Raw genomic sequence first — 57083 nt, forward strand, 5'->3', positions numbered from 1 at the left:
GTATTCGAGGTCCGCGAACCCGACATCAGGTTCGTCAGAACCTGCGTCCCCATGTCGAACTTCATCCCACACTCCCCCGTGCTCTCGAACGGCCGTCAATCGGCCATCAGTATGACCAGTTCTACCAACATACATCGCACCTGCAACGTGCAACGGTGTAGTTGTGGCGGACTCATGACAATCCGCCAGCCATCTTCACGATCCCTTCAGATGCCTCGTCAGCCGCTCGAAGTCCGCCCACCCGGCCAGGTCCGACGGATCCCCGGCCAGCGGGTAGTAGTAGCCGGGACGGGACTTGGGGCCCAGTCGCACCGGCGCCTCGGCCAGCGGCGTGCGCCGGGCCCGGTCGTCCGGCATGCCGCGGACCTCCTCCGCGCCCAGGACGAAGGCCAGCGGCACCCCCGGCCCTTCGAAGCGCGGCGGTACCAGCAGGTCACGGCGGGCTTTGCGGAGCTGTACGAGCATCGACTGGAGGCGGTGCCGGGTGACGAGGGCCTCCGCGACCCGGGGCAGCGCGTCCAGGGGCGGCTCCTCGCCGTCGCCGTAGCCCAGGGCCATCGTCACGGTCTCCTCGACGCCCGCCTTCGTACGGCTCACCCGCACCGTGGCGAGACCGGGCCGGTCCGGGCCGCCCACCACCACGAACCACGTCGGCTCGGGGGCCCGCGCGAACGCCACGTCGGTCAGCCGGCCCGGTGACCAGGGCAGGTTCGCGGGCTCGGCGGTGCCCCAGCCCGCCGGCGGGGCGTCCGTCAGTTCGCGCCACACCGTCTCCAGGGCCCCGCCGAGCACCAGCCGGTCGTCCGCGGGGTGGATGGTGCGGAAGGTGAGGGCCAGCTGCCGCTGCGCCGTCTCCGCGACCTCCTGGTACGAGGCGGCGACCGGCGTCCGCGGGTCCTCCTCGGTGGCGTCCTCGGCGACGACCGTGGCGAACATGCCCTCCTGCCAGCGCAGTACCGCGCCCGAGAGGCCGTCGTAGTAGCCCGCCCGCTGGTCCTGCACGACCCACCGCGAGGGCCACTCCGGCATGTTCGCCAGTACCGCCGGGGACAGCACCGTCCCGGGCGGGGTGACGATCTGAAGGCCCCGCTCGGCCGCCGCGGCGGCCCGGAAGGCGTCGGAGAGCCAGGCCGTCATCGCGACGACCGGCCGGTCCATGATGACCACGGCGACGTTGGGGGTCAGCACGTCGACGGCCGGCTGCGCCGCGGCCGGCGTCGGCGCCACGCCGATGCCGTCGCTCTCCACCACCGCCACCGACCGCGCGGCCTCCGGCGGCCAGGCGCTCCCGCCGGCGAGCGAGGCCAGGCGGGCCGCGAAGGTGCCCGCGAGGCGCTCGGCCTCGGGTACGCCGGTGGTGGCGCGGGCCTCGGTCCACCAGTAGGGGACGCGCGGCGGGGTGGCGCCGAGCAGCCGCTCCGCCTCCCCCTCGACCTGCACCAGCAGGGGCGCCTCGACCGAGACCAGCGGCCGCCCCTGCTCGTCGCAGAGCTGGATCACCGCCCCGTCACCGGCCGTGTCCACCAGCTTGTCGGGGCCGCCGGACAGCAGTCCCGCCAGCACCGTCCAGGGAGCGGGCATCCGCTGGGTCAGAGCTACGACGTCCTTGGTCATACGGTTCTGCGGCCCTTCACTGCGAGGTGTACACGGTCTGGACGAGGCGGTTGGACTGGCCCCTGCGGACGAGGACGCCGCGGCCGGCGGGCTGCAGGGAGGCGTACACCCCCGGGAACAGCTGGCCCTCGCCCCGGTCGCCCGCCATGACGATCGCCGAGGCGCCCGATTCGCGCAGGCCCTGCACCAGCGGCTCGTACATCCCGCGCGAGGCGCCCGCGACACGGCGGGTCAGCACGAAGTGCAGGCCGATGTCCGCCGCCGACGGGATGTACGGGACGAACGGGGCCAGCGGTGACTGTCCCGCGGTGGTCAGCACGTCGTAGTCGTCGACGAGGACCACGATCCGCGGGCCGCCGCCCCAGCTGCCCGGTTCCAGGTCCTCCAGCGGGGCGCTGTCGTCGGGCATCCGCCGTTCCAGCTCGCCGGCGATGCCCGCGGCCAGCCCGGCGCACATCTTGGCGTTGTAGGCGTAGCCGCCGTTGAACTCCTCCGGGACCACACCGCGCAGGCTGCGCCGCGGGTCCATGATCGCGAAGACCAGTTCGTCCTCGCCGTAGCGCTCGATGAGACCGGCGGCGACCGTCTTGAGCAGGTTCGTCTTGCCGCACTCGCTGTCGCCCATGACCAGCAGGTGCTGGTCGTGGTGGAACAGGTCGAGCAGTACGGGAGCCAGCGCGGTCTGGTCGAGCCCGATCGGCACCCGCTTCGGCTCGGCGACCGGGCCCGGCAGCAGGTGCGGCTCCACCACGTGCGGCAGCACCCGGACCGGCTGGGCGGCGTCTCCGCTCCAGGTGGCGCGGATCGTGCGGGCCGTGCGTTCCAGGACGGAGCCCAGTTCCGAGGTGTCGGTGAGCCCGTCCGTGCGGGGCAGCGCCACCTGCGCGAAGAGCTTGCCGTCGGTGAGGACACGGCCCGGCTCGTCGGGCGAGAGGGTCTCGGCGAGCTTGCGCTCGATGCTGGACTCGCTCGGGTCGTTCAGACGCAGCTCGACGCGGGTGCCGAAGTTCGACTGGACGGCGATGCGGACGTCGTTCCAGCGGAGCATGCCCGCGACGACGTGGACGCCGTAGCCGCCGCCGCGCTTGAGGATGTCGACGACGGCGTCATCGAGCTCCTCGAAGTCGTCGCGCAGCGCGCCGAACCCGTCGATGACCAGGACGATCTCGGCGGAGGCCAGCTGCGGCAGCCGGCCGGCCGCGTGCAGGGTGCGCAGCTGCTCGACGGAGTCGATGCCGTGCTCGCGGAAGAGGTCCTCGCGCAGGGCGAGCATGGTGCGTACCTCTTCGACGGTGCGGGCCGCGCGCTCCCGGTCGGCGCGTCCCGCGATCCCGCCCACGTGCGGCAGCCCGGACAGGGCCTGCAGGCCGCCGCCGACCAGGTCGAGGCCGTAGACGCCGACCTCCTGCGGGGTGTGGGTCAGGGCGAGCGAGAGGACCAGGGTCCGCAGCAGGGTGGTCTTGCCGGACTGCGGACCGCCGATGACGGCGACATGGCCGCCCGCGACGGTGAGGTCGAGGTACCACTGGCCCTGCCACTGCCTGGTCGGGTCGTCGAGCAGGCCGAGCGGCACCACGAGCCGGTCGCGGCGCGCGGTGAGCTGCATGCCGCGCACGCCCACGTCGAGGGGGCCCGCGACGGAGTCCAGGGCGATCGCGCCGGGCAGTGGCGGCAGCCAGATGCGGCGCACCGGGCCCGCGGCGTGCTCCAGCTGCTCGACGATGACGCCCATCTCGGTGGGGCCGGTCTCGCGGCGGCGCGCCGAGGGCTCCGGGCCGCCCGTCCTCTCCGGCTCGGACAGAGAGTTGAACGCCCCGTACTCCAGAGCGAGCGGTCCGCTGTCCTCGTCCTCGGCGCGCTGCACGGGGCCCCGGTAGGCGCCGGAGACGTAGCTCGCCTTGAAGCGCTCGTAGTGGCTGGTGTCGACCTTGAGGTAGCCGAAGCCGGGCAGCGGCGGGAGGTGGAAGGCGTCGGTGGTGTCCAGGACGGTGCGGGACTCGTCGGCGGAGAAGGTGCGCAGGCCCAGGCGGTACGAGAGGTAGGTGTCCAGGCCCTTGAGCTTGCCGCCCTCGATGCGCTGGCTGGACAGCAGCAGGTGCACGCCGATGGACCGGCCGATACGGCCGATGGACAGGAACAGGTCGATGAAGTCGGGTTTGGCGGTGAGCAGTTCGCCGAACTCGTCGATCACGACGAACAGGTGCGGGAGCGGGTCCAGATCGGGCCGGCGGTCGGCGCGCAGCGCGGCGTAGTCGCCGATGTCGGCGACGTTGCCGGCGTCCTTGAGGACCTGCTGGCGGCGCTTGACCTCGCCGGCGAGGGAGGCGTGGACGCGCTCGACGAGACCGGCCTGGTTCTCCAGGTTGGTGATGACACCGGCGACGTGCGGGAGGCCGGCGAAGGGTGCGAAGGTCGCACCGCCCTTGTAGTCGACGAGGACCAGGGCGAGGTCCTCCGGCGGGTGCGTGGCCACCAGGGCGAGGACGAGGGTGCGCAGCAGCTCGGACTTTCCGGAGCCGGTCGCGCCGACGCACAGGCCGTGCGGGCCCATGCCCAGCTCGGAGGATTCCTTCAGGTCCAGCAGTACGGGCTCGCGGGCGTCGCTGATGCCGATGGGGACGCGCAGGAAGGCGCGTTCGCCGCGCGGGGCCCACAGGCTCGCGAGGTCCAGGCGGGCGACGTCGTCGATGCCGAGCAGGTCGGCGAAGTCGACGGGGCCGGACAGCGGGGCGTCGATGAGGGACTCGGCGGACAGGCGCAGCGGGGCGAGCATCCGGGCCAGGCCCTCGGCGAAGGGGATGCCGACCTCGTCCACGGTGCCGTGGGCGCTGATGGGTTCGTCCTGGCGCAGGTCCTCGATGAGCACCCGGTCGCCGTCGACGGTGATCCGTACGCCGACGTGGCCGGGCTCCTGGATGCGCTGTTCGAGGAGGTGGAGGACGGTGACGCCCATCTCGCGCAGGCCGACCGCCTCGTCGGGGCGCGGCAGTTCGACGGCGTCCTCGCCGTGCCCGTCGGTCACGACCAGCAGCCGGGACGTCATGGACAGGGCGTCCTTGCCGGACAGTCCGCGGCGCACCTCGGCGGCGTAGGAGGCGCGGCGGCGCAGCTCCGGGCCGATCTGCCGGGCGAGCTGGCCGGGGGAGGGGGCGATGCGGCGGGCGGCGACGGGGCCGTCGAGCTGTTCGGTGTCCAGGAGGTGCGGCATCCACTTGGCCCACTCCCAGTCGGGGAGCCGGTCGCCGGGCACGGCGAGCGCGATCGCCACGTCGTCGGGGGCGTGCATGGCGGCAGCCTGGACCAGCAGGGCGCGGGCGACGCGCAGGCAGTCCTCGCGGGGGCCGATGACGCTGATGTTGCCGATGCGGTCCAGTGGCACGGTGAGGGGCAGCTCGGTGCCGTTGCGGAAGCGGGCGGTGAGCGCCGAGGCCTCGTTCAGCATGAACTGGTCGGGCGGGGTGAGGACGGTGGAGCCCTGCTGGCCGATCTGCAGGTCGCGGACCGGCATCTCGCCGGTGCCGACGCGCACGCGCAGGAAGTCCCCGTCGGTGCGGCGGCGCTCCCACAGCCGGGCCGGGTCGCGGACGATGTCGTACAGGGCGTGCGGCGGCGGGTTGAGCACGTCGGCGTGCTCGCCGCGTTCGCGTTCCTCGGCGGAGAGCTCCTCGCGCAGGTCCTCCAGGTAGGCGAGGTAGGCCTCGCGCTGGGTGCGGCGGGTGCGCTGGGCCTTGCCGCGCTGGGAGAAGACGAGCGCGACCGAGCCGACGATGGTGACGACGAGGATCAGCGCGCCGAGCGCGGCGAACTGGCTGTTGCGGACGACTGTCATCATCACGACGGACGACATGACGCCGGCCACGGGCAGCAGCGACATCGCGATGCTGCCCGCCTTCCCCTCGGGGAGGTTGGGCGGGGCCTCGATGGTGCGCGCCTCGGGGGGCGCCGGCGGCCTGACGGTCCGCGCCGGGCGGTGGATCAGTCGGGTACTCATCGTCAGTGGCGCTTCTGGGAGAGCTGGAAGACGTCCGCGGCGAGCCGGGCGGCGGTCTGCCGGGTCGAGTGGGCGAGCAGTTCGGTGCGGATGTGGCCGCCGTCGGCGAGGTGGCGGTCGTACGGCAGGACGTGGACGCTCGGTCCGGCCGCCTCCAGGGTGCGTACGGCGTCGGCGAGGTCGACCCCGGAGTGCGGCGCCTGCTCGGTGATGACGACGCAGGTGCCGGCCAGCATGTGCGGCGGCAGGCCCTTCATCCACTGCAGGACGGCGAAGGTGCTGCTGACGCCGTCCAGGGTGGCGGGGGTGGTCAGTACGCGGGCCTGGGAGGCGGAGAGCGCGACGCGGGCGACCTCGGCGGGGAGGGTCTCGCAGTCGACGACGGTGACGCCGAAGTAGCGGCGCAGCGCGACCATGGCCCGTTCGTAGGCGCGGGTGTCGAGCATCGCGCCGATCTGGCCCTGGCTGCCGGGCAGCAGCCAGGCGTTGTCGCGGAGCTGGACGAGGTAGCCGGTGATGTCGAGCAGCGACATCTGGGGCTCGACGATGTCCGCGACGTCGCCGGTGGTCCAGCGCAGGCTCTCGGCGCCGAGCCGGATGGGCAGGGAGCCGAGGGCCGGGTCGGCCTCGACGAAGAGGACGGGGTCCTGGCGGTAGTGCGCGTAGGTGGTGCCGAGCAGGGCGGCGACCGTGGACTTGCCGGCGCCGCCGCGGATGGAGGTGACGGCGATCTGGCGGCCGGTGGTCACGGGCTGCTGGAGCAGTTCGGCGGCGCGGGTGGCTTCGGCGACCTCCCGGGCGGCCGAGGAGGAAACGGTTCTCCGTACGGCGCGCAGGGCGCGGGCGCCGAACGGCTCGCCGTGCCGGGGCTTGCGGCCGGTTCCGGAGAGCTGCCGGTCCACCGCGGGCCTGGAGTCCGGGGTGGTACGGGTGCGCTGCCCGTGGCCGGCGGCGTACGCGGCCTGGGGCTGCTGGGCCTGGGCCTCCGGGTACGGCCGGGCCTGCGGCGGGACGCCGCCCTGGGGGCCGGCGGGCGCCGCGGCGGCCGTGCCCGGTCCCTGCTGCGGGTACCCGTACGCGGGAGCCGGGGCGGGAGCGTGCCCACCGGGGCCGGCCGCCGGACGCTGCGCCGCGCCTGCGCCCTGCGCTCCGGTGGACTGCGGCCCGGCGCCCGGGGCGGGGGCCTGCGCGGCGGGACCCGCGGCCGGCCGCTGGTGCGGCCCGGCCGGCCCCTGGGCCGGAGGCTGTGCCTGGGCCGGGGGCTGCCCCTGGGCCGGGGGCTGTGCCGGCGCCGGAGGCTGTGCACCGCCCTTGAGGTCGCGCAGGACGTCGCCCTGCCAGTTCTCTGCGTTCGGCATGTCTGCCCCTGCCCCTCTTCCTCAGAACTTGTTGAGCAGCTGCCCGTACACGCCGAACACCCCGACGGCGAGCGGGAAGAGCCCCACCATGCCCACCGATTCGATGAGGTCGGCCGTGCGCCGCAGCCGGACCCGCACGTGGTCCGGCGGCTGCACCGCGAGGACCAGCAGCGGCAGCAGCGCGGCCAGGACCAGGACGGCGAGGGGCCCGGCGCCCCCGTCGTGCCCGGTCCACAGGATCACCAGGCGTACGACGAGCAGGGCCGCGGCGGCGAACAGCGCGACCACCTCGGCCACCAGCGGGAAGGCGCGCGCCCGCGACAGCAGGACGACCGCGACGAGCGACGGCAGCGCGACCGTCCACACGGAGGGCTTCTCGGCCAGCGTCAGCAGCCAGCCGGCGCCCGCCGCCGAGGCGGCGGTGACGATGGTGGCGAGGGCGAGCCCGCGGTGCGTGGCGGCGAGCGCGTTGCCCACCTCGTGGCGGCTGACGGAGGCGCCGCCCGAGCGGCGGTCGTCGAGGGCGGTGAGTCCGGAGGCCATCAGGGCCAGCCTCGGCAGCAGGCCGAGCAGCACCACGGAGACGAGGGCCATGACCGCGCCGAGCCTGGCCGGGTCGCCCTGGACGGCGGCGACGGCCTCCCACAGGGCGGTGATCACGGCGGTGGCCACGGCGCCGAAGAGCCCGCCGCGGCCGAGCGGGGAGAAGTAGCCGAGCAGGGCCAGCGTCAGGACGAGCGCGCCCGCGACGGCGGCGAGCCGCGCGGTGCCCGGCCAGCCGTGGGCGTCCGCGGCGGTCCAGGCGGTGAGGACGCCGAGTCCGCCGGAGGCGAGCAGGAGCGCCGTCGCCAGGCCCCGGTTGCCCTGGCCGACCCGTGAGACGAGGGCGCCGGACGCCATCAGGACGAGTGTGACGACGGCCAGGGCCGCGGCCAGCGACTCCAGGGCGAACTCGCGGCGGGCGAGCAGTGCGGCGGTCACCGTGAAGGCGACGGTCGCCACGCCCGCGCTGCCCCGCCGGGCGGCGGGACGCCAGCGCCACGCCTGGAGGTCGAGGTCGTCCGAGACCAGGTCGGTGACGTCGTGGACCACCGGAGCGGGCGGTGCGGAATGGCTCCTGACCAGGCGCAGAACGGCACCGTCGGCTATCCCGGCCGTCGCCAGCGTGCTGTCGTGCGGCAGCGCTGAACCGTCCGGCGCGATCAGCTGACGGGTCAGCGGGCGCGAGGCGGTCCGGTCGTCGAGCAGCTGCAGTATGTCCGGCAGCAGTTGACCGATCGGCGTGTCGGACGGCAGGACCATGTCGGCCCGGCGCCGCTCGCCGATCAGGGTCACCCGGCTCAGTTGCGCCCGGGAAGTCGTTGCTGTGCTCACCACTTGCGGGAACCTATCATCGCGGGTTTGCGACCTTTCGGGGCCAAGGGGACATGACGCTGCTGCCGGACCGTGAACTCTCCCGGATCTGCACGACTGATGCTTCTTCCGCTACGAATGCACCGGCTAGGGCGACTTGGCCGAGTGCGAGGCGGAGGGCTGTGACGTCTTCGACGGTGTGGAGGATGCCGACGGCTTCGCCGCCGACGGGTTCGCCGGGGCGGAGGGCCGGGGGGACGCGCCGGGCTGGTCGAGCGGCTGCAGCCGGCCCTGCTGCTGTTGTTGCTTCTGCTGCTCGGCCTTCTGCTTGGCGAGCGTGTGCTGGACGAAGGACCAGCCGACGCAACCCGCGCACAGGACGGCCGCGATGGCGATGCCCGCGAACAGCTTCCCGAGCCGTTCGTCCGCCGTGCGCCGCGCCCGCTGGGCGCCGAAGAGCAGGGCGTCCCTCATCCTGCGGCGGCGTACCGCCACCGACTCCAGAAGCTGGCTGTCGTAGTCCCGTGCCATCTGTCGTCCGTCGCCCCCGGTCCCGGCTCGTCGAGCGCCTGTCACCGCTCCAGGGCACGGCTCCTGAGTGTGTGCCAATGCCGGGCCCCGTGTTTTGCCTCTGCAACATAGAGCATGTGTGCGGATCCGGCACATCCGAACCGGGGAGCGGACCGGGTGCCTGAGCGTGGGGCGGACCGGGTGCCTGACCGTGGAGCGGACCGGGCGGACGCGGCCCGCCGTCGCGATCCCCAAGGAGCGGTCACCGCCGGAACTCCCTTCGTAGCGTGGGCCCTTCGGGACCGCCTCCGCCGTCCCGCGCCCCGCACACACCAGGGAGAGGCACATGACCGGTCAGGCAGCGCAGCAGCAGGGCAACCAGCGGCCGGGCGCTGCTGCGCGAGGTGCTGCGCCGGGCCCGCGAGGCCGGGGTGTCGGGCGCCCAGCTGGAGACCGCGTACGACAACACGGTCGCGCAGGGGCTGTACGAGGCGGAGGGCTTTGTCCGTGAGCAGTTCCACGTGTACTTCCACGACCTCGGCGCAGGGACTTTCGCCGGGGCGTGAAACATTTCCCGGCCGCCGTCGCGTCAGGGGAGTGAGACGGACGCGAGGGGGAGTGGATGCGACAGGGCCGCAGAGACGGGTTCCGTGAATTCGCGGCAGGCCGGTCGGGGCACCTGTACCGGTCGGCATGTCTGCTGGCGAGCGGTGACACGCACCTCGCGGAGGACCTGGTGCAGGAGACCCTGGGCCGGATGTACCTGCACTGGGGCCGGATCTCCCGCGTGGACAATCCGGCGGCGTACGCACAGACGGTGCTCGTACGGGCCTACCTGACGCACCGGCGTCGCCGGTCGGCGGGGGAGCGCCCGGTCGGCGAGCTGCCGGACACCTCGGCGGTGGCGGCCGGCGGCGGTGATCCGGCGCTGCGGATGACCCTGCTGCAGGCGCTGGGGCGGCTGGCTCCCAAGGACCGGGCGGTGCTGGTGCTGCGCTACTGGGAGGACCGCAGCGTCGAGGAGACCGCCGACGCGATGAACGTCAGCTCGGCGGCGGTCCGTACCCGCTGCTCGCGGGCGCTGGCCCGGCTGCGGGAGCAGCTGGGCGGCAGCCTCTCCGCCTTCGCGGAATTCTGAGGGCGCCGGACCGCCCGCGCCCCCCACGGCCCCTCCCCACCCCTGAAACGGAAGGTGTAGTTCCTCATGCCCTTTGAAGATGATCTCGGCGCGGCCCTCCGGCGGACGGGGGAGGACTTCACGATCGACCGGCACGCCCTGGTGGACGCGGGCGAGGAGCGCGGCCGGCGGCTGGTGGCCCGCCGCCGGGCCGCGGTGATCGGGGGATCCGCACTGGCCCTGGCCCTGATCGCGACCGCGGGCGCCTACACCGGGGGCCTCCTCGACGGCCCGGGCGGCGCGGACGGGGTCCAGGTCGCGGCGCAGCCGACACCGACCGGCGGGACCGGCGGGACCGGCGGCGCGCCGGACGCCGGGGCCGGGAAGGGGCGGACCGGCAGCGGCGCGGTCAGCGCGGAGCGGATGATGGCCAATCTGGAGAAGGCTCTGGCGGTCGAGGGCGGGAAGCTGGAGGCCAGGGCGGGGCGCGGCACGGAGAGCGAGGGCGGCGCGGCCGTCTCCGGCGTGTACGACGACGGGAAGGGCAAGGCGGCCATCAGCGTCAGCCTCTCCCGCGTGGACCCCCTGGGCAGCCAGGCCGGCCAGCTGACGCAGTGCGGGGACAAGGCCGTCCAGGGCTACGACGACTGCCGGACCGAGCGACTGCCGGACGGCTCGAAGCTGCTGATCTTCAAGGGGTACGAGTACGCCGACCGCCGGGCGGACACCAAGTGCTGGCGGGCCGTGCTCGTCACCCCGGCGGGCTTCCTCGTCGAGGCCTCCGAGTGGAACGCCCCTGCGGAGAAGGACGCGGCCGTCACGCGGCCCGACCCGCCGCTGGGCAGTGCGCAGTTGAAGACCCTGGTCACCTCGCAGGTCTGGCGCCCGGCGCTGAACGACCTGCCGCCCGCCGAGCCCGATCCGGTGCAGCCGGGCGGCGGATCGGCCACGCCGCTGAAGGACCGCAGCGCCGCCGACGCGCTGGAGTCGCTGCTGGTCCCGGTCGGAATCCCGATCCTCTCCCGGGGCGGGGAGGGCTCGTACGGATACGCCGTGCTCGACGACGGCAAGGGCTACTCCCTGGTCCAGCTCAATGTCAGCAAGGGCGAGAGCACCTTGGACTTCGCCGGCGCCGACGTCACCACCGAGTCCGACGGCACGAAGGTCAAGATCACGCAGGGTTCCGCCGGGAAGGGCGAGGGCGTGGTCCAGTGGACCGTGGACACGCTGCGCGAGAACGGCCTGCGGGTGACGGTGTCCGCCTTCAACACCGGCAACCAGAACGGCGCCCCGACCCGCAGGACGCCCGCTCCCACACTGGAGCAGCTGAAGGGGATCGCACTCGCGCCGGGCTGGAACCGCGACCGCAACTAAAAAAGGCAACGTGATCATTTGGCGTCGGCGTAGCACTCCACGACCGCGATCGTGAACGGGAACCGGACCGGGGTGTCGCCGAAGGCGATCCGGCCGGCCCGGTCGCCGGCGGCGCGGATCGCCTCCACCACCGCCTCGGCCTCCTCGGCCGGGCAGTGCACCATCACCTCGTCGTGCTGGAAGAAAACCAGCTCCGCGCGCATCCCGGCGGTCGCCTGCCGCAGGGCCGCGAGCAGCAGCAGGGCCCAGTCGGCGGCGCTGCCCTGGACGACGAAGTTGCGGGTGAACCGGCCACGGGCCCGGCTGTTGGTGGAGGCGTAGCTCGGCGTCCAGCTCTCGTCCCGGTCCTGCCGGGTCCCGGCCTCGCCCTCCGGTTCCCCCTCGCCCGGGTCGACGCCGCCGTCGCCGGCCTCGTACCCCTCGCCGGAGCCGGCGGGCGGCGGGCAGGTGCGGCCGAGCCAGGTGCGGACGAGCCGGCCCTCCTCCCCGGCCTTCGCCGCGTCGTCCACGTACGCCACGGCCCGGGGGAACCGGCGGCGGAGCGCGGCCAGGTTCTTCAGGCCGTCCCCGGAGGTCTGCCCGTACACGGCGCCGAGAACGGCGATCTTGGCCTGTTCCCGGTCGCCGGAGAAGCCCTGGCGGGAGACGGAGGTGTAGAGGTCCTCGGGCCGGCCGGCCACCTCCATGAAGGCGGGGTCGCGGGAGATCGCGGCGAGCACGCGCGGTTCCATCTGGTCGGCGTCGGCGACGACGAGCCGCCAGCCCGGATCGGCGACGACGGCCCGGCGGATCACCTTGGGGATCTGCAGGGCCCCGCCGCCGTTGGTGACCCAGCGGCCGGTGAGCGTGCCGCCGGGGACGAACTCCGGGCGGAACCGGCCTTCGTGGACCCAGTCGCCCAGCCAGGACCAGCCGTGGGCGGTGTAGATCCGGTACAGCTTCTTGTACTCGATCAACGGCTCCACGGCGGGATGGTCCAGCTCCTGGATCTCCCAGCGACGGGTGGACTTCAGCTTGATCCCGTCCTTGGCGAAGGCCCGGACGACCTCGGCGGGCAGGTCGGGGCGTACGCGCCGGCCGAAGGCCGCCGAGACGCGGTCGGCCAGCTCGGCGAGGCGCCTCGGCTCCCCGCCGCCCGCGTACCGCTCGCCGAGCAGCTCGGTCAGCAGGGCGCGGTGCACGTCGGCCCGCCAGGGCAGGCCGGCGCGGTGCATCTCGGCGGCGACGAGGAAGGCGGCCGACTCGGCGGCGACGAGCAGCCGCATCCGGCCGGGACGGTCGGTGGCGTCGAGCCGTCTCGCCTGGTCGGCGTGGACGGCGAGCAGGGCGTCCAGGGAGACCGGGGCGGGCTGCGGATCGAAGAGCGAGTCCTGGGCGCGGGGGTCGGCGGCGCGCTGCGGCGGATCGGGCGGTACGGGGGCGTCGTTCAGCCGCGCCCAGGCGGCGGCGGCCGAGCGGGGCTCGCCGGAGCGGCCCTCGTGGCCGAGGAGCAGCAGCTCGGCGTCCTCGATGTCGTGGCACCGCTCGACGCGGACGCCTGCCGCGAGCAGGCGCGGGTACACGGCGGCCGTGGAACGCCAGACCCAGCGGGTGCCGGGAGGGGCGGAGCGGATCGCGTCGGCGGGGTCCCGGACGCGGAGCGGTGCCGCGGCCGCGGGGCGCGCGGATACCGGGGGCACGGGTGCGGCGTGCCACCACCCGTCGCCGTCCTCGGCGAGGGCCCACCGGGGAGTGCGGTCGCTCATGGGTGCGAGTGTCCCACCGGGGTCCGACAGCGCCGGCGCGGCGGCCCGCGCCACCCCGGGCCCGCGGCCAGCCTGTCACCCGGCCTGGGGACACCACGGTGCCTCCCGTCCGGCACCGGCACCGGCACCGGGGCAGGAACGCGGCCCGTCCCGGGCGGGCGGGGGCGCGGGTGGCGGACATGCCAAGCTGAGAGGTGTGACAGACCTTGCCGAGACCGTCGACCGAGCCTTCGCCGCAGCCCTCCACGCCCAGGACGACGCCGGGCTGGACACCGGCGCCTCACTGCTCGCCGCCGATCAGGGACGCTGGTCCGGGGTGGGCCGGGAGCTGCTGGCGCGCGGGGAGGCGTACGTACGGCAGGGCTGGGAGCGGGGCTGGCGGCCGGCCGACGTGCTGCGGCTGGTCCGCCGGGACCTCGACGAGCGGCACCTGCGGATCACCGGGGACCTGATCGCCGCCGAGGCGCGCCGCTACGCCCGGCTGCCGGAGCGCTGGACCACCGCCGAGGTGTGGTGGAAGGGCGACGAGGAGTACGCCGACGCCCTCGCGCGGCGGGAGCGGGCCGACCGGTTCACCCTGGCCACCGCCTTCCTGGAGGTGCTGCGGCTGCTGATCCGGCTGCCCTCCGTCGAGCCGGTGGGGCCGCTGCCCGGCGACCCGGTCGACGCCCTCGCCGAGCACGCCCACATCGAGCCGCGCATGCTGGGCCGGATCCGGGCCCTGCTCGCCAAGGCCGAGGCGACCACCTACCCGGACGAGGCCGAGGCGCTGAGCGCCAAGGCCCAGGAGCTGATGGCCCGGCACACCGTCGACGAGGCCCTGCTCGCGGCGAGCGGCCAGCGCCCCGCCCAGCTGCCGACGGCCTGCCGGATCGGTGTCGAGCCGCCGTACGAGGAGGCGAAGGCGGTCCTGCTCGACGCGGTGGCCACCGCCAACCGCTGCCGGGCGGTGTGGAACAGCGGCTTCGAGTTCTCCACGGTGGTCGGCTTCGAGAGCGACCTGGAGGCGGTGGAGCTGCTGTACACCTCGCTCCTCGTGCAGGGAACGGCCGCGATGACCCGCGCGGAGGCCGCGCAGCGTTCCGGAGGACGCAAGCGGACGAAGACCTTCCGGCAGTCCTTCCTGCTCGCCTACGCCAGCCGGCTCGGCCACCGGCTCGCCGAGACGGCCGAGCACGCGGCGACGGAGGCCCCGGACAACCTGCCGGCCCTTGTGGCGTGCGACGTGGCGGTCACCTCCCGGGCCGAGGAGATGTTCCCGCGGACCACCACCACCCGGCTGCGCGGGGCCACCGACCACGCGGGCTGGGAGGACGGCACGGCGGCCGCCGACCGGGCCCACATGGCCGGCCGCCGCCGGCCGCTCCCCAACACCTAGGTGTGCCGCCGGGGCCGGCGGACCTGTCTGTGATCATGGGAACACCCCGCGTGCACGTGCATCTGCGCATGCAGCAGCTGGTGAACACAGCTATGATCCGGTGGAGTTGACATCTGCACTATCGGGGGCTTCCTGTGGACCACGCGTACAACGGGATGGCAGCTGCAGAACTCGCTTCCTTGTTTGAGCTGACGTGGCAGAAGAGCAGACACAGCAACTCGCAGGGTTCCTGCGTGGAGTTCGCGAAGCTGCCGGGAGGCGACGTCGCCATGCGCAATTCGCGCTTCCCTGACGGTCCGGCGCTCGTCTACACGCCGGCCGAGATAGAAGCCCTGCTCCTGGGCGTCAAGGACGGCGAGTTCGATCACCTGATCGGCTGACGGAACGGCGCACTCATCAAGCCATGCACGTGCACTGGCCGGGACCGATCGCAGTGATCGGTCCCGGCCAGTGGTCGTCCTGACGGTCGCGCGCGGCTCAGTCGTGGAGCAGGAACAGCGCCCAGACCACCTTGCCGGTCAGCCGCCCCGCGAGCGGGTGCCAGCCCCAGCTGTCGCTGTAGGAGTCCACGAGGAACAGCCCCCGCCCGGACTCCAGGTCGAAGTTCTCCTCGGTCCGCTCCGGCGAGAAGGCCCCGCCGGGCCGGTCCTCGCTGGGGTCGCGCACCGCGCACACCAGCCGGGTGCTCCACCGCATCAGGTGCAGCCGTACCGGCGGCTCCGGCTCGCCGGCCGGACCGCGTGACTCCTCCGGCAGGGCATGGCGCAGCGCGTTGGTGACGAGCTCGGAGACGACCAGGGCCACATCGTCGAAGCGTTCGTCGAGGCCCCACTGGGACAGTGTCGAGCGGGTGAAAGTACGGGCGCCCCGCACCGCGTCGAACCGCGCGGGCAGAGCGCATGAGGCGGACCCGGAGACAGCCGTGGGGTCGACCGGGGGAAGCCCCTGCCGTAACGGCTCGAGCATGGTCGATCCATTCGTCCCCATGCGAGGCACTCCCGGGATTCGCGGACGAAGCGGTGGCTTGTGTCCAAAGAGAACTGCGGGGTGGGTCCCGCGCCGGCGCGAAGAGCACGCAGGTGCGCGGGGACCATCGTTCCGAATGCTCGGGCCGGATGCAAGGGCAGATGCACGTGCACGCGCCGGACCTGTCCGCTCACGTGACGGTTCTTGCTCATTTCTTCCTACGCATACTTACGGACTTCTTTCCCCGCACCCGAGATTCCGTTACGGAACGAGTACGGCCCGATGCGTTTTGGTGGCAGACTGCGGCCTCTGGGGTGCGGGGGCCCCGCGACGCACGCGCACACCACGCGCACGCCAATGCGATGGGGAGGGCAGTACTAGTGACCGCAGAGACAAGCGGTTCTGTGGTGCGCCGCATCCTCCTGGGCTCCCAGCTCAGGCGACTCCGAGAATCCCGCGGCATCACCCGTGAGGCGGCCGGCTACTCGATCCGCGCATCCGAATCGAAGATCAGCCGCTTGGAGTTGGGAAGGGTGAGCTTCAAGGCACGGGACGTGGAGGACCTCCTCACGCTCTACGGAGTCACGGACAGCACCGAGCGCGAGTCCCTGCTGGGACTGGTCCGCGAGGCCAACGCGACCGGCTGGTGGCACAGTTACGGCGACGTCCTGCCGGGCTGGTTCCAGACGTACATCGGGCTGGAGGGCGCCGCGTCGCTCATCCGTATCTACGAGGTGCAGTTCGTCCACGGCCTGCTGCAGACCGAGGCCTACGCCCACGCCGTCGTCAGCCGCGGCATGCCCGACGCCACCGCCGCCGAGATCGACCGCCGCGTCGCGCTGCGCCTGGAGCGGCAGAAGGTGCTCGTCTCCGAGAGCGCCCCCGTCTTCCACGCGGTCCTCGACGAGGCCGCGCTGCGCCGCCCGTACGGCGACCGCAACGTCATGCGCGGTCAGCTGGAGCACCTCATCGAGATCTCCGAGCGGCCCAACGTCCAGCTGCAGGTGATGCCCTTCTCCTTCGGCGGGCACGCGGGTGAGAGCGGGGCCTTCACCCTGCTGCGCTTCCCCGAGTCCGACCTGCAGGACATCGTCTATCTGGAACAGCTCACCAGTGCCCTCTACCTGGACAAGGACGAGGAAGTGGGGCAGTACGAGCGGGCGATGGAACGCCTGCAGGCCGACTGCCCCGATCCCGACCGGACCAGGGATCTTCTTCGCGGCCTACTCCAACTGTCTTGATCCGCACGTAGTATGACGTCTGATCAGTGCATGATGACCGATCGGTCTCCGGTGCAGCGCACGGGTGCGCGCTCGCAGTAAGGGATGGCATGTCCATATTCAGCGACCTCGCTCACCAGTACATCGACGGCGAATGGCTGGCCGGCAACGGTTCCTGGGACATCATCGACGTCAACCCCTACAACGGGGAGAAGCTCGCAGCCATCACCGTCGCCACCGTCGAGCAGGTCGACCGGGCGTACCGGGGTGCCGAGCGCGCCCAGCGGGAGTGGGCCGCGACCAGCCCCTACATCAGACGCGCGGTCCTGGAGCGCGCCCTGCGGATCACCGAGGAGCGCGAGAAGGAGATCGTCGAGGCGATGATCGACGAGCTCGGCGGGACCCGTCCCAAGGCCGAGTACGAGGTCCACCTCGCGATGGAGTTCATCCGCGAGTCGCTCCAGCTGGCCGTCCGCCCCGAGGGCCGGATCCTGCCCTCGCCGGTCGAGGGCAAGGAGAACCGGGTCCAGCGGCTGCCCGTCGGCGTCGTCACCGTGATCAGCCCCTTCAACTTCCCCTTCCTTGTCACCCTGAAGTCGGTCGCCCCGGCCCTGGCGCTGGGGAACGCGGTCGTCATCAAGCCGAACCAGAACGCCCCGGTCGTGGGCGGCGGCGTGATCGCCAAGATCTTCGAGGACGCGGGGCTCCCGGCCGGCCTGCTGAACGTGCTGGTCACCGACATCGCCGAGATAGGCGACGCGCTCCTGACGCACCCCGTCCCCAAGGTGATCTCCTTCGCCGGGTCGGACCGGGTCGGCCGGCACGTCGGCGCGATCGCCGCCCGCCACTTCAAGCGCACGGTGCTGGAGCTCAGCGGCAACAGCGCGCTCGTCGTCCTCGACGACGCCGACCTCGACTACGCGGTGGACGCGGCCGTCTTCAGCCGCTTCGTCTACCAGGGCCAGGTCTGCATGGCCGCCAACCGGATCCTGGTCGACGTGTCCGTCGCCGAGGAGTTCACCGAGAAGTTCACCGCCCGCGTGCGGGGTCTGCGGACGGGCGACCCGCGCGAGGCCGACACCCACATCGGCCCGCTGATCAACTCCTTCCAGGCCGACGCGCTGACCGCGCTCGTGGACCAGGCAGTGGAATCCGGCGCGCAGGCACTCGTACGGGGGTCTACGCGCGGCAACCTGGTCGAGCCCACGGTGCTCGCCGGGATCCCCGAGGACTCCCCGCTGCTGGGCCAGGAGATCTTCGGCCCGGTCGCGCTGCTGGTGGTCTTCGACGGCGAGGACGAGGCCGTACGGCTGGCCAACGCCACCCCGTACGGGCTCAGCGGCGCCGTGCACACCCGGGACGTGGAGCGGGGCGTCCGCTTCGCCCGGCGGATCGAGACGGGAATGATGCACGTCAACGATTCGACGATCGGGGACGAGCCGCTGGCCGCCTTCGGCGGGGAGAAGGCCTCGGGTCTGGGCAGGCTGAACGGCGAGGCCACGGTCGAGGCGTTCACCACCCAGAAGTGGATCTCCGTGCAGCACGGGCGGACGGCGTTCCCCTTCTAGGGGGTGCCGCCGGTTCTAGGGGGTGCCGCCGGACACCCCCCGGGTCATTAGACTCGGCCGGGCGTAGGCAGCCGCCCGGGGGAGATCGAGTTGAGCAACATACCGGAGACCGGCCGGACCCCTCGGGTCCAGAACCGGCTCGTCGTCATCCAGGTCGTGGTCTTCTCCCTGCTGCTCACGCTGGGCGGACGGCTCTGGTACCTCCAGATCCGCAACGGCCAGGACTACACGGACGAGGCGAAGAACAACCACGTCCAGCAGGTGGTCCAGCCGGCCGTGCGCGGCTCGATCCTCGACTCGCGCGGGGTCCCGCTCGCCGACAACGCGACCCACCTCGTCGTCTCCGCCAGCCGTACCGAGCTGCTGACGATGAAGGACAAGGGCAGGTCCGTCCTGATCCGGCTCGCCGGGGTCCTGGGCATGGACCCCCAGGAGGTCGTCGACAAGGTCCGCCTCTGCGACTCCAAGACCAAGCAGCCCTGCTGGAACGGCTCCCCCTACCAGCCGATCCCGGTCAGCGACGAGGCCACCACCGAGCAGGCGCTGCAGATCCGTGAGCACCCCGAGGACTTCCCCGGCATCACGGCCGAGGCGACCGCGCTGCGCCGCTACGCGGCCCCGGACCAGGCCAACACCTCCCAGGTGCTGGGCTACCTCTCCCCGGTCACCGACGAGGAGATCGCCAAGGCGAAGAAGACCGACTCCCCCTACCTGCGCTCCGACCAGGTGGGCCGCTCCGGCCTGGAGCGCACCTACGACAAGGAGCTGCGCGGCAAGGCCGGCATCACCCGCTACGAGGTGGACAACCTCGGCCGTGTCATCGGGCAGGGGCAGACCGACCCGGCGCAGCCCGGCTCGAACATCGTGACCTCGATCGACTCGCGCGTGCAGGCGGTGGCCGAGCGTGAGCTGAACAACGCGATGATCGAAGCGCGCAAGGTCAGGGACAGGAACACCAACCGCAACTACGAGGCCGATTCGGGCGCGGTCGTGGTGATGGAGACCAGGACGGGCCGGATCGTCGCGATGGCCTCGAACCCGACCTACGACCCCAACGCCTGGGTGGGTGGCATCTCCGCGAAGGACTACGCCGCCCTCACCGACAAGGAGTCCAACTACCCGCTGCTGAACCGGGCGATCCAGGGGCAGGCGGCGCCGGGCTCCATCTTCAAGGTGGTCACCTCGACCGCCGCGGTCAACGCCGGCTACCCCTTCAACAACCGCTACCCCTGCCCCAGCTCGTACTCGGTGGGCAGTCAGACCTTCACGAACTTCGAGTCGCAGGGCTATGGCGACATCACCATCGGCCGGGCCCTGGAGGTCTCCTGCGACACCGTCTACTACCTGATCGCGGACCAGGAGTGGAAGAAGGACGGGGGCATCAAGCCGAAGAAGAACCCCAACGACTGGTTCCTCAAGACGGCCCACGAGTTCGGTCTGGGCAAGCGCACCGGCATCGACCTGCCCAACGAGGTGCCCGGCCGGGTCCCCGACCGCAAGTGGAAGCAGGACTTCTTCGACGCCAACAAGGACGCCTGGTGCCGGGACGGCAAGAAGAACGGCAGCTTCGCCGAGAAGATCGCCTACGAGAACTGCCGCCAGGGCAACCAGCTGCGCGAGGGTGACGCGATCAACTACTCGATCGGGCAGGGCGACACCCTCGTCACCCCGGTCCAGATGGCGTCCGTCTACGCGGCCATCGCCAACGGCGGCACCCTCCACCAGCCGAGCGTCGGCAAGGCGGTCGTCAGCGCCGACGGGACGTCGGTGAAGGAGATCGCCCCCAAGGAGCGGGGGAAGCTCCCGATGGACAAGAAGACCCGCGACAACATCGACGCGGCCCTCGAAGGCGTGGCCACCGACGGCAGCGCCGCCTGGCGCTTCGGCGGCTGGCCGCAGAAGCAGATCCCGATGCACGCCAAGACCGGCACGGCCGAGGTCCAGGGCAAGCAGACCACCTCGTGGTTCGCCTCGTACACCGAGGACTACGCGATCGTCATGACGATCTCCCAGGGCGGCACCGGCTCCGGGGCCTCCGGACCCGCCGTCCGCAAGATCTACGAGGCGATGTACGGGCTCGACCCGACGGGCAAGCAGGACCTCACCAAGGCCCTGCTGCCCACGCCCGCCACGGCGCTGCCCGCGATCCGGCCGGACGGGGAGATCTCCCCGAACTGACCGGAGGATCTAGGACACACCCTGACCTAGATCCTCCGTAGCGTATGAGGTGTCGGGGGAGAGGCCCCCGGCGACACCACGCAGAGGCGGTCCGGTCATGGCTCAGCTTTCCACCGAGGTCCCCGGCGACGAGCGCGGCACGCTCCTCGCCTTCGTAGAGTCCCAGCGCGCGGCGATCCGTGCATCCCTCGCCGGGCTCGACGAGGAGCAGGCCGCGAGCCGGCCGAGCGCCAGCGAGCTCTCCCTGTCCGGGCTGCTCAAGCATGTGGCCGAGGTCGAGCTGAACTGGCTGCGGCTGGCCCAGCAGCGGCCGAACGAGCGGCTGCGCGACGAGGCGAGCTACAGCGACAGCTTCCGCCTCGTCGAGGGCGAGTCCATCCCGTCCGTGCTGGCCTTCTGGGACGGCGTCCGGCAGGAGACGGAGGCCTACGTCGCCGCCGCCGCGAGCCTGGACGAGGCCTTCCCGCTGCCGCCGGCGCCGTGGTTCCCCAAGGACACCAAGGTCTCGGTGCGTTGGATGCTGCTGCACCTGGTGGAGGAGTTCGCCCGGCACGCGGGTCACGCGGACGTCATCCGCGAATCCATCGACGGCACCAAGGCGATGGGCTGAGGGCTGTCCCGTGGCACCTGGCCGCTGCTGCTGCTCGGCGGTCTTCTTCCCGCTGGCGGTGGGCCGCTACCGGGGGCTGAGCAAGTAGCCGCCGGACCGGACTTGCACCTCACGCGGCGTGAGGAACCACAGTGGGGGGCGTACCCGAACAGAGGAGGGAAGGGATGGGCTACTCAGTGGGCCAGGTGGCCGGTTTCGCCGGGGTCACGGTGCGCACCCTGCACCACTACGACGAGATCGGGCTGCTCTCCCCGGGCGGCCGCAGCCACGCGGGACACCGGCGGTACGACGACGCCGACCTGGACCGGCTGCAGCGGATCCTGTTCTACCGGGAGCTCGGCTTCCCCCTCGACGAGGTCGCGGTCCTGCTGGACGACCCGGAATCGGATCCTCAGGAGCATCTGCGCCGGCAGCATGCCCTGCTGACCGACCGGATCGCCCGGCTCCAGCAGATGGCCAAGGCCGTTGAGCACGCCATGGAGGCGAAGAAGATGGGCATCAACCTCACGCCCGAGGAGAAGTTCGAGGTCTTCGGGGAGCAGGACCCGGAGCGTTACGCCCAGGAGGCCGAGGAGCGCTGGGGCGGCACCGAGGCGTACGCCGAGTCGCAGCGCCGCGCGGCCTCGTACACCAAGGCGGACTGGCAGCGGATGCAGGACGAGTCCGCCGAGTGGGGCCGCCGGTACGTGGCGGCCATGGAGGCGGGCGAACCCGCCGACGGCGAGCGGGCGATGGACCTGGCCGAGGAGCACCGTCTGCACGTCCACCGCTGGTTCTACGACTGCCCGTACGAGATGCACACGTGCCTCGGTGAGATGTACGTGACGGACGAGCGGTTCACGGCGTTCTACGACGCCATGAAGCCGGGCTTCGCGGCGCACCTGAGGGACGCGATCCTCGCGAACGGTGTGCGCAGGGTGTAAGCGGAATGTCACGCACACGACCCCCGCCGGTACCTGGAACCGGGCGGGGGTCGTGTGCGTTGATAATTGAAACCGCCCCCATCGCTGTTCTTCCCCCGATCCAGGAGAGCCCGGAACCCGTGTATACCCTTGCGCTCGGCCCTGAGTGGCTGTCCCCGGACTACCTGATCTCGCACTTCGGCCTGATCGGCATCCTGGTCATCGTCTTCGCCGAGTCGGGTCTCTTCGCCTTCCTGCCCGGCGACTCCCTGCTCTTCACCGCGGGCCTGCTGGTCGCGGACGGGCAGTACATCAAGCAGCCCCTGTGGCTGGTCTGCACCCTGATCGTCGCCGCCGCGATCATCGGCGACCAGGTCGGCTACATGATCGGGAAGTACTTCGGGCCGAAGCTCTTCAACCGGCCGAACTCCAAGCTCTTCAAGGCGGAGAACCTGGACAAGGCGCACGAGTTCATGGACAAGCACGGCCCCAAGGCCATCGTGCTGGCCCGCTTCGTGCCGATCATCCGTACCTTCGCCCCGATGGTCGCCGGCGCCGGCACGATGAAGTACCGCACCTTCCTGACCTACAACATCATCGGCGGTATCGGCTGGGGCGCGGGCGTCACCATCGCCGGCTACTGGCTCGGCCAGATCGAGTTCATCAAGACGAACGTCGAGCCGATCCTCGTCGGCATCGTCCTCGTCTCCGTCCTCCCGGTCGTCTTCGAGGTCCTGAAGGCCCGCAAGGAGAACAAGGCGAACGCCGGCCAGGCGCCGGACGCGGTCGCCGCCGACGGCGCCAGCCCGCAGTCCCCGGGCCAGCGCGGGCGCCACGCCAAGCGCTGACACCACGCGCAGGACGACACGCCGCACGGGCCGCACGCCCGCCCCGCCGGGGCAGGGGGTGCGGCCCGTCGGCGTGTGACGGTCCTCAGTAGCCGCGGGTCCGCTTGGCCGCGGCGCGGCCCTTGACGGCGCTCGCCGCCCCGGGGATACGCATGAACAGCCGGGAGGTCTCCGAGCCCAGGTTGACCCCGATCGCGATGGCCAGGGCGATGGCCGCGGCGTTCACCAGGGAGCCCAGCCCCTCGTTCAGCCGGTCCTCGGCGATCAGCAGCAGCCCGTAGTACGTTGCGGAGCCCGGCAGCAGCGGCCCGATGGCGGCCGTGACGTACGGCAGGGCGGACGCGAAGCGGTAGCGGGAGAAGAGCTGCCCGAAGAGGCCCACCAGCCCGGCAGCGACGCACGTGGACGGCACGGGCGGGATCCCGCCTGCGTAGTGCAGGGCCCCGAAGACCACCCACGCCACCCCGCCGTTGAGGGTCACGATCCACACCGTGGAGCGTTCCTGCTGGAGGAGGATCGCGAAGGTGAAGACGAGCACCATCGACGCCGCGATCTGCACCAGCGGCCGCTGGGTGATCTGGAGGACCTCCTCGGGCTTGGGCGAGGCGCCCAGCTGCAGCCCGAGGTAGAGCACGACCAGCACGCCCATGATGATGCCGATGAAGAGGTACATGACCTCCAGGAGCCGGGCGGCGGCGGTGATGTAGAAGCCGGTCAGGCCGTCCTGCACGGCCGCGACCAGGGCCCGCCCAGGCAGCAGCGCGAACAGCCCGCCGGTGATCACGGCGGAGGCCTTGATGTTCTCGATCTCCGCGAGCTTGAGCGCCACCCCGAAGGCGGCCGGCGGCATCGCGGCGACCACGAACTGGTAGAACTCGGGCAGCCCGCGCCCGGCGCACAGCCAGGCGAGCCGGTCCCCGAGGACCGCGCCGAGTGCGGCCGCGAAGAAGACCAGCACCCCGCCGCCGACCAGGATCGAGGCGGCCCCGGCGAGCAGCCCGGCGGCCGCCGTGAGCACCCATGTGGGGTACGGGTGCCGGTTGCGCCGGATCTCGGCGAGGCGCCGGTAGGCCTCCTCCAGCGAGATGTCGGTCTCCGGCGAACTGATGTCGGCCACCAGCCGGAACACGGCCGCCAGGCGCGTGTAGTCGGTGCCCCGGCGGCGTACCGTCCGGCTCGCCGAGACCGGGTGGTCGACCAGCGACGGCTGGTGCGTGATCGACAGCATGGTGAAGGTGACGGTCGGCTCGCAGCGGTCCAGCCCGTAGGAGCGGGCCACGGCGAACATCGCGGCCTCCACGTCCTCGGAGCCCTCGCCGCCCGACAGCAGCAGTTCGCCGATGCGCAGCGTCAGGTCGAGCACGCGGCCCACCGCGGGCCCGGTCTCGCTCGGCCGCTGCACCAGGTCCGGTACGGGGCGCACGTCGACCGGCATGCGCAGCATCGTGCGCATGCGGTCCTGCCAGGGGGACTCCGTCAGCTGGACGACGGGGAAGCCCTGGCCGGGGGTGTAGGCGGGCGGGGACTGCGCGGCGCTGTAGGTGGCCGGCGCGGCGAAGGCCGAGCCCTCGGGCTCCGGCGGGACCGGTCCGGTGTTCGGCGGGCGGACGAACTCCGAGGTGGGCTGATCGTCGGCGGACACCTCCGGCCCGGTGCCGGGAGGCGGCGTGAAGGCGCTGTGCGCTTCGTCGGACTGAGGCTTCCTGTCCTCCGCCCCGTCGGCCTCCGCCACGCGTCCTCCCGTTCGTGATCACCCGGAGTATCAGTATGCGGAACCGTTTCCTCCCCGTCGAAACCTGGCCCCGGGAACGCGAAAGCGGGCGGCGTCCCGAGGGATGCCGCCCGCCGTGTCACAGGGGGCGCGGGGCGCCGCCCCGGCCCGTCACCGCCGAGCGCGAGCTCAGTGGTGGCCGCCCTGCGCCTCCAGGCGCTTGTAGGAGGCCTCGATCTCGGCCTCGGCCTCGGCGCGGCCGACCCAGTTGGCGCCCTCGACCGACTTGCCCGGCTCCAGGTCCTTGTAGACCTCGAAGAAGTGCTGGATCTCCAGGCGGTCGAACTCGGACACGTGGTGGATGTCGCGCAGGTGCTCGACACGCGGGTCGGAGGCCGGCACGCAGAGCAGCTTGTCGTCGCCGCCCGCCTCGTCCGTCATGCGGAACATGCCGATGGCGCGGCACTTGATCAGGCAGCCCGGGAAGGTCGGCTCGTCAAGGATGACCAGCGCGTCCAGCGGGTCGCCGTCCTCGCCGAGGGTGTTCTCGACGAAGCCGTAGTCGGCCGGGTAGCTGGTCGAGGTGAAGAGGCGACGGTCCAGACGGATCCGGCCGGTCTCGTGGTCCACCTCGTACTTGTTCCGCGAACCCTTGGGGATCTCGATGGTGACGTCGAACTCCACGTCCTGCTCCTCCATGATCAGCTTCATTGCTTCGAGACGGCATTGATTCAACTGCGTGCGCGTCCGGCCCATCCCTGTCGGGTGGGGTGCCATGCTCGCGGCAAGACGCAGTGGTTAAGTGTCCCTCACGCATATGTGTGATCGCGAAAGGGGCTGGTCCGAGGTGCCATTGGTCAAGACCTGGCAGCTCACCGCGGGTGCGGCCGTCGCCGGCCTCGCCCTGTCGGTGGCAGCGGTGACCGCCGCCGGTCCGTGGGACTCCGGCCAGCGTAAGGCCGAGCGGGACAAGGCCGCCTCCTGGGGCCGTACGGGTGGCGCAGATCACGATGGCGGCGCCGCCGCCGGGCCCCTCCCGCAGGCCGCGCCCAGCGCCCCCGGAGTGCTGGGCGCCGTCGGTCCCGGCGTCCCGCGGGGTCAGGCTGCCGCCGCGCCCGCCGACGCGCTGGCCGCCAGGCTGCGGCCGCTGCTGGCCGATCCGGCGCTCGGCACCGTCCGTACCGCCTCCGTCGTGGACACCGCCACCGGGCAGGTCCTGTACGAGTCCGGGGCGCGCGAGGCGATGACCCCCGCCTCCACCGTCAAGATCGCCACCGCGGCGGCCGTACTGGCCGCGCTCGGACCCGAGCACCGGATCAGGACCACCGTCGTGCCCGGCGCCACCCCCGGGCAGGTCGTCCTGGTCGGCGGCGGTGACCCCTCCCTCACCGCGAAGAAGAAGAGCCCCGCCGGATCCGGCGGCAGCCTCGTCGCCCTGGCCGCCGATGCCGCCCAGGCACTCAAGGCCGCCGGCACCGACACCGTGACCCTCGCCTACGACGACAGCCTCTACAGCGGCCCCGTACGGCACCCGATCGGCGTCAACCCCAACATCGCCCCCGTGACCGCCCTGGCGGCCGACGAGGGCCGCCCCGACGATTCCACCTCCGGACCGGTCGACCGCGCCGACGACCCGGCCGGGGCCGCCGCCCGAGCCTTCCGCACCCTGCTGGCGGAACGCGGCGTCAAGGTCACCGGGGAACCCGTCCGGGCCAAGGCCGCCGCCGGCGCCCAGCCGCTCGCCGTCACCCAGTCCACCCCTGTGGCCGGGCTCGTCGAACGGATGCTGACCAATAGCGACAACGACATCGCCGAGGCCCTCGCCCGCCAGACCGCCCTCGCCTCCGGACAGCCCGCCAGCTTCGAAGGGGCCGAGAAGGCCGTCACCGCCAGGCTCGCCGGCCTCGGCCTCGACACGGCCGGCTCCCGCTTCGCCGACGGCAGCGGCCTCAGCCGCGCGGACAAGGTCAGCGCCGGCCTGCTGACCGGCCTGCTCGCCAAGGCCGCCGGCCCGGACCACCCCGAGCTGCGGCCCGTCCTCACCGGGCTGCCCGTCGCCGGGTTCACCGGGACCCTGCGCGCCCGCAACGCCGGCAGCTCCCCGGCCGCCGGCCTGGTCCGCGCCAAGACCGGCACCCTCACCGGGGTGAACTCCCTGTCCGGCACCGTCGTCGACGCCACCGGCAGGCTCCTCGCCTTCGCCTTCCTGACCGCGAACAGCCCCGGCCCCGAGGGCGCCGAGAAGGGCCTCGACAAGCTGGCCGCGGCCGTCGCGGGCGCTCCGTAGGGGGTCCGCCGGACGGCTCGCCCACGTACGGTTGACGCATGACGAGCATCAGTGGTGCGGAGATGGTCGACTGGAACCTCGCGGTGGCGACCGCGACCCGGCTGGTACGGCCCGGCCCGGAGGTCACCCGGGGCGAGGCGCGGGCCGTCGTCGCCGAACTGCGCGGGCACGCCAGGACCTCGGAACGGCACGTGCGCGAGTTCACCCGGATGATCCCCGAGGGGGCCGCCGTCCCCGACACGCCCGTCCTGGTCGTCGACCGGGCCGGCTGGGTCAAGGCCAACGTCGCCGGATTCCGGGAGCTGCTGATGCCGCTCCTCGGCAAGATGCAGGACCGCCGGGCGAACGCCCCCGGCGGAGCGGTCCTCGGAGCCTTCGGCGGCAAGGTCACCGGCGTCGAGCTGGGCATGCTGCTCAGCTTCCTGGCCTCCCGGGTGCTGGGCCAGTACGAGACCTTCGCACCCGCCTCCCGCGACCTGCCGGCCGCCGCGGCGGGCGGCCGGCTGCTGCTGGTCGCCCCGAACATCGTGCACGTCGAGCGCGAGCTGGAGGTGGCCCCGCACGACTTCCGGCTGTGGGTCTGCCTCCACGAGGAGACGCACCGTACCCAGTTCACGGCCGTCCCGTGGCTGCGGGCCCACCTCGAAGGCGAGATCCAGACGTTCCTCGGCGCCACCGACGTGGACCCCATGACGGTCCTGGAGCGCATCCGGGAGGCCGCCCAGTCCTTCGCCGGGGCCCGCCCCGACGCCGAGAGCGGCGACGACGAGGGCCGCTCGCTCGTCGAACTCGTGCAGACCCCCGAGCAGCGCGAGATCCTCGGCCGCCTCACGGCCGTCATGTCCCTGCTGGAGGGACACGCCGACTTCGTCATGGACGGCGTCGGCCCCCAGGTGGTGCCCTCGGTCGCCGAGATCCGGGAGAAGTTCCAGCAGCGCCGCGCCAGCGGAGCGGGCCGCCTCGACGCCGCCCTGCGCAAGCTGCTCGGCCTCGACGCCAAGCTGCGCCAGTACCGCGACGGCGAGCGCTTCGTACGGGCCATCGTCGGCCAGGTCGGCATGGACGGCTTCAACCGGGTCTGGACCTCCCCGAACACACTGCCCACCAAGGCGGAGATCGACCGGCCCGCCGACTGGGTCGCCCGCGTCCACGGCAAGGGGAGCGAGGGGGGCGGAGAGCGCCGGCAGGGGTGACGCCGGGAGCACGGGCCCGCCGGGGAGCGGCGGGCCCGCCCCGCGCAGCCCCGCGGCTTCCCTCGCGTTCACCCGCGCCACACGTGACGGAGAGGCCTAAACATGTCTCACTGGGGGAAGCAGCATCACCCTTCCGAGGGACCGTGAGCCGTATAAGGGCGTGCGATGCTCGGGGAACGGCTCGGTTCTGTCACCATCGACGCACTCTGAGTGACATCCTCCCGTTCCGCGGGGGCAGCCGGGCAAGCACCTCCCAGCACACCACCCCGAAGCCTCCGAGGCATCCGAACTCCATCGAAGGGCACCGGACATGGGTCCCCATCCTGCGGTCGCGGCGATACGCCTGGCGGTCCGCCGCGTACTCCACGACGTCCTCACCGAGCTCACCGACCTCCCCCGGACCCCGTCCGGAGGGATCCCCCGTGCCGACCGTCGCACCGGCGCGGGCACCCCGCCACTCGTGCTCGTCGCCTGCTCCGGCGGCGCCGACTCCATGGCACTCGCCTCGGCGCTCGCCTTCGAGGCCCCCAAACTCGGCATCCGGGCCGGCGGCATCACCGTCGACCACGGACTGCAGGACGGCTCCGACCAGCGTGCCGCCGAGGTCGTCTCCCGCATGACCGCCCTCGGCCTCGACCCGGTGGAGTCCGTCGCCGTGCGCGTCGGCCGCGACGGAGGTCCCGAGGCCGCCGCCCGCGACGCCCGCTACGGCGCCCTGGACGACGCCGCCGACCGCCTCGGCGCCGCCGCCGTACTGCTCGGCCACACCCGGGACGATCAAGCGGAAACCGTCCTGCTGGGACTGGCCCGCGGATCCGGCATCCGCTCGCTCTCCGGCATGCCGGAGGTCTCGGGCGGCCCCGGTGGCCCCGGCCGCCCCGGCCGCAGCCACCGCTACCGCCGCCCCTTCCTCCAGGTCGACCGGCAGACCGCCCGCAAGGCGTGCATGGTCCAGTCCCTGGCCGTCTGGGACGACCCGCACAACATGGACCCCGCCTACCCCCGCTCCCGCCTGCGCCACGAGGGACTGCCCGCCCTGGAGAAGGCGCTCGGGAAGGGCGTCGTGGAGGCCCTTGCCCGCACCGCCCAGCTCTCCCGCGACGACGCCGACGCCCTGGACGCCTGGGCCGCCGAGGCGGAGGGCGGCGTACGCGACGAGGACGGGCGCCTGGAGTGCGCCAAGCTGTACGCCCTGCCCCCGGCCGTCCGCCGCCGTGTGCTGCGCAGGGCCGTCGTCGCGGCGGGCTCGCCCGCGGGCTCCCTCTTCGCCCGCCACATCGAGGAAGTCGACCGCCTCATCACCGGATGGCGCGGCCAGGGCGCCATCAACCTGCCCGGCCGGGTGGAGGCCCAGCGGCAGGGTGGCAGACTTGTCATCCGGCAGGGCTGATTGGTGCTGAAACACGGCTGAGTCCTCCGGGGGACACCTCGGAGCCCCGGCCGACAACGAAAGTGATGCGGGTGGACGAGAAGGACATGGGCAACGACCTCCAGTCGGTGCTCATCACCAAGGAAGAGATCGACGCGAAGCTGGCCGAGCTGGCCGCGAAGATCGACGCGGAGTACGCGGGCAAGGACCTGCTCATCGTCGGCGTCCTCAAGGGCGCCGTCATGGTGATGGCGGACCTGGCGCGCGCCTTGTCCACCCCGCTCACCATGGACTGGATGGCGGTGTCCTCGTACGGCGCCGGGACCCAGTCCTCCGGTGTGGTGCGGATCCTCAAGGACCTGGACACCGACATCAAGGACAAGCACGTCCTGATCGTCGAGGACATCATCGACTCCGGTCTGACGCTGTCCTGGCTGCTGTCGAACCTGGGCTCCCGCCAGCCGGCCTCCCTGGAGGTCGTCACGCTGCTGCGCAAGCCCGAGGCCGCGAAGGTCGCGATCGACGTGAAGTGGGTCGGCTTCGACATCCCCAACGAGTTCGTCGTGGGCTACGGCCTCGACTACGCGGAGAAGTACCGCAACCTGCCGTTCGTCGGCACGCTCGCCCCGCACGTCTACGGCGGCTGACCCCGTCCCGCCCCCGGGAATCCACGGCGCCGCCGGGGAACCTGGGGGCGATTCCCGCCGTTGGAGCAGGGGAAGGCGGGTCTGTCAGCCGTCCCACGGGCCGCGGGTGACAATTCAGGGGTACATTCCGAAGAACAGTCTTTACTCACACAGCAGCATTTACCTACGGGCAGGAGGGACGGGGTGCCCGGCACCCCGTATGGATGGACGTGAAGCGATACTTCCGTGGGCCGGTCATGTGGATCGTGCTGGCCGTCCTCGCCGTGGTCGTGTTGATGAATGTCGTCGGCTCCGGCGGCGGCTACAAGTCGGTGGACACCAGCGAGGTCATCAAGGCGATCAACACTGGCCAGGTGGAGACAGCCAAGCTGACCACCGGCGACAGCCAGATGATCAAGATTGAGCTCAAGCAAGGCGAGAAGCTCGGCAAGCACGACGGCACCAAGTTCCAGGCCAACTACATCGGGGATCAGGGCGTCCAGCTCGCCCAGAGCCTCCAGACCAAGTACGACGCCGGTCAGATCCCGGACGGGTACTCCGTCACCCCGGACAAGACCAGCCCGTTCCTCAGCGTGCTGCTCTCGCTCCTGCCCTTCGTCCTCATCGTCGTGGTCTTCCTGTTCCTGATGAACCAGATGCAGGGCGGCGGCTCCCGGGTCATGAACTTCGGGAAGTCCAAGGCCAAGCTCATCACCAAGGACACCCCGAAGACGACGTTCGCCGACGTCGCGGGCTCGGACGAGGCCGTCGAGGAGCTCCACGAGATCAAGGAGTTCCTCCAGGAGCCGGCGAAGTTCCAGGCGGTCGGCGCCAAGATCCCCAAGGGCGTGCTGCTCTACGGCCCGCCCGGCACCGGAAAGACCCTGCTCGCGCGCGCCGTCGCGGGCGAGGCCGGTGTTCCCTTCTACTCGATCTCCGGTTCCGACTTCGTCGAGATGTTCGTCGGTGTCGGTGCCTCGCGTGTCCGCGACCTGTTCGAGCAGGCCAAGGCCAACGCCCCGGCGATCGTCTTCGTCGACGAGATCGACGCCGTCGGCCGGCACCGCGGTGCGGGCCTCGGCGGCGGCCACGACGAGCGCGAGCAGACCCTGAACCAGCTGCTCGTCGAGATGGACGGCTTCGACGTGAAGGGCGGCGTCATCCTGATCGCCGCCACGAACCGCCCCGACATCCTCGACCCGGCGCTGCTGCGCCCGGGCCGCTTCGACCGGCAGATCGCGGTCGACCGTCCCGACATGCAGGGCCGTCTGGAGATCCTCAAGGTCCACCAGAAGGGCAAGCCGGTCGCCCCGGACGTCGACCTCTCGGCCGTCGCCCGCCGCACCCCCGGCTTCACCGGTGCCGATCTCTCCAACGTCCTCAACGAGGCCGCGCTCCTCACGGCCCGCTCGGACAGGAAGCTGATCGACAACCACATGCTGGACGAGGCGATCGACCGCGTCGTGGCGGGCCCGCAGAAGCGGACCCGGATCATGTCGGACCGCGAGAAGAAGATCACCGCGTACCACGAGGGCGGTCACGCCCTGGTCGCGGCGGCCTCGCCGAACTCCGACCCGGTCCACAAGATCACGATCCTGTCCCGCGGCCGGGCCCTGGGCTACACCATGGTCCTGCCCGACGAGGACAAGTACTCGACCACGCGCAACGAGATGCTCGACCAGCTGGCGTACATGCTGGGCGGGCGCGCGGCCGAGGAGCTGGTCTTCCACGACCCGACCACGGGCGCGGCGAACGACATCGAGAAGGCCACCGCCACGGCGCGGGCCATGGTCACGCAGTACGGCATGACCGAGCGTCTCGGTGCGATCAAGTTCGGCGGCGACAACACCGAGCCGTTCCTGGGCCGCGAGATGTCGCACCCGCGGGACTACTCGGAAGAGGTCGCGGCGCTGGTCGACGAAGAGGTCAAGAAGCTCATCGAGACCGCGCACAACGAGGCCTGGGAGATCCTCGTCGAGAACCGTGACGTCCTCGACAACCTGGTCCTCGCACTGCTGGAGAAGGAGACGCTCGGCAAGGAGGAGATCGCCGAGATCTTCTCGACCATCGTCAAGCGCCCGGCCCGCCCCGCGTGGACCGGCTCCTCCCGCCGCACCCCCTCCACCCGTCCGCCGGTGCTCTCCCCCAAGGAGCTGCAGCTGACGAACGCGGCGAACGGCACGTCCGCCGTCGCGCCGGTCTCCACGGAGAAGGGCATCGAGGTGGCTCCGGAGGACCGCCCGGAGTAACGGTCGGGCTCGACCCACCCGGAATGGAAGCCGCGCCCCCCAGGTTCTAGCCTGGGGGGCGCGGCACATTTGTACGACCGCGTGTGCGGACAGGAACGAGGATGAGATGACCGACCCAGTGACCCTGACAGGTGACGAGGGCAGGATCGGCGAGTTCGACGAGAAGCGCGCGGAGGCGGCGATCCGTGAACTCCTGATCGCGGTCGGCGAGGACCCGGACCGAGAGGGCCTCCTGGAGACACCGGCCCGCGTGGCGCGTGCGTACCGCGAGATATTCGCCGGTCTGTACCAGAAGCCCGAAGAGGTGCTGACGACGACGTTCGACCTGGGCCACGACGAGATGGTCCTCGTGAAGGACATCGAAGTCATGAGTTCATGTGAACATCACCTTGTCCCCTTCCACGGCGTCGCCCACGTCGGCTACATCCCGTCCACCGACGGGAAGATCACCGGCCTGTCGAAGCTGGCCCGCCTGGTGGACGTGTTCGCCCGCCGCCCGCAGGTGCAGGAGCGCCTGACGACGCAGATCGCGGACTCCCTGATGGAGATCCTGGACCCGCGCGGGGTCATCGTGGTCATCGAGTGCGAGCACATGTGCATGACCATGCGCGGGGTCCGCAAGCCCGGCGCGAAGACCATCACCTCGGCGGTCCGCGGTCAGCTCCGCGACCCCGCGACCCGCAACGAGGCGATGAGCCTGATCATGGCCCGCTGACCCGATGCGCCGGCCCGGCCCCGGGGCGCGGCCGGCCCGGCCCCGGGGCCGGGTCAGGCGCGGGCCGGGGATTCCGGGGTGGGGTCCTCGTCCTCGGGGAGCTTCAGGACGCGCTCCAGGAAGAGGGCGGCCGCGATGACCGCGATGCCCGCGAGGACCGAGAAGGCGGCGTACCAGGCCTGGTCGCGGCGGGCGGGGACGTCCAGGGAGTCGGTCAGCAGGAAGACACCCACACCGCCGTACATGCCCGCCACCAGCGCGGCCACCAGGGCGCTGGCCTGCCCGAAGACCACCGCGCGGGCCGCCATCAGCGGCTCCACGCCCTTCGCGCCCGGGCGGCGCTCCCGCTGGGCCTTGAGCCGGGCCTTCAGGGACAGCGCCGTGGCCAGCAGCACCACGGCGATCACCCCCAGGACGATCGGCGCGGCCAGCGGAACGCCCGGCAGGGTGCCGTAGGCGTTCCACAGCCGGGCGCCGGCCCAGGACAGGACCCCGGCGACCACGAAGATGCCCGCCAGGATCCCCGGCCTCAGTTGCTTCACTTGCCCGTTCCCCACTTTCAGCGAGTAGCCGTGAACAGGCTACTAACGACTACTCGGGGAGGCGGAGTTCCAGATCGGGGCGCGGCGTGACACCGCTCAGGCCGATTCCGGCCAGGAGGCCGGCGACCGGGCCGTGGCCCGGGATCCGTGCCTCCGGGTCGATGTCGTGCCAGGGGGCCAGGACGAAGGCGCGCTGGTGGGCACGCGGGTGCGGGAGGGTGAGGACCGGATCGTCCGAGACGCGGTCGGCGTACGCGACGATGTCGACGTCGATCGTGCGCGGGCCCCAGCGCTCCTCGCGGACGCGGTCGAACGCCTCCTCGATGGCGTGTCCGCGCTCCAGCAGCGAGGACGGCGGCAGGGTGGTCTTCACCGCGATGACCGCGTTGAGGTACGAGGGCTGCGAGCCGGGCTCGACGCCCCACGGCTCGGTCTCGTAGACGGGGGAGACGGCCTTGACTCGCAGGCCGGGGGTGTCGCCGAGGGCGTCGATGGCGCCCTGGAGGGTCTCCAGGCGGTTGCCGAGGTTCGCGCCGAGCGCGATGACGGCCCATTTCGGGTTGGACAGGGTCACGTCCGCCGCGTCGACCGTCTCGACGACGGCGGCGGGTACCGGCTGGACGGTGGGGTCGCTCTGAGCGTTCAGTCCGTTGTTCATGCGCGGCTCCGGGTGATCGTGATGGTCACGTCGTCGAAGGGGACGGTGATGGGCGCGTCCGGCTTGTGGACGACGACCTCCACCTGCGCCACCGCTTCGTGCTTCAGGCACTGCTGGGCGATCCGCTCGGCCAGGGTCTCGATCAGGTCGACGGGCTCGCCCTGGACCACGTCGACGACTTCCTCGGCGACCACCCCGTAGTGCACGGTCTTCGCCAGGTCGTCCCCGGCCGCCGCGGGGCGGGTGTCGAGGTGCAGCACGAGGTCGACGATGAAGGTCTGGCCCTCCTCGCGTTCCCGGGGGAAGACGCCGTGGTGCCCGCGAGCCTTGAGGCCGCGCAGCGCGACACGATCCACGCGAATCACTCCTGCTTTCGTAGGTGCTTGCGGCCGCGGGGCTGCCCCGCGGCCATGGGCCCGCGCCGAGTGCGGTCGGCGTCGTCCGACTTCGAATTTACCTGCGAAACAGTCCGGCCCCCGCCGTAGGGGTCAGGAGGCGGGCTCCTCGTCGTCCTCGTCGGACTCCGTGAGGACGGGAGAACCGTGGTGGGACCAGAGGCGCCAGCCCTCGGATGTGCGTCGGAACACATTCGTGGCGACGACCAGCTGGCCGACGAGCGGGCCGAGCTCCCCGCCGTCCTCGGCGGGGCCGCCGCTGAGGATGTTCTCCGTGCACGTCACCAGGGCCGTGTCGCCTATGACGGCCACCTTGGTGTCGGTGAGGAAGAACTGGATGTACTCGGTGTGGGACATGATCAGCGCGTACGAGCGCAGTACCTCGCCGCGGCCCGAGAGGACCGGCCAGCCGGGGTGCACGCAGGAGATCTCGTCCTCCAGCCAGAGCGCCGACAGAGCGTCGAAGTCCCCCCGCTCCATTGCCTCGTAGAAGGCCGTGTTGACCTCTTCGACCGCTTCGATGTCGGTTCTGCTCACTGTTCTCCTAGTCGTTCGATGAGGGTCAGAGTGCCCCTTCCACGGCGCGGGCCACCCGAACCGCGTCGGCGGTCGCCCGTACCTCGTGGACCCGTACGGCCCAGGCGCCCTGGTGGGCGGCGATCGCGGAGACGGCGGCCGTGGCGGCGTCGCGTTCGCGGGCGGGCGGCGGGGTGGCGTCGCTCCCGCCGGCCAGGACCCGGCCGAGGAAGCGCTTGCGCGAGGCGGCGACCAGCAGCGGGAAGCCGAGGGCTCGCAGGTCGGCCATGTGCGCGAGCAGGGCCAGGTCGTGCTCGGCGTTCTTGGCGAAGCCCAGGCCCGGGTCGACGAGGAGCCGCTCGGGGGCGATGCCGCCGGTGACGACCGCCTCGATCCGCGCCCGGAGCTCGGCGGTGACCTCGGCGATCACGTCGTCGTAGACGGCGAGGCTGTTCATGCCGGCGCTGAAACCGCGCCAGTGCATCACCACGAAGGGCACCTCGGCCGCCGCCACGGCCGGGATCATGCCGGGGTCGGCGAGGCCGCCGCTGACGTCGTTGACCAGGGCGGCGCCGGCGTCGACGGCCCGGGCGGCGACGGCCGCGCGCATGGTGTCGACGGAGACGGTGACGCCCTCGGAGGCCAGGCCGCGCACCACGGGGACGACGCGGCGCAGCTCCTCCTCCTCGTCGACGCGGGAGGCGCCGGGGCGGGTGGACTCGCCGCCGACGTCGACGAGGTCGGCGCCCTGGGCGACGAGGTCGAGGCCGCGCTTGACGGCGGCGGTGGTGTCGAACCAGCGGCCGCCGTCGGAGAAGGAGTCGGGGGTCACGTTGACGACGCCCATGACCGCGCAGCGGTCCCATTCCGGCAGACCTGCGACCCGGCCCCTGCCGGTGGCTCCGCGCTTCGTGTTCATGGGTCCAGGGTAGGGCTGACCTGGATATGACAGCCCCTGTCACCGTTTCCGCCCCCTGGCCCCGCAGGGTCCATGAGGGCCACGGGGTCCGGGCCGGGCACGCCGAAGGCCCGGTCAGGGCGCTGACCGGGCCTTCGGGGGGTGTCGCGGGTCCGGCGGGGACTACGCGGGCTGGACCTCGCGCTCGGCCTGCTTCGGGACGGGCGCCATCAGGTTGTGCGTGCAGGTGCGGACCGGCTTGGGACGGCGGCGGCTGGCGAAGAGCCGCGGCAGGGCCAGCGTCACGAAGCCCTCGGCCTGCATCGCGGCGAAGCCGATGCGGGGCAGGTCGCGGGTGGCGCGGAAGACCACGAAGCGCGGCTCCCAGCGGGGGCGGAACTTCGCGTTGAACTTGTACAGCGACTCGATCTGGAACCAGCGGGAGAGGAAGACCAGCAGGCTGCGCCACATCCGCAGGACGGGGCCGGCGCCGATCTTCTCGCCGCGGGCCAGCGCGGAGCGGAACATCGCGAAGTTCAGCGAGACCCGCTCGATGCCCAGGGAGGGGGCGGCCTCCAGGGAGGCCACGATCAGCAGCTCGTTCATGCCGGGGTCGGCGCCGCGGTCACGGCGCATCAGCTCCAGCGACATGCCGTCCTTGCCCCACGGCACGAAGTGCTGGATGGCCTTCAGGTCGCCGAAGGGGCTGGTGTCGCCCTCCTCGACGCGGTGCGCCGTGGCGATGAAGCAGTCGCCGTCACCCGGGTCGCCGACCCGGCCCAGGGCCATCGAGAAGCCGCGCTCGGTGTCGGTGCCGCGCCACGCTTCGGCGGCGCCGCGGACCTGCTCCAGCTCCTCCTCGGTCAGCTCGCTGACCCGGCGGACCTTGGTGGTGTAGCCGTTGCGCTCGATGCGCTTCACCATCTGGCGGACATTGCGCATGGCACGGCCCGAAAGGGAGAAGTCTTTGACATCGACAATCGCCTCGTCACCCAGCTCCAGGGCGTCCAGGCCGGTCTCGCGGGTCCAGACCTCGCCACCGGTCTCGCTGCAGCCCATGACGGCCGGGGTCCAGGAGTGGGCCTTGGCCTCCTCCATGAACCGCTCGATCGCGCCGGGCCACGCCTCGACGTCGCCGATCGGGTCGCCGGAGGCGAGCATCACGCCGGAGACGACGCGGTAGGTGACGGCGGCCTTGCCGCTGGGGGAGAAGACGACGGCCTTGTCGCGGCGGAGCGCGAAGTGGCCGAGAGAGTCGCGGCCGCCGTGCCTGGCGAGGAGCCCGCGCAGCTGGGCCTCGTCGTCTGCGGTGAGCCGGGCGGCCGGGTGCTCGGGGCGGAAGGCCAGGTAGATGGTGGTCAGCGCGGTCAGCATGCCGAGCGCGCCGAGGGAGTAGCCGACGGTCCAGGACACCCGGCCCGCGTAGTCGACGGGGCCCTCGAACCCGAACAGGCCGTAGACGACGTGGGTGATCTGCTCGTACAGGCTGGGGTTGCCGACGACCTTGCCCGGGTGGACGTTGACGATGACCAGTCCGAGGCCGATGGAGCCCGCGCTCATGAGGACGAAGTTCGCGAGCGCCTTCCAGCGGCTGCGGGGGTCGGGCAGCGCCTTGAACTCGGCCTGGTGGCGCAAGAGCAGCGCGAGGAGCACCGCCGCGATGACCACGCTGATGACCGAGTGGCGGTAGACGAACTGCGCGGCCGCGCCCGCGGGCAGCAGGACGACGGCGGCCCGCCAGGCGCGCCGCTTGTGCCGCTTGAGGCCGTGCGCGAGCAGCAGGAGCAGGACGCCCGCGCTGATGGACATGGCAGCCGCGAACGGGCCGAGGGAACCCGGGAGCACCTCGGTGACCGCGTGGATCCGGCTGTGCCGGAAGCGGGGGAAGACACCCGCCGCGATGTCCAGAAGGCCGACGATCGTGACGGCCGTACCTACCAGGCCGGGCACCGACTCAGGCTGTGGGCCTCTGAGGATTCGGCGGACCCGGCTCGGAACCTGTCCCGACTTATCGCCATCTATCCTGCTAGACATCGCTTCCCGTTGCTCCGCGAGAGATCAAGTGGCCGAAGGCCGCGACAGCCTCCGGTGTGTGGTGCGTCCCTTAGGACGACAGCGGCGGGGAACGGGTTCACTCTTCCGCCGGAAATTTCCAGTCCTGCCATCAGAAAGTCGACTGACTGCTCATGGGTCTCACCAGTAATACGGTCCTGGCGCTGGCCGTCCTCGCCGGTGTGCTGCTGTTCGCGGCCACCATCTGGTTCTGGCCGAAGCTCTCCGGCCGCACCTGGCGTGCGTTCACCGGCCGGATCGGGCTCCTGCTGGCGACCCAGCTGGCGCTGTTCTCGGCTGTGGGGCTCGCGGCCAACAAGTCCTTCCTGTTCTACGGTTCCTGGGCCGACCTGTTCGGCCAGGAGACGTCGATGGGCAAGGTCGTCGACCACTCGATGAGCAGCAAGGACATCAAGGTCGTCGACAAGCAGAAGCTGGACGTGCCCGGCGGCGCCAAGCCCCAGGTGGGCGGTCAGATCCTGAAGGTCGCCATATCCGGGCAGAAGTCGAAGATCACGAGCCCGGGCTACGTCTGGCTCCCGCCGGAGTACTTCCAGCCGCAGCACAAGGACGAGAACTTCCCGGCGTCCATCGTCCTGACCGGCTACCCGGGCACCGCCGAGAACCTGATCAAAGGGCTCGACTACCCGATGAAGGCGTTCAGCCTGTCCAAGTCGGGCAAGATGAAGCCGATGATCCTGGTCATGCTGCGCCCGACGGTGGCGCCGCCGCGCGACACCGAGTGCGTCGACATCCCCGACGGGCCGCAGACCGAGACCTTCTTCGGGGTGGACCTCCCGCAGGCCATCCAGGACACCTTCCGGGTCGGCAAGAAGCCCGAGAACATGGGCTTCATCGGTAACTCCACGGGCGGTTACTGCGCCCTGAAGATCGCCGCGCACTACCCGCAGACCTTCGGTGCCGCCGCGGGTCTGTCCGCGTACTACGACGCTCCGGACGACCCGACGACCGGTGACCTGTTCCACGGGGACGCGAAGCTGAAGAAGCGCGCGGACATCCTGCACGTCATGGAGAACAAGAAGCCGGCCGGTACGTCCTTCCTCGTCACCAGCAGCGAGAAGGGCGAGCCGAACCTCGCGGACACCAGGAAGTTCATCAAGAAGGTGCAGGGCCCGGACCGGGTCTCGTCCATCATCCTCGACAGCGGCGGCCACAACTTCAACACGTGGCGCCGTGAGATCCCGCCGATGCTGACGTGGATGAGCAGCCGCATCCAGGCCTGACGTCCGGCCGCGCGGTGCGACAGCGGGAACAGGGGTCCGACCGGGGTCGGGCCCCTTTCTCGTGCTCCCGTCTCATGCCCCCGTTTCATGCCCCTGCCTCATGCCTCCTGCAACTCGGCCCGGCGCAGTGCCCGGTGGACGCCCTCCGGGGTCAGTATGCCGGCCAGCTCGCCGGTGGCCGGGTCGGTGACGCCGATGCGGCCCGAGTCCTCCTGGAGCAGCGCGGCGAGCGCCTCGCGCAGCGTCGCCCCGAGGGGCACCGACGCCTGCGGGCGGGTCCCCTCCGCCGGTGCCAGGTCGCCGGCCCCGAGCGGGGTGACGGCGAGCCGCCTGAGCCCGCGGTCGGCGCCGACGAAGGAGGCCACGTACGGGGTGGCCGGGGCTCCCAGCACCGCCGCCGGGCGGTCGAACTGCTCGATGGTGCCCGTCCCGTAGACGGCGATGCGGTCGCCGAGCCGGATGGCCTCCTCCAGGTCGTGCGTGACCAGCAGGACCGTTTTGCGCACGGTCCTCTGCAGGGCCAGGAACTCGTTCTGGAGCCGCTCGCGCACCACCGGGTCGACCGCGCCGAAGGGTTCGTCCATCAGCAGGACCGGCGGGTCGGCGGCGAGCGCGCGGGCCACTCCGACGCGCTGGCGCTGCCCGCCGGACAGCTGCTCCGGGTACCGGCTCCCGTACACCGACGGGTCCAGCCCGACCAGTTCGAGGAGTTCCGCCGCCCGGGCGCGGGCCGCGGCCCTGGGGGTGCCGGTCAGCTGCGGCACGGTCGCGGTGTTCTCCAGCACGGTCCTGTGCGGGAACAGCCCGACCTGCTGGATGACGTACCCGATCCGGCGGCGCAGTTCGACCGGGTCGGCGGCGGCGATGTCCTCGCCGCCCAGCAGGATCCGTCCGGAGGTCGGGTCGATGAGCCGGTTGACCATCTTCATCGTGGTCGTCTTGCCGCAGCCGGACGGTCCGACCAGCGTGACCAGCTCTCCCTCCGCCACCTCGAAGGACAGGTCCTCGACGGCCGTCGTCCCGTCGGGGTAGCGCTTGGTCACATGCTCGAATCGGATCACACACCCATCTTTCCTCACAGGCGTGGTCCGTATGTGAAGGGAGTGTTGCCCCCTGCGAAAGATTCCGGCCACCGGGAGTGAGGGGGGTTAGGGTCGTTCACGGCCGTACGGTCGAGCATCTGTACGTTCGGTGACGGGGGGTGAGATGGGTGTCGGGGCAGAACTGCCTGGTGGCGAACGACTGGATCTGCTGGGACTACGTCACCTCCCGCTCCCGGGAACTCACCGACGCCACCGTCGAGCACGTGTGGATCACCGGCGTGTCCGTCCTGATCGGCCTGCTCGTGGCCGTGCCGCTGGCCCTGCTGGCCCGCCGCGGCCGGCACTGGGCGGCGCCCGTGCTCACCTTCACCACCCTGCTCTACACGGTCCCGTCGCTGGCCATGTTCTCCCTGCTGCTGCCCGTCTTCGGGCTCTCGGCGGCGCTGGTCGTGACCGGTCTGGTGCTGTATTCGCTGACCATCCTGGTCCGCAACGCGCTGGCCGGCCTGGAGGCCGTCCCCGAGGAGGTACGGGAGGCCGCGCGCGGCATGGGGTACGGCCCAGGGCGGCTGCTGTGGCAGGTCGAACTGCCGCTGGCGCTGCCCGCGCTGCTCGCCGGCGTCCGGATCGCCACGGTCTCGACGGTCGCGCTGACCACGGTCGGCTCCATCGTCGGCAAGGGCGGCCTGGGCAACCTCATCGCGCCCGCGGTGAGCAGCTCCTTCAAGGCGCAGGTGCTCACCGCCTCGGTGCTGTGCGTCCTGCTCGCGCTCGGCGCGGACCTGCTGCTGCTCGGCCTGCAGCGGCTGCTCACGCCGTGGACCCGTACCGGCGCCCGTACCGGCGCCCGGGCCCGGCCGTCCGTACCGGCGAAGGGGGCCTGACGGCATGGGTGCGGTGGCAGGGGCCTGGGACTGGCTCGCGGACGGCGCCAACTGGGCCGGGGAGAACGGTGTCTGGCACCGGCTCGCCGAGCACGTCTGGGTCAGCGGGCTCGCCCTGGCGATCGCCTGCGCGATCGCGCTGCCGGCCGGCCTGTACCTCGGCCACCTCGGCCGGGGCGGCACCCTCGCGGTCAACGTCTCCAACGCCGGTCGGGCCGTTCCGGTCTTCGCGGTGCTGGCGCTCTTCATGGTCTCCCCGCTGCGCAACGCGGGCTACCTGCCGACGGTCGCCGCCCTCGTGCTGTTCGCCGTACCGCCGCTGCTGACGAACGCGTACGTGGGCATGCGCGAGGTGGACCGCTCGGTGGTGGAGGCCGCCCGCGGGATGGGCATGTCCGGCGGGCAGCTCTTCTGGCGGGTGGAACTCCCGCTCGCGCGCGGCCTGGTGATGACCGGGCTGCGCTCGGGCGCCGTGCAGGTCGTCGCCACCGCCACGATCGCGGCCATGGTCGGCCAGGGCGGTCTCGGCCGGATCATCACCGCCGGCTTCAACACGTACAACACCCCGCAGGTCGTCGCCGGGGCCCTGCTCGTGGCGGCGCTGGCGCTGCTGGTGGAGGGCGTGCTGGTGGCGGCGGACCGGCTGCTGCTGCCCCGGGCCGGCGCCCACCGCTGATCCCCGTCCCCGTCCCGTCCCCCTTATCCCCCTCCTTCTTCTCATCCCTCTTCCCCTCTCTTCGAACGGAGCAAGTCCATGACCAAGACCACGCGCGTCCTCGGCGCGTCCCTGGGCGTCCTGGCCCTGACGGTGTCGCTGGCCGCGTGCGGCGGTGACAGCCTGGAGAAGAGCAAGGAGGGCGGCGGCGCGGCCCCGGCGGCGGACGGCAAGGGCGGCCTGGTGATCGGCGCGGCCGGGTTCACCGAGTCGAACGTGCTGGCGGAGCTGTACGCGCAGGTCCTGAGGGACGCCGGCTACACCACGTCCGTCAAGACGGTGAACAACCGCGAGCTGTACGAGCCGTCGCTGGAGAAGGGCGAGATCGACGTCGTCCCGGAGTACGCGGCCACGCTCGCGGAGTTCCTCAACGCCAAGGTCAACGGGCCGAAGGCACCCGAGGAGAAGCCCGTCGCGTCGAGCGACGTCGCGGCGACGGTCGCGGGCCTGGAGAAGCTCGCGGCCCCGCTCGGGCTGAAGGTGCTGCCCGCGGGCGCGGCGGTCGACCAGAACGCATTCGCGGTGACCAAGGAATTCGCCGCGAAGAACAACCTCAAGTCCCTTTCCGATCTTGGTAAGTCGGGACTGCAGGTGAAGATCGCGGCAGGCGACGAATGCGCGGTCCGTCCCTTCTGCGGCCCCGGACTGACGAAGACATACGGAATTCAGGTTTCCGGTATTGACCCGAAGGGCGTCGGCACCCCGCAGGCCAAGCAGGCCGTCAAGGACGGCGTCGACCAGCTCGTGCTCACCACGACCACGGACGCCACCCTCGACAGCTTCGGCCTGGTCCTGCTGGAGGACGACAAGAAGCTCCAGAACGCCGACAACGTGCTGCCGGTGGTCAACGCCAAGGACGCCGGCGCCCCCGAGGTCGCGGCCGCGCTGGACAAGCTGACCAGGGTGCTCACGACCGCCGACCTGGTCGACCTGAACCGGAAGGTGGACGCCGAGCGCGCCAAGCCGGCCGACGTCGCGAAGGCCTACCTGGAGGCGAAGGGCCTTCTGAAGAAGTAGCGGCCGCCGGTCGAAGGGGAATGCGGGGTAACTGCCCGGGAACAGATTGCCGGGTGGGTATCCCGCACGACCCCCACGCCCTGTAAATTTCAGGCCATGCCCCGTGGACGCCACCGCAATCCCGAACCCCTGCACCGGCTGCTCACGCCGACGGCCGTCGCAGGTGTATCCGTCACCAGCGCCGGCGCCGCCTGGCTGCTGGCCGGCCCCGACGACGGCACCGCGCTGAGGCTCCTCGTGGCCGTCGCCGCGGCCGCCGGGATCGCCGGGGCCGTCGTGATGCGGGCCTGGGACCGCACCGCGGGCCGCCGGGTGGCGGAACTCGCCCGCGAGCGGGTCAAGGACGAGTGGCGCACCGACGAGCGCATAGCCGAACTGGAGTCCGACCTCGAAGAGGCCCGGGCGCTGCGGGCCAGGCTCGACGCCAAGCTGCGCGCCAAGCGCGTCGAACTGGCGGGCCTGCGGGGCGAGCACGCGGCACTGTTGCGCCGCTACGCGACCGCCGAGACCGAGCGCGCCAGCGCGCTGGAGAAGCGCCGGCTGCTGGCCATCGAGGCCTCGGCGGCCACGGCCCCGGCCGGCCCGAAGCAGCTTCCGGCCGTCTCGGAGGAGCGCACCTCGGCGGGCGCGCCCACCTCCGTCGGCTACGCCCGCGCCCACGCGGCCATGGCGGCGCTGGCCCGCAAGGCCCAGGAGCGGGCGCTGCCCACGGCGCGGGCCGTGGGGGAGCTGCCCGCGTCGGCGGCGGCCGGCGCCGCCTCCGTCCCGGCCCGCCGTCCGGCGGCGGCCGTGGCACCGTACGCGGCCCAGCGGCGTACGGCCTCCCGTGTCGAGGGCGGCTTCGACTTCTTCGGCACGAAGAACTCGGCGCAGGCCCGCGCGGCGATCGAGGCGGTTCAGAACGAGGACCTGGCCGACGTCGTGGGTGCCGAGGCCCTCGCCGTGCACAAGGCGGAGTCCGCGCAGGAGACGGCCGAGCCGGAGTTCAAGCCGCCGACCGACGAGACCCGTGCGGTGGGCCAGGTCATCGACCTGACGGCCCACGACGAGACCGAGCCCATCGACGTGGTCCGGCTGCGCACCGCGATCTCGTAGCCCGCGCCCCGGCCCGTCTCGGCCTGCCCCGTCCGGGCTCTGGTGGGCCCGCGGTCAGGGCCGGTAGGAGGCCACCAGCCGGGCCAGGTGCCGGCCCGCCACCAGCAGCGGGGTCCGGCTCCGGGTGACCTGCGAGGTCATTTCCGCGCCCTCCAGGGTGTTCACCACGGTGATCGCCAGGTCCCGCGCCTCTTCCTCCGGGTAGCCGGAGGCCAGGAGCTTCGCGGCCACCAGCTCCTGCCAGTTGGCGAAGGCGCGGGCGCAGGCCGCCTGCAGGTCGGGGAGGCGGCCGACCGTCTCCAGGGCGGTGGCCGTCACCGGGCAGCCGTCGAGCCAGTCGGACGCCTCCAGGGCCTCCGCGAGCAGGCCCGTGACCGCCTCCACGGCCTCCGCCGGGTCGGGGTGCGCGGTGAGGCCCGCGCGCAGCAGCGCGGCGAACTCCTCGTCGCCGAAGTGGATCGCGGCCACCGCCAGTTCCTGCTTGCCGCCCGGGAAGAAGTGGTACAGCGAGCCCAGCGTGGCCCCGGCCTCCCGGACGAGCTGTTTGACCGGGGTGTTCTCGTAGCCGCCGTGCTGCATGAGGCGGGAGGCGGTGCGGACCAGCCGCTCGCGCGTTCCCAGCTCTGTCGTCGTCCCTGTTGCCGCCATGGCCGGATCCTACCCGGAGAATTGGATAGAGCGCTCGTTCTAGTTCCGTGCTACGGTCGCATCAAGCGCTGGATAGAGCGTTCGTTCTAGTCATTCACTCCTGGGGGAGAGGTCCGTGAACAGCACCAAGAACAACAAGAACACCAAGGTCACCGTGGTCGGCCTGGGCCCGATGGGCCGGGCCATGGCCGCCGCCTACCTCGACGCCGGCTACGAGGTCACCGTGTGGAACCGCAGCGCCGGCAAGGATGCCGAGCTCGTCGCCCGCGGCGCGCGCAGCGTGGCGGACATCGCCGGGGCCGTCGCCGCGAGCCCGCTGGTCGTCCTCAGCCTCATCGACGTGGAGGCCATGTACGGCACCCTCGGCGACACCGACCTCACCGGCCGCGTGCTCGCCAACCTCTCCTCGGACCTCCCGGACAAGGCCCGCGCGGCCGCACGGTGGGCCGAGGAGCGCGGGGCGGCGTACCTCACCGGCGGGGTCAACGTACCGCCCACCGGCATCGGCCAGGAGGGCTCCTCGATCTTCATCAGCGGCCCGAGGGCGGTCTACGACGAGCACCGCACGGCGCTCGACCTGCTCGCCGCCACCGACTACCGCGGCGCCGACCCCGGTTATGCGCAGCTCTACTACCAGCTCAACATGATCCTCTTCTGGACCGCCTACACGGGCTGGTACCAGGCGGTCGCCGTGGCCCGCGCCAACGGCCTGACGGCGTCCGACATCCTGCCCTACGCCGGCTACACCGCCGACACCATGCGCGGCTTCTACACCGGGAGCGCCGCGCTCGTCGACGCCGACGACCACCGCGGCGAGGAGGAGCGCCTGACGATGTGCGCCGCCAGCGTCGAGCACATCCTGCACACCGCGGCCGACTCCGGCGTGGACACCACGATCCTGGCCGCGCACGCCGAGCTGTACCGACGCGGGGTCGACGCCGGCTTCGGCGCCGAGAGCAGCTCGCGGCTGATCGGACTGCTGGCCGCCGAGGCGGCCTGAGCGCGGGCGGCCGGCGCCTCAGAACAGCGGCAGCTGCCCGGGGAACTCGGGCAGGACGAAGCCGTCCAGCGTCGGCGCGGAGGCGCCGATCACCACCCGCGCCCGGGATCCCGGGCAGGACACCAGATCCGCTCGGTCCCGCGGGGCGGGCGGGTCGTGGCGGGCGATGCGGCCGGCGGTGACGGCGCAGTCGCGGCCGCAGGCGGGGCAGGCCCGGCGGGGGGAGTGGGACATGCGCCAAGTCTGCCCTGCCGCACCGACATCGGTCCCGCCCGGGCTCCGTACCGGCCGGTCCTGTGCGTCCGGCCGGCCCTGTGCCGGACCTCGGCCAGGCGCGGAAGCCTCTGCTCCCTTTGAATGACGGCTACTTGTCGATGTCGCCGACCACGAAGAACAGCGAGCCCAGGATCGACACCATGTCCGCGACCAGCTGCCCCGGCAGCAGCACGGCCAGCGCCTGGATGTTGTTGTAGGAGGCGCTGCGCAGCTTCAGCCGGTACGGGGTCTTCTCGCCCTTCGAGACCAGGTAGTAGCCGTTGATGCCCAGCGGGTTCTCGGTCCAGGCGTAGGTGTGCCCTTCCGGCGCCTTCAGGACCTTGGGCAGGCGCTGGTTGACCGGCCCCGGCGGGAGCTCGTCCATCCGGTCCAGGCAGGCCACGGCGAGGTCGAGGGAGTTGTGGGTCTGGTCGAGCAGGCACTCGAAGCGGGCCAGGCAGTCGCCCTCGGTGCGGGTGACCACCTTCAGGACGTCCTGGAGCTCGCCGTAGGCCAGGTACGGCTCGTCGCGGCGCAGGTCGAAGTCGACGCCGGAGGCGCGGGCGATCGGGCCGGAGACCCCGTACGCGTGCACCGCCTCGGCGGACAGGACGCCCACGCCGCGGGTCCGGCCGCGGAAGATCTCGTTGCCGTGGACCAGCTTGTCGTAGACGTCCATCCGGGTGCGTACATCGGCGATCGCGGCACGGGCCCGGCCGAGCCAGCCGGCCGGAAGGTCCTCCTTGAGGCCGCCCACGCGGTTGAACATGTAGTGCATCCGGCCGCCGGAGATCTCCTCCATGACGGCCTGGAGCTCCTCGCGCTCGCGGAACGCGTGGAAGATCGGGGTGATCCCGCCCAGTTCGAGCGGGTACGAGCCGAGGAACATCAGGTGGTTCAGCACCCGGTTCAGCTCGGCCAGCAGGGTCCGCATCCACACGGCCCGCTCGGGGACCTCCATGCCGAGCATCCGCTCGACCGCCATGACCACGCCGAGCTCGTTGGAGAACGCCGACAGCCAGTCGTGCCGGTTCGCGAGCATGACGATCTGCCGGTAGTCGCGGGCCTCGAAGAGCTTCTCGGCGCCGCGGTGCATGTAGCCGACCACCGGTTCGGCGGCGGCGATCCGCTCGCCGTCCAGGACGAGGCGCAGGCGCAGCACGCCGTGCGTGGAAGGGTGCTGGGGGCCGATGTTGAGCACCATGTCGGTGCTCTCCGCCGCTCCGCCGATGCCGACCGTGGTCTCCGTCATGCGGGCATTGTCTCAGTCCTACGCTGGGGGGATGGATACGGGGACGAAGGGTGAGACGGGCGACCTGCGGTGGGTGGGGCTGCCCGGCGGGCTGCTCACCATGCGGCGGACGCTGCTGGCGTTCTGGTGCGGTCTGCTCGCGGTGGCGACGGCGGTGCTGCTCGGCCTGCTCGTGGGCCCGGCATGGGCGGCGGCCGGGGGGTTCTGGCTGGTCGTGGGGGCCTGGGGCTGGGTGCTGCTGGGCCGGAACTGGCGGTCCTGGCGGTACGCGGAGCGCGCCGACGACCTGCTGATCAGCCGCGGGGTGCTGTGGCGGGAGCAGACGGTGGTCCCGTACGGCAGGATGCAGCTGGTCGAGGTCACCTCGGGCCCGGTGGAGCGGCGCTTCGGCCTGGCGTCCCTGCAGCTGCACACGGCGGCGGCCGCGACCGACGCCCGGATCCCGGGGCTGGTGCCGGCCGAGGCGGAGCGGCTGCGCGACCGCCTCGCCGCGCTCGGCGAGGCAAGGTCGGCGGGCCTGTGACCGCCGGTCCGGTGGGCGACGGGGCGGTGGGCGACGGGGCGAGCGGCCCGGGTGCCCCGGAGGCGGGAGGCGGCGGGCCGGTGGCCGAGCGGCGGCTGCATCCCTTCACGCCGCTGCGCCGCGCCTGGGTGCCGATCGCCGCGACCGTCGGCGTCCTCGCCCAGCAGGGCGACCGCGCGGCGCGCTGGGTGGCGGACCTGTCCACGCTCCTGCGACTGGTCACACTGGCCGGAGTTCTCCTGGTGTTCGGCGTGTACGGGTTCCTGAGCTGGTGGTTCACCCACTACGCGGTGACCGACACCGAGCTGCGCATCCGCACCGGGCTGCTCTTCCGCCGCACCGCGCACATCCGGCTGGACCGGCTCCAGGCCGTGGACGTCACCCGGCCGCTGCTGGCCCGGCTGACCGGTGTCGCCAGCCTGCGGCTCGACGTGATCGGTGCCGAGGAGAAGGACCAGCTGTCCTTCCTCGGCGAGAAGGAGGCCGTCGCCCTGCGCGCCGAGCTCCTGGCCCGTGCCGCGGGCTTCGCCCCCGAGGAGGCGGTGCGCCTGGGCGAGGCACCGCAGCGCGAACTGCTGCGGGTGACTCCGCGCGAGCTCGCGGTGTCGCTGATGCTCAGCCTCGGCGTCTGGGCGGCCCTGGCCGGCGGGATCGTCGCGCCGTTCTTCGTGTGGTGGATCAGCTCCAGCCCGTGGGCGGCCGTCGTCACCCTGCTCCCGATGCTGGGCGCGGTGTGGGCGGCCACCGTCGGCCGCTTCCTCACCGAGTACGACTGGCGGGTCGCGGAGTCCCCGGACGGGCTGCGCCTGGACCACGGAATGCTGGACCGGGCGCACGAGACGGTGCCGCCGGGGCGCGTGCAGACCGTCCGGATCGTGGAGCCGCTGCTGTGGCGGCGCAGCGACCGGGTCCGCGTGGAGCTGGCCGTGGCCGGATCGAAGAACGAGGTCCTGGTGCCGGTGGCCTCCCGGGCCGACGCGTACGCCGTGATCGCCCGGGTCCTGCCCGGGGTGGATCTGGCGGGCCTGTCCTACTCGGGCTCCCCGGACACCGGATCGCGCTGGGTGGTCCCGGTCTGGTGGAAGGGCTACGCCCTGGCGCTGTCCCCGGAGGTGTTCGCCGCCCGGCACGGCCGCCTGTGCCGCCGTACGGAGATCGTCCCGCACGCCAAGGTGCAGAGCGTCCGGTTCACCCAGGGCCCGTGGGCCCGCGCCCGCGGTGTCGCCGACGTCCACGTGGACACCGGCGCGAACGGCACGGTGACCGCCCGGCTGCGGCCGGCCGCCGAGGCCGCGCAGCTCCTGCACGACCAGGCCGCCCGCTCCCACACCTCCCGCGCCACGGCCCGCCCGGACCGCTGGATGACCTCGCCGGACCCCGATGCCTGACCCTGCCCGAACCGGCCCCCGCCGGGCCCGGGCCCCTCGGCCCGCGCCCGGCGGGGGCTATCCGGCGCCGCCGCCCGCGCGGACCAGGCCCGTCTCGTAGGCCAGGACCACGACCTGGACGCGGTCGCGCAGGCCCAGCTTGGTCAGGATGCGGCCCACGTGGGTCTTCACCGTCGCCTCCGACAGGACCAGCCGCGCCGCGATCTCGCCGTTCGACAGGCCCTGCGCCACCAGCAGCATGACCTCGCGCTCGCGCTCCGTCAGCCGCTCGATCTCCTTGTTCTCCGGTTCCTGCGTCGTCGTCGGCAGCATCGGGGCGAAACGGTCCAGCAGGCGCCGCGTCGTCGACGGGGCGACCACCGCGTCCCCGCTGTGCACCGAGCGGATGGCGCCCAGCAGTTCGGCCGGCGGCACGTCCTTCAGCATGAAGCCGCTCGCGCCCGCCTTCAGGCCCGAGAAGGCGTACTCGTCCAGGTCGAAGGTGGTCAGGATGATTACCTTCGGGTGCTCCTCGGGCTCGCAGATCCGCCGCGTCGCCTCGACACCGTCGAGCCTCGGCATGCGGACGTCCATCAGCACCACGTCCACCTTCGTGGCCCGCAGCACCTCCAGAGCCTCCAGCCCGTCACCCGCCTCGGCGACGACCTCCATGTCAGGCTGGGCGGCGAGCACCATGCGGAAGCCGGTGCGCAGCAGGACCTGGTCGTCGACCAGCATCACTCGGATGGACATCAGTTACCTCGTCCTCGTCATCTCTTCTTCAGGGGCAGCAGTGCGCTGATCCGGAAGCCGCCACCGGGCCGCGGCCCCGCGTCCAGGGTTCCGCCGACCATACCGATCCGCTCGCGCATGCCGATCAGCCCGTGCCCGGCGCCGTCCGCGCCGCCGTCCTCGTACAGCTCGTGGGCCGCGCCCCTGCCGTCGTCCTCGACCAGCAGGCCGAGCCCGTCGTCGAAGTAGACCAGCCGGACGCTGGCCTTCGCTTCGGGGCCGCCGTGCTTGCGGGTGTTGGTGAGCGCCTCCTGCACGATCCGGTACGCCGTCAGCTCGACCCCGCTGGGCAGCGGCCGCGGCGCGCCCTCGACCTCGAAGTCCACCGTCAGCCCGGCCGCCCGTACCTGCTCGACCAGGACCTCGATCTGCTCCACGTCGGGCTGCGGCACGTAGTCCTCGGACTCCTGCGGCTCGCCCGTGCGCAGGACGCCGAGCAGCCGGCGCATCTCGGCGAGGGCCTGGCGGCCGGTCCCCGAGATGGTCTGGAGGGCCTCCTTGGCCTGCTCGGGAGCCACGTCCATGACGTACGCGGCGCCGTCCGCCTGGACCACCATCACCGAGACGTTGTGCGCGACGACGTCGTGCAGCTCGCGGGCGATCCGGGCGCGCTCGGCGGCCACGGCCACCTTGGACTGGGCCTCGCGCTCCTTCTCCAGCCGCTGGTTGCGCTCGACCAGCTGGGCGTAATAGGCCCGCCGGGTGCGCAGGGAGTCTCCCAGCACCCAGGCCAGGACGAAGGGGACGATCATGAAGACGGCGAAGAGGACGTTGTCGACGTCGCTGGTGCCCTTGTCCACCCCGTACCGCAGGAAGTAGAGCGGAGCGGCCACCAGCCCCCAGCCCAGCGCGGTGCGTGAGACCCAGCGCGGGACCTCGCTCGCGGCGACCGTGTAGAGGATCACGAACATGGCGATGTCGTAGAACCCGGCCACGATCCCCGCGGCCAGCTGGAGCAGGCCCGCCCCGAGGGTGAGCCAGAACATCGCCTGCGTCCACCTGCGGCGCAGGGCCAGGGCCGTGCTCAGCGCGATCACCACGGGGACGGCGACGATCTTCAGGGGCTGGCTGATGTCGGGCTCGCCCGTGACGTTCAGCATCGAGACCCCGAAGAAGAGCACAGCCCAGAAGCTGTCGACGCCCGTCGGGTGTCTGCGGAGGAAGTCGTAGAGGCGCTGCACGTAACCCAGAGTAGGGAACGGTGATAGGTGCTGGAGTCAACCAGAGGTCCGAACCTGACACCGGGGACATACTCCCCAAGGTGGAGGGTGAGCATAGCCTTCGGTGATGAGCACTCCTGGTGGACCCGGCGCGGCGGTCCGGTGGCGCAGCGCGATGGAAGCCGCGCTGTACGGGCCCGGCGGCTTCTACGTACGTCCCGCGGGCCCCGGTCCCGCCGGCCACTTCCGTACCTCCGTGCACGCCTCCGCCCTCTATGCGGCGGCCGTGGCCCGGCTGCTGCGGTGGGTGGACGCGGAACTCGGGCACCCGCGGGAGCTCGACCTCGTCGACATGGGCGCCGGGCGGGCCGAACTGCTGTCCGGGGTGCTCGCCGCGCTCGACCCGGAGACGGCGGCGCGGGTGCGCCCGTACGCGGTGGAGCGGGCGCCCCGGCCCGAGGGGCTCGACCCGCGGATCCGCTGGACCGGGGAGCCGCCCGAGGGGGTGACCGGACTGCTCTTCGCCAACGAATGGCTGGACAACGTCCCCCTCGACATCGCCGAGGACGGGCACTACGTACTGGTCGCGCCGGACGGCACGGAGAGCCGCGGCGGCCCGCTGGAGGACGCGGACCGGGCCTGGCTGGAACGGTGGTGGCCGGGCGGCGGCCGCGCGGAGATCGGCCGCCCGCGCGACGAGGCCTGGGCGGCGGCCACCCGGACCCTGGAGCGGGGCCTGGCGGTGGCGGTGGACTACGCCCACACCCGCCGGGCCCGGCCGCCGTTCGGCACCCTGACGGGATTCCGGGGCGGCCGGGAGGTCGCGCCGGTCCCGGACGGCGGCTGCGACGTCACCGCCCATGTGGCGCTCGACGCCTGCGCCGGGCCGGGAGCGGTCCTGCTGACGCAAGCCGAGGCCCTGACCGCCCTCGGGGTCTCGGGCACCCGCCCTCCGCTCGCCCTGGCCTCCTCGGACCCGGCGGCCTACGTACGGGCCCTGGCCTCGGCCGGTGAGGCGGCGGAGCTGACCTCCCCGTCCGGGCTGGGCGCCTTCGGCTGGCTGGTGCAGCCGGTGGCGGTGCGGGCCTGGCCGTGGGGCGGGCCCGGCGGGATCTGACGCACACGGAGCGCGAGAGCGCCCCTGAGGTCTCCTGGCCCTGAGATCTCCTACAGCCGCTTCGCGCTGCGCAGGGTCGTCGCGTAGTAGCCGTTGCCGTCGAGGCGCGAGGTGCCGCCCTTGTCGCCGATGGTCGGGCCGTTGGCCTCCTCCCGGCTGGAGATGAAGATCTTGTGGCCGTCGGTGTCCGTGCCCAGGTAGATGCCCGTGTGGTCGAGGCGGTCCCCGGTGCGGGCGTCGAGCTTGAAGAACAGCAGGTCGCCCGGCTGGATGACGTCGATGTTCACGGGCCGGTCCTGCGCGCCGACGCCCTTGAGGGGGAGGACGTCGGCGCCGAGGGGGGCGCGGGCCATGCCGTTCGCGGTGCGCGGCAGGCCGGAGCCGGGCTTGTCGCCGGACAGGAGCGGGTACCGGGCGCGGTAGCCGAAGACGGTGCGGACGAAGCCGGAGCAGTCCATCGACCGGTACCGGGCGGTCTGGGGCTGCTTCTTGGTGCCGTCGCGGAAGGTGTACGGAGTGCCGAGGTAGTCGTAGAAGTCCGACTGCTCCAGGCGCAGGTCGTTGCCGGCCGAGCCGTTGGGGTTGAGCGGCCCGAAGGAGGCGTCGCCCGCGTACGAGGTGCCCTGCGCGTCCTTCTTCACCGGAGCCTGGTCGCCGTACTGGAAGGCCATCGCGAAGATGTCGTCCTCCTGGCTGCCGAAGTACTTCTTGAACCACTCCTTGAACCACGACTCGTTCTCCGCGCCCGCCTTCCACGGCTCCGGCATGAGGCGTACCCAGTTCTCGGTCACGACCCGTGCCGTGGTGTTGGCCGGCTCGGTGAAGGTGCGGCTGGGCCCGGTGAGGGTGGCCGTGCGGGCGCCGTCGGTGAAGGTGGCCAGCACCTGCCCGCTGCCGTCGCGCACCACCGACCGGTCGGGGCTGGAGAGCCGTTCCCACTGGTGGGCACCCGCCTGGCCCGAGCCGGCCATGACGTGTCCGTCGACGACCTGGACGGCGGGCGCCTTGGCCTGCTCCTGCGCGCGGAGCGTGTAGGTGAGGTAGCCGCTGCCCGCGAGCAGGGCGATCAGGGTCGCCGCGTGCAGTGCGGAACGTGTGCGGCTCTTCGACTTGGCGGTCATGCGGGGGGCTCCGGAGCGGTTGGGGAGGGGCGGCGCGGTCACAGCACTAGGCGGCCGGCATGACGCCGAGCAGGATGCCGGCGGTCAGCACGACGTACGTCATGAGCGTGGTGCTCCCGGTGGCGAGCAGGGTGGCCCCCTTCGGCTGGCGGACCAGCTGGTAGCCGATCAGGCCGGGCACGATGAAGCCGAGGGTCTGGTTCGCGTAGAGGAGGGGGAACTCCATCTGGAGCACGATCACCACGGTGGCCTGGAGCAGGACGCCGAGCAGCACGACGGCCGCGAACAGCCGCTTGCCGTAGAGGATCACGAAACGCTGCACGACCAGCGTCAGCGCGTACGTCGCGACGGTCACGCCGACCACGAGGGCGGCTCGCTGGAGATCCTCCAGGAGGGTCAGCGCGAGCCAGCCCGGGGTGATCATTCCGCCGGGCGAGAGGTTGGTGGTGAGGTAGCAGACGAGTGAGAACAGCAGACCCAGGGCTATGCCGATCGCGGCGATCTCGGGGGTGAGGACGGCGGGGATCAACGGGGTTCTCCTGGAGTGTGCCGTTGCCCCTGCGGGGGGCTCGGGTGGATCTGCGGCCGCGGCTGCGGCGGTTGCTGCGGCCAGGCCGGTACGGGCGTGGCGGCGCGGATGCCGTACGCGTCGGGGGCGGGGCCCTGCGGGTGCGGGCCTCGCGGGCGCGGGGGCTGCGCGTGCGGGTCCTGCGTGTGCCGGACCTGGGCGTACGGGCTCCGCGTGTCCGGGCCCTGCCCGTACGGGTCCTGCGTGTACGGGTCCTGCGCGTGTGGTTCCTGCCCGTGCCGGTCCTGGGCGTACGGGCCCTGCGTGTGGGGGTTCCGCGTGTGCGGGACCTGGCCGTGCGGGCCCTGCGGGTTCGGGACCTGGGCGTGGGGGCTGCGCGTGTGGGGGACCTGGGCGTACGGGTCGGCCTCGTACGGACTTCGCGCGTACGGGTCCTGGCCGTACGCGGTGTCGGCGTGCGGGGGGAAGGGCTGGTCGGCCCGGACCGCAGGGTCGGCCTCCGGCGCGGGGCCGCCGTCCTCGGAGTCGGCCGCCTCGTCCGCCGGCAGCTCGGCGAGGTGCTCCAGCAGCACCTCGCCCTGACCGTGGATGTTGCCGATGGCGACGAGTGAGGAGCTCGGGCCGAGGTGCCCCAGCAGCTCCTGCATGAACTCCTCGCCGTCGCGGTGGTCGCCGCCGAGGTCGACGGCGCGGTCGCGCCACTCGGCCGGGATCGCGTCGATGGCGCTCTTGGCGGGGTGGCCGATCACGAAGACCTTGTCCGGCCGCAGTTCGGGGATGATCGCGCCCATCTGGCCGTTGCGCTCGACCCGGTCGGGCCGGCAGTTGATCACCACGCTCAGAGGGCGGTCCACCGCACCCAGGTCCAGCAGCTGGTTGATGTTCATCAGCGTCGACTCGGGGTCGTTCGCCGCGAAGACGTTGGCGAACCGCAGCCGCTTCCCGCCGGGGGCCAGGTACCGCTCGACCGAGAGCACACCCGGGTCCGGCGGGGCCTCGTACATCCCGCGCAGGGCGGTCTCCCGGTCGACGCCGAGCAGCTCGGCGACCAGCAGCGCGATGGCGACGTTCTCCTTGAAGGTGAACCAGCTGAAGCCGCGCAGCTCCTCGTCGCTGACGGTGTCGGGGTCTGCGTAGAGCAGCCGGCAGCCCCGGGCGTCGGCCTCCTCCTGGAGGACGTCGAAGCGCTCCTTCTCGGCGGTGACGCAGATTCCGCCGTACGGCATCGACCGGGACAGGGAGCGCGCGATGTCGTCGAGGGTCGGGCCCATCTCGGCGACGTGGTCCTCGCGGACGTTGCACAGGACGCCGATGGTCGACTGGATCAGCTTGGACTGGTTGATCTCCTGGAGCGCCGGCATGACCGCCATGCACTCCATGACGAGCGCGTCCGGACGGTAGGCGGAGGCGCGCCGCACGATGCCGATCTGCTCCACGACGTTGGCGATGCCGAACTTGCGGTAGACCGGCTCCTCGGTGGCGTCGGGGTGGATGAACCGGGCTGCGGTGCCGGTGGTCTTGGCGACGGTGGTCAGACCGCCGCCGCGCAGCGCCCCCGCGCACAGCCGGGTGATTGAGCTCTTGCCGCGGATGCCGTTGACCAGCACCCGGTTCGGTATGCGGTGCAGGCTGGCGAAGTGCCGCCGCTGTTCCACGATGCCCGCGACGAGCATGATCGCGCAGCAGGCGAGCAGCACGCAGTAGAGGAAGAGCACGGGGGATCAGTTCCTTCCGGCCGGTGCGGACGCTCGCCCGCCGGCCTGCTTGCGCTGCTGCTGGAGCTGCTGGCGGATGATCTCCAGGCTCCGTGTCACGGCGCCCACCTCGTCGTGGTTGCGCGGGTACAGGACGGTGCGGCGGTCGCCGTCGGCGAGTGCCTCGGCGCGCCGGGCGAGCTCGCGCAGCGGGGCGACCACGATGATCTGGAGCCAGCCCAGGCAGGCCGCGCCGACCGCGAAGCCGAGCAGGCCGGCGAGCACGGTGCGGTTCTGCAGGCTGTACTCGTGGATGGCCAGGCCCTTGGCGGACTGCCAGCTGACCACGGTCCAGTCCAGGGGCTTGGCGGCGCCGCCGCCCACGAACGGTGCGGCTGCCGCGATGACATGGTCGCCGCCGCTGCGGTACAGGACGCTGCCGGGCCGCGGGGCCATGCCGACCTTGAGGGCGGAGCCCTCGACGAGGGCGTCGAGCCGCTCGTCGCCGAGCTTCTCGAAGGCGCGGTAGCCGTTGTTGGAGGCGATGACCCGGTGCTGGGAGTCGACCACCCGGATCTCCCCCAGGCCCGGCCGCTTGAGCAGCGAGTTGAGGAAGTCGATGCGCAACTCTCCGACGACCGCCGAGCCGCTGTCGCCCGGGAGCTGGGCGGTCGCGACGACGACCGGTTCGTTGCCGCCTTCGTGGAGGGCGATCGGCTCCTTGCGGGGGCCCTTGGCACCGGTGGCCTGCGGTGCGCCGCCGGCCTGGGCGAGGACCTTGCCGCCGGCGTCGAGCACGTAGAGGGAGTCGTAGCGCAGGTGTTGCCGGGCCGTGCGTTCCAGGACGGCGGTCATGTGCTGCCGGGGCGTGTCGTCGCCCATCAGCGAGGCGACGGACTGCAGGTCGGCCTGGCCCTCGTTGAGGGCGCGCCGGATCCGGTCGTTGAGGGTGTCGGTGCGCTCCCGCTGGTCGTTGACCAGTTGTTGCGGTACGACGACGTCCGCGCCGGCCCGGTTGACCAGCAGGCCCAGCGGCACGCACCAGGCCAGGAGCAGGATCCCGCACAGGGCGAGGAGGGTGCGGGCGCCCGTACGGCGCTTGCGCCTGCCGGAGGGAGCGGGCGGGGGTGCGTCCTGGTCCGCCAGCTGGCCGCGCAGCCGCTCCAGGGCGGCTGCGATCCGGGCCGCCTCGCTCCCGCGGGGGACGGACACCGGCCGGGTCAGGTCCCCGCGGGTCAGCCGGCGGCTCTCCAGGAACAGGGTGATCAGCGGCCGCTGCACGGTGCCGACGAGCAGAGCGACGACCAGGGCGCCGACCAGCAGCAGAGCGCCGGCCAGCACCAGTCCGGCGAAGGCGTCGGAGGTGCGGGCGGGGTTCTGCGCGACGTTGACCATGGCGACGACGGTCAGTTCCAGGCTGGTGGCGCTGGTCCCGACGCCGGGTTCGGGTCCGGCGAGGCGGGCGTAGCCCGCGGCGGCGCGTTCACCGCCCCATTCGCCTCCTGTCAGGCTGCCGCTGACACCGGGGAAGCCGCCGGATCCGGGCTCCTTCGTGGTCAGGGGGTTGGCCTTGGTCCGCTTCGCCGCGGTCTTGGCGAAGGAGCGCAGCTGCTTGGTGTCACGTTTGACGTCGGCGCGCTGGAGGTCGGTGAGGACCATCTCGGGCTCGGGGATGCCGTCGTTG

Annotated in this window: 49 protein-coding genes and 2 pseudogenes (1 of these 51 running past the window's edge); 26 read left to right on the top strand and 25 right to left on the bottom strand. The window is 72.1% G+C overall.

The features are described from left to right. Window positions 1-195 precede the first annotated feature (195 nt). From AAT21_RS18200 to AAT21_RS35805, 5 genes are all read right to left on the bottom strand, one after another. Window positions 196-1614 carry a DUF6177 family protein gene (locus tag AAT21_RS18200; protein WP_046777890.1) on the bottom strand — a complete coding sequence of 473 codons (1419 nt, stop codon included), beginning with the start codon at window positions 1612-1614 and terminating at the stop codon, window positions 196-198. A 16-nt stretch (window positions 1615-1630) separates the two neighbouring features. Then, window positions 1631-5605 carry a type VII secretion protein EccCa gene (eccCa, locus tag AAT21_RS18205; RefSeq protein WP_046777891.1) on the bottom strand — a complete coding sequence of 1325 codons (3975 nt, stop codon included), beginning with the start codon at window positions 5603-5605 and terminating at the stop codon, window positions 1631-1633. Between the two features lie 2 nt (window positions 5606-5607). Continuing rightward, entirely contained in the window at window positions 5608-6507 is a 900-nt protein-coding gene (locus AAT21_RS18210; RefSeq protein ID WP_063838133.1) for a MinD/ParA family ATP-binding protein, read from the bottom strand. Window positions 6508-6984: 477 nt separating this feature from the next. Next, entirely contained in the window at window positions 6985-8340 is a 1356-nt protein-coding gene (gene eccD / locus AAT21_RS18215; RefSeq protein WP_046777893.1) for a type VII secretion integral membrane protein EccD, read from the bottom strand. Window positions 8341-8463: 123 nt separating this feature from the next. Next, entirely contained in the window at window positions 8464-8847 is a 384-nt protein-coding gene (locus AAT21_RS35805) for a hypothetical protein (protein WP_079025778.1), read from the bottom strand. A gap of 374 nt (window positions 8848-9221) precedes the next feature. Between AAT21_RS35805 and AAT21_RS18225 the strand changes: the two genes are divergently transcribed. The 3 genes from AAT21_RS18225 (at window position 9222) to AAT21_RS18235 (ending at window position 11317) form a co-directional block, all read left to right on the top strand. Then, entirely contained in the window at window positions 9222-9392 is a 171-nt protein-coding gene (locus AAT21_RS18225; protein WP_268768187.1) for an N-acetyltransferase, read from the top strand. Window positions 9393-9448: 56 nt separating this feature from the next. Next, on the top strand, window positions 9449-9964 hold the full coding sequence (locus tag AAT21_RS18230; RefSeq protein WP_046777894.1) for a SigE family RNA polymerase sigma factor: 516 nt from the start codon (window positions 9449-9451) through the stop codon (window positions 9962-9964). 66 nt (window positions 9965-10030) lie between these two features. Further along, window positions 10031-11317 carry a hypothetical protein gene (locus tag AAT21_RS18235; RefSeq protein WP_046777895.1) on the top strand — a complete coding sequence of 429 codons (1287 nt, stop codon included), beginning with the start codon at window positions 10031-10033 and terminating at the stop codon, window positions 11315-11317. A gap of 14 nt (window positions 11318-11331) precedes the next feature. Here the strand turns inward: AAT21_RS18235 and AAT21_RS18240 are convergent, their stop codons facing one another. After that, window positions 11332-13062, bottom strand: coding sequence for a bifunctional 3'-5' exonuclease/DNA polymerase (locus AAT21_RS18240; protein WP_046777896.1), 1731 nt, complete (start codon window positions 13060-13062; stop codon window positions 11332-11334). A gap of 196 nt (window positions 13063-13258) precedes the next feature. Between AAT21_RS18240 and AAT21_RS18245 the strand changes: the two genes are divergently transcribed. After that, entirely contained in the window at window positions 13259-14440 is a 1182-nt protein-coding gene (locus AAT21_RS18245) for a DUF2786 domain-containing protein (protein ID WP_046777897.1), read from the top strand. 134 nt (window positions 14441-14574) lie between these two features. Next, window positions 14575-14820, top strand: coding sequence for a DUF397 domain-containing protein (locus tag AAT21_RS18250; protein WP_030656519.1), 246 nt, complete (start codon window positions 14575-14577; stop codon window positions 14818-14820). 97 nt (window positions 14821-14917) lie between these two features. Here the strand turns inward: AAT21_RS18250 and AAT21_RS18255 are convergent, their stop codons facing one another. Then, window positions 14918-15427: an ATP-binding protein gene (locus AAT21_RS18255; RefSeq protein ID WP_079025779.1), complete on the bottom strand. Its 510-nt coding sequence runs from the start codon at window positions 15425-15427 to the stop codon at window positions 14918-14920. 341 nt (window positions 15428-15768) lie between these two features. On the opposite strand from AAT21_RS18255, the gene AAT21_RS18260 reads away from it, so the two are divergent. The 6 genes and pseudogenes from AAT21_RS18260 to AAT21_RS18285 all read left to right on the top strand — a co-directional run. Next, window positions 15769-16647: a helix-turn-helix domain-containing protein gene (locus AAT21_RS18260; RefSeq protein ID WP_046777899.1), complete on the top strand. Its 879-nt coding sequence runs from the start codon at window positions 15769-15771 to the stop codon at window positions 16645-16647. An 89-nt stretch (window positions 16648-16736) separates the two neighbouring features. Next, window positions 16737-18194, top strand: coding sequence for an aldehyde dehydrogenase family protein (locus AAT21_RS18265; protein WP_046777900.1), 1458 nt, complete (start codon window positions 16737-16739; stop codon window positions 18192-18194). Between the two features lie 90 nt (window positions 18195-18284). Next, window positions 18285-20360: pseudogene (gene mrdA / locus AAT21_RS18270) on the top strand (penicillin-binding protein 2); the annotation flags it as partial. 109 nt (window positions 20361-20469) lie between these two features. Further along, the gene (locus tag AAT21_RS18275) at window positions 20470-20982 is read left to right on the top strand and encodes a DinB family protein (protein ID WP_046777901.1); all 513 of its coding nucleotides are present in this window, start codon (window positions 20470-20472) and stop codon (window positions 20980-20982) included. Window positions 20983-21146: 164 nt separating this feature from the next. After that, the gene (locus tag AAT21_RS18280; protein WP_046777902.1) at window positions 21147-21905 is read left to right on the top strand and encodes a MerR family transcriptional regulator; all 759 of its coding nucleotides are present in this window, start codon (window positions 21147-21149) and stop codon (window positions 21903-21905) included. Window positions 21906-22024: 119 nt separating this feature from the next. Beyond that, window positions 22025-22702, top strand: a pseudogene (locus AAT21_RS18285) (DedA family protein); the annotation flags it as partial. A 115-nt stretch (window positions 22703-22817) separates the two neighbouring features. Here AAT21_RS18285 and AAT21_RS18290 read toward each other — a convergent pair. Both AAT21_RS18290 and AAT21_RS18295 read right to left on the bottom strand, forming a co-directional pair. After that, window positions 22818-24464, bottom strand: coding sequence for a threonine/serine exporter family protein (locus AAT21_RS18290; protein WP_046777904.1), 1647 nt, complete (start codon window positions 24462-24464; stop codon window positions 22818-22820). Window positions 24465-24632: 168 nt separating this feature from the next. After that, window positions 24633-25127 carry an inorganic diphosphatase gene (locus AAT21_RS18295; protein WP_030031597.1) on the bottom strand — a complete coding sequence of 165 codons (495 nt, stop codon included), beginning with the start codon at window positions 25125-25127 and terminating at the stop codon, window positions 24633-24635. 163 nt (window positions 25128-25290) lie between these two features. Here AAT21_RS18295 and dacB point away from each other — a divergent pair, with 163 nt between their 5' ends. From dacB to folE, 6 genes are all read left to right on the top strand, one after another. After that, window positions 25291-26730 carry a D-alanyl-D-alanine carboxypeptidase/D-alanyl-D-alanine endopeptidase gene (dacB, locus tag AAT21_RS18300; protein ID WP_052757863.1) on the top strand — a complete coding sequence of 480 codons (1440 nt, stop codon included), beginning with the start codon at window positions 25291-25293 and terminating at the stop codon, window positions 26728-26730. 38 nt (window positions 26731-26768) lie between these two features. Then, window positions 26769-27923 (top strand): zinc-dependent metalloprotease, encoded by a 1155-nt coding sequence (locus AAT21_RS18305; protein ID WP_046777906.1) that lies wholly within the window; start codon window positions 26769-26771, stop codon window positions 27921-27923. 310 nt (window positions 27924-28233) lie between these two features. After that, window positions 28234-29313, top strand: a complete 1080-nt coding sequence (gene tilS / locus AAT21_RS18310) for a tRNA lysidine(34) synthetase TilS (protein WP_046777907.1) — start codon at window positions 28234-28236, stop codon at window positions 29311-29313. A gap of 65 nt (window positions 29314-29378) precedes the next feature. Continuing rightward, a complete protein-coding gene (hpt, locus tag AAT21_RS18315) occupies window positions 29379-29939 on the top strand; it encodes a hypoxanthine phosphoribosyltransferase (protein WP_030010907.1) in 561 nt (186 codons plus the stop codon). 203 nt (window positions 29940-30142) lie between these two features. Next, complete coding sequence (gene ftsH, locus AAT21_RS18320; RefSeq protein ID WP_046777908.1) at window positions 30143-32167, top strand: ATP-dependent zinc metalloprotease FtsH; 2025 nt, start codon at window positions 30143-30145, stop codon at window positions 32165-32167. A 106-nt stretch (window positions 32168-32273) separates the two neighbouring features. Further along, window positions 32274-32882, top strand: a complete 609-nt coding sequence (gene folE / locus AAT21_RS18325) for a GTP cyclohydrolase I FolE (protein WP_030845998.1) — start codon at window positions 32274-32276, stop codon at window positions 32880-32882. Window positions 32883-32935: 53 nt separating this feature from the next. Here folE and AAT21_RS18330 read toward each other — a convergent pair whose 3' ends face one another. The 6 genes from AAT21_RS18330 to AAT21_RS18355 all read right to left on the bottom strand — a co-directional run bounded on the left by AAT21_RS18330 (window position 32936) and on the right by AAT21_RS18355 (window position 37925). Beyond that, window positions 32936-33424 carry a DUF3180 domain-containing protein gene (locus AAT21_RS18330; protein ID WP_046777909.1) on the bottom strand — a complete coding sequence of 163 codons (489 nt, stop codon included), beginning with the start codon at window positions 33422-33424 and terminating at the stop codon, window positions 32936-32938. 49 nt (window positions 33425-33473) lie between these two features. Continuing rightward, window positions 33474-34082, bottom strand: coding sequence for a 2-amino-4-hydroxy-6-hydroxymethyldihydropteridine diphosphokinase (folK, locus tag AAT21_RS18335; RefSeq protein ID WP_046777910.1), 609 nt, complete (start codon window positions 34080-34082; stop codon window positions 33474-33476). Then, window positions 34079-34438, bottom strand: coding sequence for a dihydroneopterin aldolase (folB, locus tag AAT21_RS18340; protein WP_030010912.1), 360 nt, complete (start codon window positions 34436-34438; stop codon window positions 34079-34081). Before folB ends, folK begins: the two co-directional genes overlap by 4 nt. Before the next feature lie 132 nt (window positions 34439-34570). After that, window positions 34571-35014 carry a nuclear transport factor 2 family protein gene (locus tag AAT21_RS18345; RefSeq protein ID WP_079025781.1) on the bottom strand — a complete coding sequence of 148 codons (444 nt, stop codon included), beginning with the start codon at window positions 35012-35014 and terminating at the stop codon, window positions 34571-34573. A 25-nt stretch (window positions 35015-35039) separates the two neighbouring features. Beyond that, window positions 35040-35912, bottom strand: coding sequence for a dihydropteroate synthase (folP, locus tag AAT21_RS18350; RefSeq protein WP_046777911.1), 873 nt, complete (start codon window positions 35910-35912; stop codon window positions 35040-35042). Window positions 35913-36074: 162 nt separating this feature from the next. Continuing rightward, window positions 36075-37925 carry a phosphatidylglycerol lysyltransferase domain-containing protein gene (locus AAT21_RS18355; RefSeq protein WP_046777912.1) on the bottom strand — a complete coding sequence of 617 codons (1851 nt, stop codon included), beginning with the start codon at window positions 37923-37925 and terminating at the stop codon, window positions 36075-36077. 152 nt (window positions 37926-38077) lie between these two features. On the opposite strand from AAT21_RS18355, the gene AAT21_RS18360 reads away from it, so the two are divergent. Next, window positions 38078-39187, top strand: coding sequence for an alpha/beta hydrolase (locus AAT21_RS18360; RefSeq protein ID WP_046777913.1), 1110 nt, complete (start codon window positions 38078-38080; stop codon window positions 39185-39187). A gap of 98 nt (window positions 39188-39285) precedes the next feature. Here the strand turns inward: AAT21_RS18360 and AAT21_RS18365 are convergent, their stop codons facing one another. After that, window positions 39286-40248 (bottom strand): ABC transporter ATP-binding protein, encoded by a 963-nt coding sequence (locus AAT21_RS18365; RefSeq protein ID WP_046777914.1) that lies wholly within the window; start codon window positions 40246-40248, stop codon window positions 39286-39288. 149 nt (window positions 40249-40397) lie between these two features. On the opposite strand from AAT21_RS18365, the gene AAT21_RS18370 reads away from it, so the two are divergent. The 4 genes from AAT21_RS18370 to AAT21_RS18385 all read left to right on the top strand — a co-directional run bounded on the left by AAT21_RS18370 (window position 40398) and on the right by AAT21_RS18385 (window position 43941). Continuing rightward, a complete protein-coding gene (locus AAT21_RS18370; RefSeq protein ID WP_046777915.1) occupies window positions 40398-41114 on the top strand; it encodes an ABC transporter permease in 717 nt (238 codons plus the stop codon). 4 nt (window positions 41115-41118) lie between these two features. After that, the gene (locus tag AAT21_RS18375; protein ID WP_046777916.1) at window positions 41119-41790 is read left to right on the top strand and encodes an ABC transporter permease; all 672 of its coding nucleotides are present in this window, start codon (window positions 41119-41121) and stop codon (window positions 41788-41790) included. 78 nt (window positions 41791-41868) lie between these two features. Further along, window positions 41869-42846, top strand: coding sequence for an ABC transporter substrate-binding protein (locus AAT21_RS18380; protein ID WP_046777917.1), 978 nt, complete (start codon window positions 41869-41871; stop codon window positions 42844-42846). Between the two features lie 96 nt (window positions 42847-42942). Further along, window positions 42943-43941 (top strand): hypothetical protein, encoded by a 999-nt coding sequence (locus AAT21_RS18385; RefSeq protein ID WP_200904418.1) that lies wholly within the window; start codon window positions 42943-42945, stop codon window positions 43939-43941. Window positions 43942-43995: 54 nt separating this feature from the next. On the opposite strand, the gene AAT21_RS18390 is transcribed toward AAT21_RS18385, so the two are convergent. Next, window positions 43996-44589 (bottom strand): TetR/AcrR family transcriptional regulator, encoded by a 594-nt coding sequence (locus AAT21_RS18390; protein WP_046777918.1) that lies wholly within the window; start codon window positions 44587-44589, stop codon window positions 43996-43998. A 172-nt stretch (window positions 44590-44761) separates the two neighbouring features. On the opposite strand from AAT21_RS18390, the gene AAT21_RS18395 reads away from it, so the two are divergent. Further along, window positions 44762-45589: an imine reductase family protein gene (locus AAT21_RS18395; RefSeq protein WP_046778460.1), complete on the top strand. Its 828-nt coding sequence runs from the start codon at window positions 44762-44764 to the stop codon at window positions 45587-45589. An 18-nt stretch (window positions 45590-45607) separates the two neighbouring features. On the opposite strand, the gene AAT21_RS18400 is transcribed toward AAT21_RS18395, so the two are convergent. After that, window positions 45608-45823 carry a hypothetical protein gene (locus AAT21_RS18400; RefSeq protein WP_046777919.1) on the bottom strand — a complete coding sequence of 72 codons (216 nt, stop codon included), beginning with the start codon at window positions 45821-45823 and terminating at the stop codon, window positions 45608-45610. A 130-nt stretch (window positions 45824-45953) separates the two neighbouring features. Continuing rightward, a complete protein-coding gene (locus AAT21_RS18405) occupies window positions 45954-47096 on the bottom strand; it encodes an NADH-quinone oxidoreductase subunit D (RefSeq protein ID WP_046777920.1) in 1143 nt (380 codons plus the stop codon). Window positions 47097-47127: 31 nt separating this feature from the next. On the opposite strand from AAT21_RS18405, the gene AAT21_RS18410 reads away from it, so the two are divergent. Both AAT21_RS18410 and AAT21_RS18415 read left to right on the top strand, forming a co-directional pair. Continuing rightward, window positions 47128-47619, top strand: a complete 492-nt coding sequence (locus AAT21_RS18410; protein ID WP_046777921.1) for a PH domain-containing protein — start codon at window positions 47128-47130, stop codon at window positions 47617-47619. Beyond that, window positions 47616-49007, top strand: coding sequence for a PH domain-containing protein (locus tag AAT21_RS18415; protein ID WP_079025783.1), 1392 nt, complete (start codon window positions 47616-47618; stop codon window positions 49005-49007). Before AAT21_RS18410 ends, AAT21_RS18415 begins: the two co-directional genes overlap by 4 nt. Window positions 49008-49064: 57 nt before the next feature. On the opposite strand, the gene AAT21_RS18420 is transcribed toward AAT21_RS18415, so the two are convergent. Next, window positions 49065-49739, bottom strand: a complete 675-nt coding sequence (locus tag AAT21_RS18420; RefSeq protein WP_030656452.1) for a response regulator transcription factor — start codon at window positions 49737-49739, stop codon at window positions 49065-49067. 17 nt (window positions 49740-49756) lie between these two features. Next, on the bottom strand, window positions 49757-50959 hold the full coding sequence (locus AAT21_RS18425) for a sensor histidine kinase (RefSeq protein WP_046777922.1): 1203 nt from the start codon (window positions 50957-50959) through the stop codon (window positions 49757-49759). A gap of 106 nt (window positions 50960-51065) precedes the next feature. On the opposite strand from AAT21_RS18425, the gene AAT21_RS18430 reads away from it, so the two are divergent. Next, window positions 51066-52055, top strand: a complete 990-nt coding sequence (locus AAT21_RS18430) for an SAM-dependent methyltransferase (RefSeq protein ID WP_046777923.1) — start codon at window positions 51066-51068, stop codon at window positions 52053-52055. A gap of 50 nt (window positions 52056-52105) precedes the next feature. On the opposite strand, the gene AAT21_RS18435 is transcribed toward AAT21_RS18430, so the two are convergent. The 4 genes in view from AAT21_RS18435 to AAT21_RS18450 are tightly spaced (at most 46 nt apart) and all read right to left on the bottom strand, a layout consistent with a single transcriptional unit that may run on beyond the window. Further along, complete coding sequence (locus AAT21_RS18435) at window positions 52106-53176, bottom strand: C40 family peptidase (protein ID WP_046777924.1); 1071 nt, start codon at window positions 53174-53176, stop codon at window positions 52106-52108. A gap of 46 nt (window positions 53177-53222) precedes the next feature. Further along, window positions 53223-53705 carry a poly-gamma-glutamate biosynthesis protein PgsC/CapC gene (locus AAT21_RS18440; protein ID WP_030028214.1) on the bottom strand — a complete coding sequence of 161 codons (483 nt, stop codon included), beginning with the start codon at window positions 53703-53705 and terminating at the stop codon, window positions 53223-53225. Next, complete coding sequence (pgsB, locus tag AAT21_RS18445; RefSeq protein WP_046777925.1) at window positions 53702-55420, bottom strand: poly-gamma-glutamate synthase PgsB; 1719 nt, start codon at window positions 55418-55420, stop codon at window positions 53702-53704. The genes AAT21_RS18440 and pgsB overlap by 4 nt, the downstream gene beginning before the upstream one ends. 6 nt (window positions 55421-55426) lie before the next feature. After that, window positions 55427-57083 carry the 3' portion of a HAMP domain-containing protein gene (locus tag AAT21_RS18450; protein WP_046778462.1) on the bottom strand. 578 nt of this gene lie beyond the right edge of the window, so only the last 1657 of its 2235 coding nucleotides appear in the window; its start codon lies beyond the right edge, outside the window; its stop codon occupies window positions 55427-55429.

The organism is Streptomyces yangpuensis (genome assembly GCF_001005295.1).
GTDB lineage: Bacteria > Actinomycetota > Actinomycetes > Streptomycetales > Streptomycetaceae > Streptomyces > Streptomyces yangpuensis.

What these genes read in the sequence shown, in the direction of transcription:
- folE (WP_030845998.1), top strand. Translation starts at nt 32,274, where the DNA reads ATGACCGACCCAGTGACCCTGACAGGTGACGAGGGCAGGATCGGCGAG.
- AAT21_RS18275 (WP_046777901.1), top strand. Translation starts at nt 20,470, where the DNA reads ATGGCTCAGCTTTCCACCGAGGTCCCCGGCGACGAGCGCGGCACGCTC.
- AAT21_RS18395 (WP_046778460.1), top strand. Translation starts at nt 44,762, where the DNA reads ATGGGCCGGGCCATGGCCGCCGCCTACCTCGACGCCGGCTACGAGGTC.
- AAT21_RS18200 (WP_046777890.1), bottom strand. Translation starts at nt 1,614, where the DNA reads ATGACCAAGGACGTCGTAGCTCTGACCCAGCGGATGCCCGCTCCCTGG.
- AAT21_RS18255 (WP_079025779.1), bottom strand. Translation starts at nt 15,427, where the DNA reads ATGGGGACGAATGGATCGACCATGCTCGAGCCGTTACGGCAGGGGCTT.
- AAT21_RS18360 (WP_046777913.1), top strand. Translation starts at nt 38,078, where the DNA reads ATGGGTCTCACCAGTAATACGGTCCTGGCGCTGGCCGTCCTCGCCGGT.
- AAT21_RS18305 (WP_046777906.1), top strand. Translation starts at nt 26,769, where the DNA reads ATGACGAGCATCAGTGGTGCGGAGATGGTCGACTGGAACCTCGCGGTG.
- AAT21_RS18420 (WP_030656452.1), bottom strand. Translation starts at nt 49,739, where the DNA reads ATGTCCATCCGAGTGATGCTGGTCGACGACCAGGTCCTGCTGCGCACC.
- AAT21_RS18280 (WP_046777902.1), top strand. Translation starts at nt 21,147, where the DNA reads ATGGGCTACTCAGTGGGCCAGGTGGCCGGTTTCGCCGGGGTCACGGTG.
- eccCa (WP_046777891.1), bottom strand. Translation starts at nt 5,605, where the DNA reads ATGAGTACCCGACTGATCCACCGCCCGGCGCGGACCGTCAGGCCGCCG.
- ftsH (WP_046777908.1), top strand. Translation starts at nt 30,143, where the DNA reads ATGGACGTGAAGCGATACTTCCGTGGGCCGGTCATGTGGATCGTGCTG.
- AAT21_RS18240 (WP_046777896.1), bottom strand. Translation starts at nt 13,062, where the DNA reads ATGAGCGACCGCACTCCCCGGTGGGCCCTCGCCGAGGACGGCGACGGG.
- AAT21_RS18390 (WP_046777918.1), bottom strand. Translation starts at nt 44,589, where the DNA reads ATGGCGGCAACAGGGACGACGACAGAGCTGGGAACGCGCGAGCGGCTG.
- AAT21_RS18385 (WP_200904418.1), top strand. Translation starts at nt 42,943, where the DNA reads ATGCCCCGTGGACGCCACCGCAATCCCGAACCCCTGCACCGGCTGCTC.
- AAT21_RS18230 (WP_046777894.1), top strand. Translation starts at nt 9,449, where the DNA reads ATGCGACAGGGCCGCAGAGACGGGTTCCGTGAATTCGCGGCAGGCCGG.
- folP (WP_046777911.1), bottom strand. Translation starts at nt 35,912, where the DNA reads ATGAACACGAAGCGCGGAGCCACCGGCAGGGGCCGGGTCGCAGGTCTG.
- AAT21_RS18405 (WP_046777920.1), bottom strand. Translation starts at nt 47,096, where the DNA reads ATGACGGAGACCACGGTCGGCATCGGCGGAGCGGCGGAGAGCACCGAC.
- AAT21_RS18410 (WP_046777921.1), top strand. Translation starts at nt 47,128, where the DNA reads ATGGATACGGGGACGAAGGGTGAGACGGGCGACCTGCGGTGGGTGGGG.
- AAT21_RS18435 (WP_046777924.1), bottom strand. Translation starts at nt 53,176, where the DNA reads ATGACCGCCAAGTCGAAGAGCCGCACACGTTCCGCACTGCACGCGGCG.
- AAT21_RS18260 (WP_046777899.1), top strand. Translation starts at nt 15,769, where the DNA reads ATGGGGAGGGCAGTACTAGTGACCGCAGAGACAAGCGGTTCTGTGGTG.
- AAT21_RS18265 (WP_046777900.1), top strand. Translation starts at nt 16,737, where the DNA reads ATGTCCATATTCAGCGACCTCGCTCACCAGTACATCGACGGCGAATGG.
- AAT21_RS18355 (WP_046777912.1), bottom strand. Translation starts at nt 37,925, where the DNA reads ATGTCTAGCAGGATAGATGGCGATAAGTCGGGACAGGTTCCGAGCCGG.
- AAT21_RS35805 (WP_079025778.1), bottom strand. Translation starts at nt 8,847, where the DNA reads ATGGCACGGGACTACGACAGCCAGCTTCTGGAGTCGGTGGCGGTACGC.
- AAT21_RS18380 (WP_046777917.1), top strand. Translation starts at nt 41,869, where the DNA reads ATGACCAAGACCACGCGCGTCCTCGGCGCGTCCCTGGGCGTCCTGGCC.
- AAT21_RS18235 (WP_046777895.1), top strand. Translation starts at nt 10,031, where the DNA reads ATGCCCTTTGAAGATGATCTCGGCGCGGCCCTCCGGCGGACGGGGGAG.
- AAT21_RS18400 (WP_046777919.1), bottom strand. Translation starts at nt 45,823, where the DNA reads ATGTCCCACTCCCCCCGCCGGGCCTGCCCCGCCTGCGGCCGCGACTGC.
- hpt (WP_030010907.1), top strand. Translation starts at nt 29,379, where the DNA reads ATGCGGGTGGACGAGAAGGACATGGGCAACGACCTCCAGTCGGTGCTC.
- AAT21_RS18375 (WP_046777916.1), top strand. Translation starts at nt 41,119, where the DNA reads ATGGGTGCGGTGGCAGGGGCCTGGGACTGGCTCGCGGACGGCGCCAAC.
- AAT21_RS18430 (WP_046777923.1), top strand. Translation starts at nt 51,066, where the DNA reads ATGAGCACTCCTGGTGGACCCGGCGCGGCGGTCCGGTGGCGCAGCGCG.
- folK (WP_046777910.1), bottom strand. Translation starts at nt 34,082, where the DNA reads ATGAACAACGGACTGAACGCTCAGAGCGACCCCACCGTCCAGCCGGTA.
- tilS (WP_046777907.1), top strand. Translation starts at nt 28,234, where the DNA reads ATGGGTCCCCATCCTGCGGTCGCGGCGATACGCCTGGCGGTCCGCCGC.